This window comes from Streptomyces sp. NPDC093260, assembly GCF_040683715.1.
Taxonomy (GTDB): Bacteria; Actinomycetota; Actinomycetes; order Streptomycetales; family Streptomycetaceae; genus Streptomyces; species Streptomyces sennicomposti.
Map to the genome: position 1 here is coordinate 112,885 of NZ_JBFBEK010000019.1, position 55,849 is coordinate 168,733.

Consider the following 55,849-nt stretch of genomic DNA (forward strand, 5'->3'; position numbering starts at 1 on the left):
GGTGACGCCGGGCAGGGGGGTGCCGATGGGCGGCGGGGCCGTGTCGCCCGCCCGCGCGTCGGTGCCGCGCATGGCGTACGCGGTGGCGAGGACGGTGGCCTCGGCGGGGCCGTAGGCGTTGTGGACGGTGGCGGTGACGTCGGGGCCGGGGCGGCGGCGCATCCGGTCGCCGCCGACGACGAGGTGGCGCAGCCTCAGATCGCGTGGCCAGGGCCGGTCCAGGAGCGGTTCGACGGTGGGGGTGGCCGCCACCGACACGGTGACCGCGGCCTCGCGCCACCAGTCGGTGAGCACGTGCGCGTCCCAGCGGACGTCGTCGGGGGCCGGGACGAGAGCGGCGCCGGAGGTCAGTCCGCCCCACAGCTCCAGCAGGTGCGGGTCGAAGGCGACGCCGATGAGCAGGGACTGGCGGTCGCCGGGGGCCAGGCCGGTCTCCGTCCGGTACCAGTCGAGGGCGACGGACAGCGACGCCTCGGCCACCGCGACCGCCTTGGGCCGCCCGGTGGACCCGGAGGTGAGGACGGCGTACAGGGTGCCCTCCGGCGCGCGGCGCGTGCCGCGGCCGCCGGCGGCGAAGGCCGCGACCGCCCCGGCGGGGGCGTTCACGCCGTCGGTGGGCAGGGGCAGCGGGACAAGCTCCCCCGCCCGGTGGCTGTCGGGCAGGACGTCAAGGTCGCCGATCAGGCAGGCGACGTCCAGGTCCTCGGTGACGGCCTGGGTGCGGCGCGGGCCGGGACGGGGGCCGAGGGGCAGGTAGACGGCGCCGGTGCGGGCGAGTGCGACGGCGGTCACCACGAGGGCGGTGGAGCGGTCCAGGCAGACGCCGACCACGTCGCCGGGCCCTACGCGGTCGCCGAGGGCGGCGGCGAGGCCCGTGGCGGCGGTGCCGAGGTCCTGGTACGTCCAGGTGCGCGTCCCGTCGATGACGGCGGCGGCGTGCGGGGTGCGCCGGAGCCGGTCCTCGAAGCGGGCGAGGACGGCGCCCGGTTCGGCGCCGGTGCCGTGGGCGATGCTCACCGCGGCGGTGGCGGCAGCGGGCGGGGTCAGGGTGGTCATCACGACTCCGTCGAGGGGGTGGCGGTGGCGGCGAGGGCGTCGGCCTGGTCGGCGAGCACCGGGTTGCGGAAGAGCACCTTCAGCGGCGGGCGGGTGCCGAGCCGGGGCTCCAGCCAGGCCGCCAGCTCGGCGGCGAGCAGGGAGTGGCCCCCGCTGCGGAAGAAGTGGGAGCGGGCGTCGAAGCGGCTGTGGCCGAGGACCGTGCGCCAGCCCTCCGCGAGCAGGGCGGTCATCGGATCCTCGGGCACGACGCCGGCCACGGGTCCCGCAGCGGCCGCGCCCGCGGCTGCGGAACCGGCGGCGGTTCCGGCCACGGCGGCCGATCCGGTCCCGGCGGGGGCCCCGGTCCCGGCGTCGGTTCCGTCTCCGGACGCGGTGGCCGTCACGGGGTCGAGCGCGGCGGCCCGGCGGGCCAGCGCCGTACGGTCGGGTTTGCCGCCGGCGAGGGTCGGCATGGCGTCCAGCCGTGCCCACCGGGCGGGCACGAGCGGGCCGGGCAGGCGACGGCTCAGCTCGGTGTGCAGGGCCCGCTCGTCGAGGCCGGCGCGCCGGTCGCCGTCCTCCAGGAAGCCGACGAGGCGGGGGCCGCCGGGGTGCTCCTGGTCGAGTACGACGGCGCAGGACCGGCCGCCGAGCGCGGCGGAGGCCGCCGCCTCGATCTCCTCCAGCTCGATGCGGTGGCCGCGCAGCTTGATCTGGTGGTCACGCCGCCCGAGGAAGTACAGCAGGCCGTCCGTGCCCCGGTAGCCGAGGTCGCCGGTGAGGTAGACCCGCTCGCCGCCGAGCGCGTCCACGGTGACGAAGCGGGCGGCCGTCGCCTCCGGGTTGCCCGCGTAGCCCTCGGCGAGGCCGGGTCCGGCGACGGCGAGTTCACCGACGGCGCCGTCGGGCAGCGGGCGGCGGTGCTCGTCCAGGACGTGGACGCGCTCGCCCGGCAGTTCGGCGCCGAGCGGGATCTCCGCGCCGTCGGCGAGGGCGTCGCGGGAGATCTCGTGGACGGTGGAGCTGATGGCCGCCTCGGTGACGCCGTACACGTTGAGGACGGTGGCGCCGGTGTCGGCGAGGAAGCCGCGCAGCGCCTCGGCGGGCAGGCGCTCGCCGCCCAGGACGAGGAGCCGCGGCGTCCAGGCGCCGTCGCGCAGCACGGGCCGCAGGTCCTCGCGGGTGGCGAGGAAGTAACTGGTGGGCAGGTTGGTGACGGTGACGCGGGCGGCGGCGAGCAGGTCGGCGAGTTCGGGGCCGGTGGGCACCTCGTGCTCGGGCACGACCAGGCACGCGCCCACGTGGAGCGTCGGCAGGACCTCCTCCAGCGCGACGTCGAAGGACGGCTGGGCGAACATCAGGACCCGGTCGGCGGAGGTGAGGCCGAACCGGTCGGCGGCCGCGGTGAGATGGTGCTCCAGCGCGGCGCGGCCCACGGCGACGGGCTTCGGGACGCCGGTGGAGCCGGAGGTGTGGATGACGTAGGTGGCGCCGGGCAGGACGGCGGCGGGGCGGGCGCGGGGCAGGACCGGGGCGTCCACGCGGGCGGTCGGCAGCGTGTCCGGCAGTTCCGGGGCGCCGTCGCCGGTGAGGACGAGGGCCGGGGCGAGCCGGTCCAGCAGGAGCGCGAGCCGGGCGGGCGGGTCGGACGGGGACAGCGGGCAGTAGACCGCGCCGGTGCGCAGACACGCCAGCAGGGCGACGACCGAGTCCGCGCCCCGGGGCAGCACGACGGCCACCGGCTGCCCGGCCCGCACCCCCGCGCCGCGCAGCCGCTCGGCCAACGCACCGACACTGTGGTCGAGTTCGCCGTAGGTGAGGCGGCGAGCGCCGCACAACAGGGCGGGCAGGGACGGGTGGTGGGCGGCCACGGGATCCAGCGGATCGCGGTCGGCCGGGACCGACGCCGGCTCGGCGGCCGGCCGCACGGCGGCGGGCGCCAGATCGGCCAACGGGGCGTCGGGGGCGTCGAGATAGGCGCGCAGCAGGTCAAGGAACCGGCCGGCGAGCAGCCGGGCGACGTCCTCGCCGAAGAGGTCGGCGTCGTAGTCCCAGACCAGGGTCATACCGGGTGCGCCGTGGCGCGGGGTGACGCCGCGCCGGTCGTCCGGCAGCAGCACCACGTCGAGGTCGAAGCGGGTGGTGCCGGTGTTGAACCCCTCGAACAGGGTGATGTCGAGGCCGGGCACGTCGATCTCGGGCAGCGGGGCGTCGTGGGCGCTGAACATGACGGAGAACAGCGGGTTGTCGGCGCCGGAGGTGTGCATGCCGAGCGTCCGGGTCAGCTCCTGGACCGGCACGTCCTGGTGCGGCAGGGCGCGGATGAGGGTGTCGGTGACCTCGTCCATGGCGTCCTGGGCGGGCGCGGCGGCGTCGAGGGCGAGCGGCAGCGGGATGGTGTTGACGAACATGCCGACCGCCTCCTCGTAGCCGCGGGGCCGGTTGCCGACGGCGGTGCCGATGGTCATCCGGGAGCGACCGCTGTGACGGCGCAGCAGTTCGGCGAAGAGACCGAGGAGGGTGGCGAAGGGCGTGAGGCCGCGGGAGCGGGTGTGGGCGCGCAGGCGTTCGGCGAGGTCGGCGCCTACGGTCTGCCGCAGCTGGCCGCCGTGGTGCCGGCGGCGGGCGCCGGGGCGGGCGAGGCCGGGCAGCGGCAGGTCGTGGGGCTGGTCCCGCAGTTCGGTGCGCCAGAAGTCCAGTGACTCGGCGGCGTACGGCGCTTGGGCGCGGGCCTCGACGTGGTCGGCGTACGACGAGGCGGGCGGAAGCTGGGGGGTCTCCCCGAGGACGTGGGCGCGGTAGACGCGGAACACGTCGTCGAGCAGGATCGCGAAGGAGTGGCCGTCGTGGATGAGGTGGTGTTCCACGTGGATCAGCCGGTGGTGGCGCTCGGCGAGCCGGACGAGCGTCCAGCGGATCAGCGGCGCCTCGAAGGTGTCGAGGGGTGTCCCGGCCTCGGTGCGCAGCAGCCGCGCGAAGGCCGCCTCGGGGTCGTTCTCGCCGCTCAAGTCGACGGTGAGGAGTCTGGGTCCGCACTGGGACGCGACCCGCTGGCGGGGCACGGACCCTTCGGCGGCGAGGAGTTCGAGCCGCAGGCCGGGGTGGCGGGCGAGGGTGGCGGCGAGTCCCTGGCGCAGTGCCTCGGGGTCGAGGGCGCCCCAAAGGTCCAGAGAGGCCGTGAAGTTGTAGGCGCGGCTGCCCGGCTGCATCTGTTCGTGCAGCCAGACGATCTCCTGCGAGGAGGAGAGCGGAAGCATGGGCGATCCCTGAGGTCGTCGGGGCGGTGGTGGTCCGTGCCGGTCACGGTCGTGTCCGGCGGCGGTCGTACGGGGCGGCTCCGCGGGTCGCGCGGAGGCGCCCATCCGAAGTGGGTTCTCTGGACGGCGGTCGGGGGCTAAAGGGTGTGCGGGTGGCGCAGTGCGCCGGTGAGCGCGTCGAACGCCCGCCGCGCGGCGTCGTCGGCGAGGACCGCGCGGTCCCACGCCATCCGCAGCCGGATGTCCGCCCCCTGGGTGACGGACACGGCGAAGGGGGCGCGGACGGGTCTTCCGTCGACGTGGACCTCCCGGCCCTCGACGCCGCCCAGCCGGAGGGGCGGGCGGCGGCTGTCGTCGTCCACGGTGAGGAGTCCGGCCAGGCCGCCGGTCCAGCCGGAGCCGGTGGCCCGTACGGCGGTCACGACCGCGTCGAACGGCGCGTCGGCGTGGTCGAGGTCGTCCCACCAGGCGTCGGCGGTCGCCTCCGGGGCGGGGTCCTGGCCCGTGTCGGCGGGGAAGACGACGGTGTTGAGGAAGCAGCCGACGACCGGTTCGGCGCCGGCCGGACGGCCGCCCCACGGGTAGCCGAGCGGGACGACGTGTCCCGGTCCGTGGAGGGTGCGGGCCGCCGCACGGCAGGCGTCGAGCAGCGTGGGGAAGGGGACGCGGTCGTCGTGCGCGGGCAGTGTCGCCTGCGCCGCGCCGGTCGGGAGGGCGCCGTCGGGGAGGCGTTCCGGGCGCGGCGGCTCGGCCCGCGCCCGTACGGCGCGCAGCCGGCCGGCCCAGTGGGCGGCGGCGGCGGGCGTGTCCGCCCGTTCCTCGGCGGCGAGTTGGCCGAGGACGGCGTCGCGGTAGGCGACGCGTTCGGCCTCCGTCTCCTCGTGCGCGACCCCGGTTGCGTCCTCGGCGTAGGCGGCGCCGAGGTCCTCGACGATCCGGGCCAGTGAGCGGCCGTCGCAGACTGCGTGGTCCAGGACGACGGCGAGGATGTCCTCGTGGCGCTCCTCGTCGTGGACGAGGAACAGCCTCAGTGGCGGACCCTGCGCGTCCCAGGAGACGAGCGCGCGGCGGAGCGTGGCGGCGGGGCGCTCGCCCGGGGCGGGGACGGGCCGGGTGACGGGGACGTCCGGTTCGCCGACGCTGAGGACGGGGGTGCCGCGGACGATGGTGGGCCGGGAGCGCAGGGCGGTGTGCCGGGCGGCCAGCCGGCGGGCCGCCGCCCCCAGCCGCGCGGGGTCGAGGGCGCCGTGCGGGAAGGCGAAGAACATCGGCACCAGGTCGGGGCGCCCCGACGGGTCCAGCGCACGCACCAGTACGAAGCGACGCTGTGCCCCGGTGACCGGCAGCGGGGCGCCGGTCCCGTCGCCGGCGGTGAGCCGCCGGTAGCGGTCCAGGTACTGGCTCGTGATGCTGGGCACGGGATCCTCTCGGCGGGGGGGTACGGGGGGCGGTGGGCACGGCTCGCGCGCCGCCCGGCCCGGCGGTGCCGTCCGGGGGTGCGGCGGGCCGGTTCGGCGGGTGGGTTCAGCGGGTGGGGGCGGGGGCGGGCCGGGCGTCCTCGGCGGGGTCCGCGGGGTCTTCCCGCGGGCCGGGCAGGTCCCGCATCCGGCGCAGCGGCGAGAGCAGCAGGGGCAGCGGTACGGCGAGGAAGCCGGCGGCGCACCAGGCGAGGGCGGCGCGCGGGCCGTAGGTCTGGGCGAGGGCACCGCCGAGGAGGGCGCCGAGCGGCAGGGTGCCCCACATGAGGAAGCGCAGGGTGGCGTTCATCCGGCCGAGCAGCCGTGGGGGGCACAGCCCCTGGCGGAAGCTGACCTGGGCGACGTTGTAGACGACGCCGCCGAAGGCGAGGACCGCCGAGCCGGTGGCGAAGAGGACCGCGCCGAGGACTCCGTGGCCGGACAGCGGCCACAGCACGGCGAACGGCCCGGTCACCAGGACGGACAGCAGGATGACGCGGGCCTGTCCGAGGCGGGCGGCGACGCGTCCGGCGCACAGGGCCCCCAGGAGTCCGCCGACCGCCGACGCCGACAGCACCAGCCCGAGCGCGCCGGGCTTCAGTCCGACGACGCGGACGAGGTGGACGGTCTGCGTCGCCATCAGGACGGCCGCGCAGAGGTTGGCGAGGCCGGTGGTGAGGGCGATGACGCGGAGCAGCGGGTGGCCGACGACGAAGCGGACGCCCTCGCCGATCTCCTTGCGCAGGGAGGTGCCGGCGGTGGGCTCGGGTTTCTCCTCGGGCTGTTCGACGCGCAGGAGGAAGAAGGCGGAGAGGGCGTAGCCGAGGGCGTCGGTGACGACGGCGAGGTGCGCGCCGACGAGCTGGACCAGCCCGCCGCCGAGGCCGGGTCCGGTGACCTGGGCGGTGGACCGTACGGTCTCCAACGCGCCGTTGCCCGCGACGAGTTGGTCGCGGGGCAGGATGTGCGGCAGATAGCTCTGGTGGGCGACGTCGAAGAACACGGTGGCCACGCCGGTGACGAGCGCGACGGCGTAGAGCTGGGTCATCGTCAGGACGTGAGCGAGCGCGGCGGCGGGGATGCTCGCCATGGCCGCGGCGCGCACGAGGTCCGCGCGGATCATCAGGGGGCGCTTGCGCATCCGGTCGGTGAGGGCGCCGGCGGGCAGCCCGACCAGCAGGAAGGCGGCGGTCTCCGCGGCGGTGAGCAGACCCACCTGGAAGGCGGAGGCATCGAGTTCGAGAACGGCGACGAGGGGCAGGGCCACCAGCGTGACCTGCGCGCCGAGCTGCCCGGCGGCGGCTCCCGCGAGCAGCATCCGGAAGTCGCGCATGCGCAGCGGGCCACCGGAGGCGGCTCGGGATGTGTCGGACATGTGAACGACCCTCACGGATCTTCAGATCGGGGGTCAAGACAGTCCGGTCACTTTCGGTCGATTCTTATGACCAATCGCCACCAACTCCGGAAAACTTCCGGCAGACCCGGGATACGTCCGCATGAATATTCGCCGCCCACCGGTCACCGCAGGACGAGTGGGAGCGAGAGGGCGCGGGAGGCACAAGGGCGGCAGAGGACCCGCCACCGCGCACGCGCGGCCACCGGCACAATCCTGACCGAAAACCAGCACTCATGATCAATTCGGTGCCGGAATCGACTATTCCGCCAGCTATGGGGCGTGGCGTTCCAGCTGAGAAGCGGGCCCACGCGCGGCGTCTCACCAGTTCGCGTCGTACTGGACCCATCCGGACGGCGGCGTGCGGCGACTGCCCCACTCGTCGGGCGAGACCGCGAGCACTCCGCCCGCCACGAGGGCCACCAGCAGATGCGCGATCACCGTGCACCGGGCCCGGGGAACCGCCGTGAGGACCGCGAGGACGAGTGCGGCGACCAGCAGCGTCCGCACCCGGTCCGTGTGCGCGGGGGACCGCGGCGGACTGCTCCGACAGACAGCGGGCCGGACGGCCTGCGCGTTCGACGCCGGCGACGCGACCCGGAGCCGGCCACGGTCAGACTCTCCTTCGCCACCGTCGCCGCCGACCTGGACCGGCGGAGCAGGAAGGAGACGGTGCGGGAGGCCCTCGCCGGTCACGGCTGCGCGGCGCCGCGCCCGCTGGCGGCCATGTCGGCGACGGACGACTCTCCCCCTCCTCCGCCGGCCAGGTCCGGTCGGACATGCGGTCGCGCGACCGGGTCGCACCCGCTCGGCGACGCGGGCTGCGCCGCCTCGCCCACCAGCGGCATGGGCACGGCGCAGGCGCTGATCGGCGCCCGCCTGCCGGCCCGGCGGCCGGCCGGGTCCGGCAGCGGCCACTCGGGCGCGCTCGCCGCGTACGAGGCGGAGCCGCGGCCCCCTGTCGCCGGGACCAGGCGAAGGGGCAGGAGGGCGCGGCGGCCTTCACCGGCGGCGCCCCGCCGCCGGAGGGTCGAGCCCGCACGTAGGCGGCGCTCCGGAACCGGACCGGCGCACGGGCACATCAACCGGACCGGCGCACGGGCACATCCGGCCGGCGCGGCCGCCGAGGCGGCGAGGAGAGGACCGCGCCCTCTCCTCGCCGATCCCCTTTCCAGCGGGAAGGCCCGCCCAGGCGGGACGCGTCCGGTCTCAGACCAGTTCAGCGGACAGGATCGTCACGGGCTCCGACGGCACGTCGCGGTGCCCGGCCCTGGAGGTGGTGGGCACCGCCTCGATGGCGTCCACCACGTCGCTGCCGGCCACGACCTTGCCGAACACCGCGTAACCCCAGCCGTCCTGGCCCGGGTAGTTGAGGAAGTCGTTGTCGCCGGTGTTGATGAAGAACTGCGCGCTCGCCGAGTGGGGATCGCTCGTCCGCGCCATGGCCACCGTGTACTTGTCGTTGCTCAGGCCGTTCTTGGCCTCGTTCTCCACGCGCCGGGGCGCCGGCTTCTGCGACATGTCCGCGGTCAGACCGCCCCCCTGGATCATGAAGTTCGGGATCACCCGGTGGAAGACGGTGTCGGTGTAGTGGCCGGCGTTCACGTACTCGACGAAGTTCGCCACCGTCTTCGGGGCCTTCGCGTCGTCGAGTTCGAGGGTGATGTCACCGGCGGAGGTCTTGAGCAGCACTGTAGTCATCGGGCCATCGTATGCAGCGTTCGGCTCACTCCCGCGCACGGACACAGTGGGTCCGTCGGGACCGGCGGTGCCGGGGCCGTGGCCCGGAAAGGCCAGGTCGCGGGGCGCGACTGCGGACGGCAGTGTTGCTGCCGCCTCCGTGACAGCAGTCCCCTCACCACCCAGGGAGAAAAACTGTCGCGCCCGGAGTAGATATTTCCCGGAGGCCGGGCTAGCATTTCCCTCGTACCCAGGAAGTCGAAAGGGCACGGCGGACACGCAGCCGCCGTGCGAGCAGACGGAAGGACGCGGCCCACGAGGGGCCGCGAGCAGTGCCCGCGGTATCCAGCAGTACAACCGAGTAACACCGAAGGTGAGGAGCAAGAACGCCATCAGGATCGCCCGGGCGAGGAAGAGTCCGCCCGGGTACCGCAGACCCCGGATTGGAAGGTGGTCCCCGGTCACGCATCCGCGATCCCCGCAGACCCGCCCGGCCAGGCGGAAACTGCGGAGCAAGAGGACCGGCGCAGTCAGCCGGTAGATGGTGTTGCAAGCTCGGGGCCCGGGCGCCGTCACGGCGTCCGGGCCCCCCGACGCGTCCGCCCCGGAAGAAGAGGTCTATGCCCCCTCGCAGTACCCGCTCCGTCGACCCGCTCGATGACGACGACTACCCCGCGTACACCATGGGCCGGGCCGCCGAGATGCTCGGCGCCTCCCCCGCCTTCCTCCGCTCCCTGGGCGAACACCGTCTGATCACCCCGCTGCGCTCCGAGGGCGGCCACCGCCGGTACTCCCGCTACCAGCTGCGCATCGCCGCCCGCGCCCGCGAACTCGTCGACCAGGGCACCCCGATCGAGGCGGCCTGCCGCATCATCATCCTCGAGGACCAGCTCGAAGAGGCACAGCGCATCAACGAGCAACTGCGCGGCCGACGCAGCCAGCAGCAGCCGGAGACCACTGCCTGACCGGCCCGCCCACCGGGGTCGCCGCGCGCCGGGTGCGATCCGCTGCCGCCACCACGCTCCACCGGCCTTTCGCCGGAACCGTTCGGAGGCACTGGTACGAGAAGGCCACGTCTGCCGGACGGGGCATGGCCATGCCCAAATCGGGCGGGCTCCCCGCGTCCCGCGACGGCGGCGTACCGACCACCGCGCCCGTACGCCGCCGTACCCCGCCCGGAGGGTGGCGTCCGTCGTTCCGCGCGACACTCCCCGCGTGTGACGTCCCACCAACCATCGCGAAAGCGCCTCGGAGCACATAATGGGGTCATTCTTTGCCTGATCCGGGCAGTAGGGACGAATATGACCACCCGCGGCAAGCGTGACGACGCCGACGGCGTCCTGACGGACGTCGCGGCTGCCCTGATCGACGAGCGGGGCACGGTCGCCCACTGGTCCCGGGCCGCCGCTCAGCTGCTGGGCCGGTCCGCGACGGCGGTCTGCGGCCGCCCCGTGGCGCAGTTGTTCGCCGACGCCGCCGTGCCGGACGCCCTGCTCGCCCCCCCACCCCGCACGGCCGGCTGGCCGGCCCTGATGCGGCACGAGAGCGGCCACTGCGTCGCCGTCCACTGCCGCGTCCTGCCCCTGGAGAGCGCCGCGCTGCGGCTGCTGCTCGCCGTCCCCGCCGACCGCGCGGAGGATTCCGAGCAGGGGGCCGCCCTGCTCCGCGCCCTCCTCGCGCAGGACCGGATCGGGCTCGTCCTGCGGGACGCGGACCTGACCGTCCTGCGGACCAACCTCCCTTCCGAGCAGGTGCCGACCCCGCCCGTGGGCACCCGGCTGGCCGACGTCATGGAGCCCACGGACGCCGCCAGGGCCGAGGCGAGGCTGCGCACGGTGCTGGAGACGGGCGAGCCGCGGGTGGCCGAAGAACAGCACGTGCACACCGTGGGGCACCCGGTCCGCGAGCGGTCCCTCTCGGTGACCGCGGTGCGCACCACGGACCGCGACGGCCGGCCCTCGGGAGTCGCCGTGCTCCTGGCGGACGCGACGGCGCAGTGGCTCGCCGCCCGCCGGCTGCGGCTGCGCCACCGGGCGGCCGTCTGCATCGGCCGTTCCCTGGACGTGCGCGACACCGCCGAGGACATCGCCGAGGTGTTGGTGCCCGGGCTCGCGGACGTGGCGGCGGTCGATCTCGCCGAGGCCGTCCTGGTCGGCGACGAGCCGCCCAAGGCCCGCGGCGGCGGCGACCTCCATCTGCGCCGGATGGCCCTTCAGACGACCGAGGGTCGTCCCCTCGGGCTGGTGCGACCCGGGGCGGTGATCCCGCCGTTCCCGGACCACCCCCGGCTCCGCCTGCTCCAGGAGGGGCGCACGGTCGTCATGGACCGCGCCACGATCGAGCGGGGCGTCGAGGGCGTCCCGCTGATGAGCCGCGACCTCATCCCCAAGGACGGGCGCTCCCTCGTCATCGCGCCCATGACGGCCCGCGGTCTGGTCCTGGGGTTCATCTCTGCGTGGCGCACCGACCGGGAGCAGCCCTTCGACCAGCAGGACGCCGATCTCCTCACCGAGATCGCCGCGCACTCCTCGCTCAGCGTGGACAACGCGCGCCGCTACACCCGCGAGCACCGTGCCGCCGTGACCCTGCAGCGCCGGCTCCTGCCCGCCGCGAGCACCTGCGGGCCGGCCCTGGAGACCGTCGGCCGGTATCTGCCGGCGGCCGGCGGCGCGGAGATCGGCGGGGACTGGTTCGACGCCATCCCGCTGCCCTCGCTGCGGGTGGCGATGGTCGTCGGGGACGTGGTCGGCCACGGTCTGCACGCCGCCGCCACCATGGGGCGGCTGCGCACCGCCGTGCAGACGCTGGCGGACCTGGAGCTGCCACCGGACGAACTGCTCACCCGGCTGGACGAACTGGTCGCCCGGCTGGCCGCGGAGGCCGCCCCGACGGACCGCGACGCGGTGGGCGCCACCTGCCTGGTCGCGCTGTACGACCCGGTCGCCGAGCAGTGCGCGATGGCCAGCGCCGGGCATCCGCCGCCCATCATGGCCGGGGCGGACGGCGTCGCCCGCCCCCTTCCGGTACAACCCGGCCCTCCCCTGGGCGTCGGCGGGCTGCCCTTCGAGCCGACCACCGTCCGTATGGCCGCCGACGACTGGCTCGCCCTGTACACCGACGGCCTGCTCACCCGCCCGGCGGACGACATCGACGCGGCCGTGGGCCGGCTCGCCGACCGGATCACCGCCCTGCGCCGGTCCGGGTCCACCCTGGAGGCGGCGGGCCGCGCCCTGACCGAGCAGACCGGTCTCCCGGCACCCGACGACACGGCCCTTCTGCTGGCCCGGGTCCGCCCGTTGCCCCCGGACGCCATCGGCCAGTGGGAGTTCCCTGCCGACCCCGAGACCGTGGCCGACGCCCGGGCCGCGGCCTCCGGCCGGCTCGCCCTGTGGGGGCTCACGGACCTCGACTTCACCGTCGAGCTGATCGTCAGCGAACTGGTCACGAACGCGATCCGCTACGCGGGCGGACCGATCGGACTGCGGCTCATCCGCGGCGACGTCCTGGTCTGCGAGGTCAGCGACCCGAGCAACACCCAGCCCCGGCTGCGGCGCGCGTCGCTGGCCGACGAGGGCGGCCGCGGCCTGTTCCTCGTCGCGCAGTTGAGCACACGGTGGGGCAGCCGCTACGGCCCCTCGGGCAAGACCATCTGGGCGGAGCTGGCCCTGCCCGAGTGAACGGACCCCGCGCTGCGGCGCCGGCGGACCCGCCCGCACGGGGGTGTCCGCCGGCGCCGTCCCGGGAGGCCCGTCAGGGCCGCGACGCGGGGTACGTCAGGCGGCCGGCCGCCGGTTCCGGGCCGCGTTGCCGGTGCAGGGCCACGACCGCACCCGGGTGCCCTCCTCGTGCCGGGGTCCGGGTCGTCCAGGGGGCCGTCGAGCAGCGACTGGGCGGTGCCGGAGGCGACTTGGGGGGGGCGACGAGGGCTTCGGGCCGCGGCTGGGCGCGGTGGACGTCCCAGCCGGAGCAGTTGGCGTAGACCGCCTTGTGCCCGGCGTCGACCGCGTGCCCCTGCCGAGCAGGGTGGTCCGGGCGCCCTCGGCGGCGCGGGTGGCGGCGAAGTCCCCACCCGGGTTCTCGGCGGTGCGGTCGGCGCCGCGCCTGCCTGGGACACGTACGGGACGCCCACCTTGGCCTGGACGACCGGGTTGCACGTGGTCTCGAAGGTGACGTAGCCGCTGGAGCCCGCCGCCCGGGGTGCCCATGGCGAAGGGGGGAGAGCACTGCCGTCGAAGTCAGCGAGGAGGGGCGGGTGCGTCAACGGCCCTGACGAACCAGGGCATCTGGCGCCTGGTATGGACCTGCCAAATCGGTGGCGCTACTGTGAGTCCGCCGGACCGCGAGAGCGCTCTCAGGCCCCTCCCCCATGCCTTCGCACCCCCACCGACCTTCGGATCGACGAGAGGCAACTCCTTTGAGACAGACAACAGTTCTCCGCACAGTGCTGTCCGCCGGACTTCTCCTGACCGCCGCGTCCGTCGGCCTCACCGAGGCGGCTGCCGACGACGCGTCCGCTCCCTCCGTCGCCACCGGGCGCCAAGCCCCCGCCTCCGACGCCCTGTTGACGGCCATGCAGCAGGACCTCGGGCTCACCCGGAGCCAGGCGGTCGACCGGCTCGCCGCCGAGACGAAGGCCCGCGAGACCGAGCGCGCCGCCGAGCGTGCCGCCGGCGACGCGTACGGCGGTTCCTGGTTCGACGCCAGGAGCGGCCAGCTCGTCGTGGCCCTCACCCGCGGCAGCGCCCGCGAGGCCGTCGAGGCGACCGGCGCCCGGGTGAAGCTGGTCCGGCACGGCGAACGGGAGCTGGACGCCACGATGCGGCGTGTCGACGCCCTGCACGCGCCCGCCGGAGTGACCGGCTGGCACGTCGATCCCGAGGCCAACTCGGTCATCGTCGACGTGGCCGCGGCCCAGCAGGACGACAACGATGTCAAGGCCTTCGTGGCCCGCGCCCTCAAGGCCGGACCGGTCACCGTGGACAAGACCGACAAGGCGCCGCGCACCCTCGCGGCGGGCACCGTGGGCGGCGACCCGTACTACACGGGCAACGTGCGCTGTTCCATAGGCTTCTCCGTGTACGGCGGCTTCGTCACCGCCGGGCACTGCGCCACGCCCGGCGCCGCCGTGAACGGCTGGGACGGCAGCTACATCGGCAACTTCCAGGGGTCGAGCTTCCCGGACAACGACTACGCCTGGGTCAACGTCGGCAGCGGCTGGTGGACCGTGCCCGTCGTGCTCGGCTGGGGCACCGTCTCCGACCAGCTCGTGCGCGGCTCGGCCGAGGCGCCGATCGGCGCCTCCATCTGCCGCTCGGGCTCGACCTCGCACTGGCACTGCGGCACCGTCCTCGCCAAGAACGAGACCGTCAACTACAGCCAGGGCGCAGTCCACCAGATGACGAAGACGAACGTCTGTGCCGAACCGGGCGACTCCGGCGGCTCGTTCATCAGCGGCGACCAGGCGCAGGGCGTCACCTCCGGCGGCTGGGGCAACTGCAGCAGCGGAGGCGAGACCTGGTACCAGCCGATCAACGAGATCCTGAGCCGCTACGGCCTCACCCTGCACACCGCGTGAGCTGACCGCCCGCGCTCCCGGCCGCGCCGACCGCCGCCCCCACGGTGGCCGGCGTGGTCCGCGACAGAGATGTCGCCCCTCTCCCCACCGCACAGATCGCACACACCCCACAGGAGCCCGTCGTGCTCTCCCGACGTTCCCTTCTCACGGCCGCGGCGGCCACCGCGGCCGCCCTCCCCCTCACCGCCGCCGGCACCGCCACCGCCGCCCGCACCGAGGCGAGCGGCCTGGCCGCCGCGTCGTTGCCGATCTCGCTCGCCAACAACTCCGGCGGCTCCGCCCCGGTCTACGCCTACATCTCCGGCGCCGACACCTCCGGCTGGCCCGGCTTCGTCACGGCGGACGGTCAGTTCCACCGGCTGCCGAGCCCGTCCTCGGTACTCACCCCGGCACCCGACTACTCGATCCCGCTGGGGAGTTCGGGCTCCGCGCCCACGCGTCTGACGCTCGGCCAGTACGTGATCGGCGGCCGCGTCTGGTTCTCCACCGGGCGGAAGATCCAGTTCTTCGTCAATCCGCCGGGCGGCAACGGCGGCGTACCCGGCCTGGTGCAGCCCGGCTTCACCAGCACCGACCCCAACTGGAACACCAGTTGGACGTTCTGCGAGTTCACTTACAACTCCGCGAACCTGTACGCCAACATCAGCTACGTCGACATGGTGGCCCTGCCGGTCTCGATGGCGACCACCGGCGCCGCCGGGAACCAGTCGGTCCCGGCCCTGCCCTCGGGCGCGCTGGCCTCCATCGCCTCCGGGCTGCGGTCCCAGCACGCGGCGGACGGCGCACCCTGGGACCAGCTGGTGGCGACCGACTCCTCGGGCACGGTCCTGCGGGTCCTGGCGCCCTCGCACGCTCCGGCGGACTTCGGCTCGTACTGGCAGCCGTATCTGGACCGGGTGTGGGACTACTACCGCAGCCACACCCTCACCGTGGACGGCCAGGGCTCGATCGGCGTCTACTCGGGCACGGTCAGCGGCGACGTGCTCACCTTCGCCGGGCTCAACACCAACGGGGTGCCGTTCACCAAGCCGTCCGCAGCCGACATCTTCGGCTGCGCGAGCGGCCCGCTGTACAACTCGGGGGCCGACGCCCGTTCCGCCGTCGCCGCGCGCCTGGCCGCCGCCCTCAACCGCTCCAGCCTGCTGGTCTCCGGCGGCCAGAACCAGCCGAACGGGGTCACACCCGCCCAGTACTACAAGGAGTCCGTCACCAACCACTACGCCCGGCTGGTGCACCAGTACGCGACCATCGGCTACGCCTTCCCCTACGACGACGTCGGCCCCACCGGCAGCGCCCCGGTCGACGGCCACCTCCAGGACCCGGCCCCGACCTCCTGGACCATCACTTTGGGTCCCGGCAGCGGGGGCACCACCCCGCCGCCGAGCGGGGGCGGGACCAGCGCGTACGCCACCATCCAGGCGGAGAGCTACAGCGCGCAGAGCGGTACGCAGACCGAGGCCTGCTCCGACACGGGCGGCGGCAGCGACGTGGGCTACCTGGCCGCCGGGGACTGGCTGAAGTACGCCTCGGTGGACTTCGGCAGCACCTCACCGGCCCAGTTCCTGGCCCGGGTCGCCTCCGGGGTGGCCGGGGGCGTCAGCGGCGCGATCCGGGTGCGGGTGGACAGCGCGACCGGACCCCAGATCGCCGAGATCGACCTCGGCTCCACCGGCGGCTGGCAGAGCTGGCGGACCGTGCCGGCCAACGTCACCCGGTCGGTGACCGGCGTGCACGACGTGTATCTGACGTTCGCCGAGAGCAGCACGGAGTTCGTCAACGTCAACTGGTTCACCTTCACCCGCTGACCGGCGGCGCGGCGGCGCCGCGCCCGGGTCACCGCGCCGGCCGGGACCGTCCCCGCACCCGTGGGGGCGGTTCCCGGCCGCCGGGCGGGAGTTGACCGAGACCGGGCCGGGCGCCGACGCGTACGCTCGGGTCATGGTCGAGCATCGCATGATCAACGTGAACGGGGTCCGGCTGCACATCGCCGAGGAGGGCGAAGGCCCCCTGGTCGTGCTCCTGCACGGTTTCCCCGAGTCCTGGCGCTCCTGGCGCCACCAGTGCGGCCCGCTGGCCGAGGCCGGGTACCGGGTGGTCGCCCCGGACCAGCGCGGCTACGGGAGCAGCGACCACCCCGCCGAGGTCGAGGCGTACACCATCCTGCACCTGGTCGGCGACGTCGTCGGCCTGATCCGCGAACTGGGCGAGGAGAAGGCGTACGTCGTCGGGCACGACTGGGGGGCGCCGGTCGCCTGGCACACCGCGCTGCTGCGCCCCGACCTGGTGCTCGGGGTGGCCGGGCTGAGCGTGCCGCCGCCGTTCCGGGGGAACCAGCCGCCGCTGGCCGCCATGGACAAGGCGTTCGGCGGGCGCTTCTACTGGAACTACTTCAACCGGCCCGGCGTCGCCGACGCCGAGTTCGCCCGGGACACGCGCACCGGGCTGCGGAAGTTCGTCTACGCCGCGTCCGGTGACGCGCCCGGCCCGGTCAAGCAGCCGCTGGTCGATCCCGAGCGGGGCTGGCTCGCGGCCATGCCCGACCCCGAGGTCCTGCCCCAGTGGTTCACCGAGAGCGACCTGGACGCGCTCACCGAGAGCTTCGCCGGAGGCTTCACCGGCGCGCTGAACTGGTACCGCAACCTCGACCGCAACTGGGAGCTGACGGCGCCGTGGGCCGGCGCGGTGGTCACCTCGCCGGCCCTGTACGTCTACGGCGAACGGGACCTCGTCCCCGCCTTCCCGGGCACACCCGAACTCATCAAGAAACTCCCCGACCTGATGCCCGGGCTGCGGCGCCCGCCCCTCGAACTCGCGGGCTGCGGGCACTGGACCCAGCAGGAGCGCCCGGCCGAGGTGACCGAGGCGCTGCTCGACTTCTTCCGCGACTGCGCCTCCGGTTGAGGTGTGCCGGTGTGCGGCCCGAGGCGTGTCTGTCCCCGGGCCGCACCCGCTGCCGGCCGTGCCGGGACGCCGGCCAGGCCGTGTGCTCCGGGCCGTAGCGGCAGGCGCGGAAGACCGCGTTCTGTGCGCCCCGGGAGGACTCCATGCCGGTGCCGGTGGCGTAGGCCCCGAACTGCGGGACGACGTACTCCCAGACCACGTCGCCCTCCGGGGTGACCTCGAAGAGGCGGCCGAAGGAGCCCTCGGCGACGAAGGTGTCGCCGTTCGGGAGCCGCTGGGCGCTGGGCATGTGTGATCGCGGGTGATCCGGCCGCTCGCATCAGCTCCAGAACTCGCGCAGGGCGGCGTTGACGGCGGCGGCCTCCTGGGTGTGCGGGTAATACCCGGGCACCCGCACAAGGCGGCCGCCGAGGGAGTCCGTGAGGGACTCGGCGACGGCCACGAGAGGGCGTCCCACGTGTTCGCGGTACGCGTCGGGCGCGCGGTCCCAGGTCCCGCAGATCACCAGCACCGGCACGCCGGCGCCTCGGATCGCCTCCAGCGGGATGTCCGCCTCCCAGACGGGCCTTTCTCCCATGGAGGTGGCGACGGCGCGGAGCCGACGCGGAGTGGGCTCGGGCATGGCCATCCCCAACCCCTCGGTGGACGCACGCAGATACTGTTCCGGCGTGACGCCGTCCGGGATCCCCGGGGCGCCGTCGCGCACCCGGTCGAGGAGGGCGGCGACGACTGGATGGTGCGCGGCGGCGGTGAACGCGGAGGGCTGGATGAGGGCGAGTGAGCGGACCAGGTCGGGCCGGCGCGCGGCGGCGATGAGCGCGGCGACGGCGCCGTTGCCGTGCCCCACGAGGTGGGCGCCGTCGAACGCCGCGTCGGAGGCGGCGCCGCCGAGCACGTCCAGGACGTCGTCGGCGTCGACGTCGAAGTCGCTGCGCGCGGTGTCCGGGCTGTCGCCGTAGCCCCGGCGGTCCATCAGGAGGAGCCGTCGGCTGTCCGCGAGGGGCCGCTGCGCGGCGAACCCGTACGTGGAGTCGCTGCCCCAGGTGAAGATGTTGTGGACGAAGAGGGCGGGGGCGGCGGCCAGGAGTACCGAGCCCGTCGCGGCTGTCGGGGCCCGGTCTCCTGCGACCCGCTCGCGGTCGTCCCACACGGTCACGTGCACGGTCATGCGCCGCCCTCCCGAAGCCGAGGAACTCCGACTTCCCCGGCCCTGCCCGCCCCTTCGGGGCAGCGGGGGGCCGCCGCCGGTACGGGCGCGCCGTCGGCGGTCGGCGCGGGGCGGGGCAGGCGCCAGACCACGTCGATGCCGCACCCGGCGGGGGCCGCGGGCGGCTCCGCCGGCTCGCGCCCGACCTCGGCGAACCCCAGGCGGCGCGGTACGGCGGCGCTGGCCGCGTTGGCGACGTCGTGCGTGATCTCCAGGTACGTCACGTCCGGCAGGCGGAACATCTCGGCGACCAGGGCCGCCGTCGCCCGCGTGGCGATGCCGCGGCCGACCGCGGCGGGGTGCAGCCAGTACCCCATCCGCCATCCCCCGGGCACGGGTCCGCGGTAGGCCTGGCACATGCCGAGGAGTGTTGCGCCGTCGTCCACCGCGTAGTTGAAGACCTCGCCGCTCGCCCACCTCGACTCGGACTTCGCCAGGAAGTCACGGGTGTCGTCCTCGCCGTACCCGTCGACCCACGGCATCCAGGGGCGCAGATGCTCCCGGGACTCCTCGATCAGCCGGAACGCGGGAGCGACATCGCTCTCCGCCCGCCAGCGCCGCAGGACGAAGTCGCCGCACTCGATGGTCTGGTTCGGTCGGTCCATACCGGTCATGATCGGCTCGAGGGGCGGGACGCCGCAATGAGGCCGGACACATGCGCCCGACGTTGCCGAGCCGGTGCCGTCAACCCGGCCGGTGGTACGCCTCGAACGGGAACGCGTGCCTCTTCGAACAGGACCGGGCCGTCCTGCGCCGATATGGGCCACTGCCCCGGCTCCGCTCGCTGAGCGGGCTTTGGCGGCGGGTGAGGCTCGGCTGACCGGCGACCACGGAACGGGTGGGGAACCTGGAGTCGCTGGGCGTCATCACCGGGTACCACGCCTCGGTGGGCCTGGCGAAGGTCGGCTGCCCGGTGCTCGCCGTGGCCCGGCTGAAGTACCCGGGCAACCGTCACCGGCCCTCGCGGCGGCCGGTCGCCGAACGGCGGGTGATCCCTGGAGTGTCTGCGCACCACGGGAGACGACTGCTGCCCACTGAAGGTGGCCGCCACCGGAGCACCTGGAACGGCTCGTGGACGAGCCGGCCGGCCCCGGCAGCACGACGACGAGCGTCGTCCGCGGCCGCACGCTGCCCTGCCGCGGCCCGGACCGCCCCTGACCGCCGGGCGACCCGGACCCGTCGACCGTCGCGCGTCAGAGGCCGGCCGGGGTCCGGTCAGCCGCCGAGCAGGTCGAGGAGGTCGTCGGCGTGCTCCTCCTCTTCCGCGAGGATGCTCTCCATCAGGCGCCGGGTGGTCGGGTCCTTGTCGCCGAGCCAGCGGATGATCTCCTGGTAGACGCCGATGACGATGCGCTCGGCCTCCAGGTTGCTGCGCAGCATCTGCTTCAGCTCGTCGTCCGGGATGGCGGTGTACTCGGTGTGCGACCGCTGGACGAGTGTGGCCGGGTCGAAGTCCGGGTCGCCGCCGAGCTGCGAGATGCGCTCCGCCGCGCGCAGCGCGTGGTCCCACTCCTCCTTGGCGTGCTCGCTGAACTCCGCCGAGACCTGCGCGCGGTCGATGCCCGTGGCGGAGATGGCGTGCCGCGTGTACCGCATCCAGCACACCACCTCGGTGGCCACGACGTCGTTCAGGACGGCGATGACGCGGTTCCGGTCCGCCCCGTAGGTGTCCGTGACCGGACCGCCCTCCATCCTGGCCCGGGCGTCGGCACGGATCCTGCTCACGTCAACGATGAAGTCGTCGGTCATACGTGTCCTCGAAGGCTCGGGTGGGGCGGCGGGGGGATCCGGCCGGGAACGGCCGGGAACGGCCTGGAAGGGTCGGGGACGTTCGGGATAGAAGATGATCCGATCGGCAAGTAAAGAAGCCCGGAAGGGCCCCGGCCGGGCGGCACGCCCCGGGACGTCCGCGCGTCACCCCATCGGAGGCCCGGGTGTAGCCGGAGACGTACGCAGGTGACTCTCCTCGCACGGCGGCCGTCCGACCGGCCATCCGCTGCCCGGGCGGCCAGGGCCGCACCCCGACCGGTCGCCCGTCTCCGACTGGCCGCCCGTCGATCCTGCCGGCCGCCCGAGCGGCCGGGACCGTCGTCCTCCGGCGAGCGTCCCGCCCAGCCCTCCGCAGGCCATATTGCGCAGTCCAGACTGCGCAGATTAGTCTGCTCATATGAAAGAGATCCAGCAGACCGCGGAGGGCGTGTCGGAGTCGGCGGCACGGGCCGCCCATGACGTGCGGGTGGTGTACAGCCGGCTGCGGCGGCGCCTGCGCGAGACCTACGACCGCGGTGACCTCACGCCCTCCCAGACGTCCGTCCTCAGCCGGCTCGACAAGGACGGAGAGGCGTCGGTGAGCGATCTGGCGGCCGCCGAGGGCGTCCGCCACCAGTCGGTGGCCAGCATCGTCGGCGTCCTGGCCGAACGCGGGCTGGTCGCCCGCCGCCCCGACCCCGAGGACGGCCGCCGTCAGCTGGTGTACGTCACCGACAGCGGCCGCACCTTCCTGGAGGACCGCCGGCGCGCCGGGGAGGGCTGGCTCGCCCGCGCCCTGGAGGACCGGTGCACGGAGGAGGAGCGCCGCCTTCTGCTGGACGCGGCGGCCGTGCTGGAACGGATCGTGCGCTCGTGAGCGTGAGTCTGACGCGCGTTCTGCGGCGGTGGCGTCCCGACCGGGGGGAGCGGTCCGCGGACGGCTTCGACCGGCGGCTGCTGGCCCCGATGATGACGGGCGCCGCCCTCAACCCGGTCAACTCCTCCATCATCTCCGTCTCCCTGGTCCCCATCGGCGCGGCCTTCGGCGCCCCGCCGGCGCGGACGGCGTGGCTGATCTCAGCCCTGTACCTGGCCACGGCCATAGGGCAGCCGGTCATGGGCCGGCTGATCGACCTGTTCGGGCCGCGCCGGTTGTACCTGACCGGGACGGCGCTGACCGGCGTGGCCGGTGTCGTCGGCATGCTCGCTCCCGGCCTCGGAGTGCTCATCGCCGCCCGGGTGCTGCTCGGCTTCGGCACCTGCGCCGGCTATCCGGCCGCCATGTACCTCATCCGCAGCGAGGCCCGGCGCACCGGCCAGGAGAGCCCCGCCGGAGTGCTGACCGCGCTCGCCGTCACCACCCAGACCATCGCCGTCGTCGGCCCCAGCCTCGGCGGTCTGCTGATCGCGGTCGGCGGCTGGCGCGCCACCCTGGCCGTCAACATCCCGCTCGCGCTGGTCGGTCTGTACCTCGGTGCGCGCCGCATCCCGGCGACCCCCGCCCCGCGCCGCGCCGACGGCCGCCATCCGGTGCGGGACCTCGATCCGGCGGGGATGGGTCTCTTCGCGGTGGCCCTGGTGTGCCTGCTGGTGTTCCTGATGGACATCGGCAGCGGCGCCTGGTATCTGCCGGTGCTGACCCTCGCGGCGGGCGCCGGCTTCGTCTGGCGCGAACTGCGCGCCCGGCAGCCGTTCATCGACGTACGCGTCCTCGGCGGCAACCTGCCGCTGGTCGCCACCTACGGCAGGGCCCTGCTCTGCTACGTCGTCAGCTACGCCTTCCTGTACGGCTACACGCAGTGGACCGAGCAGGGCCGGGGCCTGTCCGCCTCGCAGGCCGGGCTGGTGCAACTGCCCCTGTTCACCGTGGCGATCGTCGTCTCCACCCTGACCGGACGGCGGCAGGCGGTGCGCGGCAAGCTGCTGGCCGGCGCGGTCGGCCAGATCGCGGCGTGCGCGCTGCTGCTGCTCCTGGACGCCCGAAGTCCGGTGTGGCTGCTGCTGGTCGTGGTGCTCGTCCTCGGCGTCCCGCAGGGGCTGAACAGCCTGGCTCTGCAGAACGCCGTGTACCACCAGGCCGACGCCGAGCGCATCGGCTCCTCGGCAGGGCTGCTGCGAACCTTCGGCTACCTCGGCGCCATCACCGCCTCCGCCGCGAACGGCGCCTTCTTCGGGCAGCGCGCCGACACCGGCGGCCTGCACCACCTGGCCTGGTTCATGCTCGCCGCCAGCGTCCTGTTCCTGGCCCTGACCGTCGCCGACCGCTCCTTGCGGCACATCGGCGAGACCCCCGACTCCGACGAGGAACGTTCATGACCCGCCCCGCCCTGCTCGTGATGGACCTCCAGAAGGCCATCGTCGACCTGCTCCCCGACCTCGACGCCGGCTTCACCACCCGGGTCGCCCGTGCCGTCGCAGCGGCCCGCGGCGCGGACGTGCCCGTGGTGTACGCCGTCGTCGGCTTCCGGCCGGGTCGCCCCGAAGCCAAGTCCAGTCCCCTGTTCGGCGCTCTGCCCGAGGGTGCCTTCACCGACGGTGACCCGGGGGCGGAGATTCACCCCGGCCTCGCGCCCCGTCCCGGAGAGCCCGTCGTCGTCAAGAAGCGGATCAGCGCCTTCACCGGCAGCGACCTCGACCTCGTCCTGCGCGGCGCCGGCGTCGACCACTTGGTCCTGACCGGGCTTGCCACCAGCGGCGTCGTGCTGTCCACGCTGCGCCAGGCCGCCGACCTCGACTACCGCCTCACCGTCCTGGCCGACGGGTGCGCCGACCACGACGCCGAGGTGCACCGCGTGCTGACCGGGAAGGTGTTCCCGCACCAGGCCGAGGTCACCACGGTCGACGCCTGGGCCGCCGGTCTCGGCTGACGCCCGGACCGCCGGCCCCGGCCGGCTCACAGCGCGCCGGTCGTCCCCTCGCCGGAGGCGCTGCCCGCGAGCCACTCGCTCCAGCTCAGGTTGAAGGCGGCGTAACCGTTGTCGGGCGCGGCCTTGGCGCGGGGCGATCCCGTGATGGTGACGGGGTCGCCCTGCTTGACCTGGCCGTAGAACCACTTGGCGTCCGACAGGGACAGGTGGACGCAGCCGTGCGAGCCGCGAGCGCTGCCGCTGCCCGGGTCGGGGTCGCCGGTCGAGTAGTGCACGTAGGTGCCGGACTGGGTGAGGTGCACGTCCCAGGGCAGCGTCAGGTCGTAGTAGTTGGGGCTGCCCTTGTCGCAGCTGATGCCGACGCTGCAGGAGGTCATGTGCACCTTCTCCTCCTTGTCGATGACGGCCATCGTGCCGTTCCACGTCGGGTACTGGGAGCTGCCCGCGTTGATCGACAGGGTGCGCACCGGACTGCCGTTGCGGGTCACCTTCATGGTGTGCCCGGTCACCGAGACGTCCGCGCGCACGTCGTCACCGATCTCGAAGGTGTGCGTGTACTCGCGCACGCCGTAACGGCCGTTGCCGTTGCTGACGCCCCGCACGTCGACGTCGACCTTCACCTTCGTGCCGGAGGCCCAGTACGTCTTCGGGCGCCAGTCGGCGCGCCGGTCGCCGAACCAGTGCCAGGCGCCCGCCACCGGCTGTGAGGCGCTGACCTTCATGTGCTTCTCCACCGTGGCCCGCGCCCTGGCAGCCACGGGGTTGGTGAAGACCACCGAGATCGGCATCGCCACGCCGACCTTGGCGCCGCTCTGCGGGGTGATCGTGTCCAGCAGCATCGGCGGCCCCGCGGGCTTCGTCGGCGACGGAGAGGTGCTGGCGCTCGGCTTGCCGGGCGCCTTCGCGTCGTCCCCGCCCGCGCTGCTGCTGCCCCCGCCGCAGGCACCAGAGCCCATCAGCACCGCGACCGTGACCAGTGCGATCCCTATGCCGCCCCTGCGCCGTCCCATGACCTGCCCCGCTTCCTCACACACTCTGCGCCCCGCCCCTGGCGAGCCCGGCTTCCTGTCAGACGGTTCGAGTGCTCACATCCGTTGCGGTCCGCACGTAAAACATCTGCCAAGATTCGGGCCTCCGGCGATCCGGTGGAGCGGGGTGCGTTCGTGGTCCGGGTCACCTCGTGGCCGCGCGGACGAGGGCGGTCGCCGCGGTTCCGATGTCCTGCGCCGTGGTCCAGCGGCCGAGCGACAGCCGCAACGCGCCCAGCGCGCGGGCCGGTTCGACGCCCATGGCGGTCAGGACGGGCGAGGGGGTGCGGGTGCCGCTGTGGCAGGCCGATCCGGTGGAGGCGGCGATCTCGGGGGCGGCGGCGAGGAGTTCGTGGCCGAGGGCGCCCTCGACGCTGACGTTCAGGGTGTTCGGCAGGCGGTCCTTGTCCGGGCCGTTGAGACGGACGCGGCCGGGCAGTGCGCCGGCGAGCCGCCGGTGCAGGTCGTCGCGCAGGTCCGCGATACGGGCCGGAGTTCCGTCGGCCAGTTCGGCGGCGGCGATCCGGGCGGCGGCGCCGAGGGCGACGGCCAGGGCGACGTTCTCGGTGCCGGCCCGCAGCCCGCGCTCCTGGCCGCCGCCGGGGACGACCGGCTCCAGGCGCACCCCGGCGCGTACGTACAGGGCGGCCGTGCCCTTCGGCGCGTACACCTTGTGGCCCACCACGGTGAGCAGGTCGGCCCCCAGGTCCCGGACGTCGAGCGGGATCCTCCCGGCCGCCTGGGCGGCGTCGCAGTGGAACAACGCCCCGTGTTCGTGGGCGAGGGCGGCGAGTTCGGCGACCGGCTGGAGGGCGCCGGTCTCGTTGTTCGCCGCCATCACCGACACCAGGACCGTGTCCTCGGTGAGGGCGGCGGCCAGGGCGGCCGGTCCGACCAGCCCGTCCCGGTCGACCGGAAGGACCGTCACCCGCGCGCCGTGCAGCCGTTCCAGCGCGCGGGCGGTCTCCAGCACGGCCGGGTGTTCCGTGGCCTGCGTCACGAGGTGCGGGCGCGGACGGCCCGCCGCGAGGACCGCGCCGCGCAGGGCGAGCAGGTCGGCCTCGGATCCGGAGGCGGTGAACACGATCTCGGCGGGCCGCGCGCCGATGAGCCCGGCCACCTGCGCGCGGGCCTCGGCCAGGGCCCGGCGGGGGACTTCGGCGTAGGGGTGGCCGCTGGAAGGGTTGCCGAAGAACTCGGTGAGGTACGGCGTCATCGCCTCGGCGACGCGCGGATCGACGGGGGTGGTGGCGTTGTGGTCGAGGTAGACGGGGCCGCCGGTCAGGCCGGGGTGCGGGGGGACACCGCCGGGCGGCGCGCCGGTCTCCCTGTACTGCGGCTTCCGCGGCTGCTGTGACATCGCGTCCTTCGGGCGTGCGGGGCGGGGGTTCGGCACGGGTGCGGGTACGTGGTCGCGTACCCGCACCCGTACCTCTGGATCATGGCGGACGGCGCGGGTGTCGCGGGTGAGCCGCCGGGCATGTCGGCGTCGGACGTGTCGGAGCCATCCGCACCGGGCGTACGCCGACGTGTCCGAGCCGTCGTCCGCCGCGCCGCGGCGGGCGACCGGTGGGGTCCCGTCGTCCGTGATCAGCGCGGTGAGGTGCGGCGCCCAACCCTCGAACCCCGGCGCCACCCGTTCGTGCGCCGGCTCACCGCCCGGCCGGCCACGACAACCGCGAGCAGTTCCTCGCGGGCACCGACCTCTGTTCTGACCGGCGCCGGGGCCGCCCTGCCGGGGCGGACCTGTCCGGGCGGGCCCGACGGGGCCCGGTGGGCCGTGCGCCCGTCACCAGGGGATCTCGCCCTCGTCGGAGAAGAAGCGGCCCGTCGGGCCGTCGTCCGGCACGGTGGCCAGGCGGATCGCGGAGACCGCGCCCTGCTGCGGAGTGCGCACTCCCTGGAAGGCGTTGAGGTCGGTGGCCGTGTAGCCCGGGCAGACGGCGTTGATCAGGATGTTCGTCCCGGCCAGCTCCTTGGCGTACTGCACGGTCACGGCGTTCAGGAACGTCTTCGAGGGCGAGTAGGCGGCGGAGATCGGGCCCGTCTCGGCGCCGGGCGTGGTCTGCAGCGTGAGGGAGCCGACGCTGCTGGAGACGTTCACGATCCGCGGCGACGGCGAGCGCCGCAGCAGCGGCAGCAGGGCGTTGGTCACGCGGATGACACCGATGACGTTGGTCTCCACGGCCGCCCGCACCCGGTCCGGATCGACCTTGGTGGGTTCCTGCGGGCCGCCGCCGGTGATGCCCGCGTTGTTGACGAGCACGTCGAGCCGTCCGGTGCGCTCCTCGACCAGGCGGGCGGCCGCGGTCACGCTCGCGTCGTCGGTCACGTCCAGCGGCACCCCGAACGCGTCGACCCCGGCCGCGCGCAGCTTCGCCACGGCGGTCTCGCGCCGCGCCCCGTCCCGCGCGCCGACCCCGACCGACCAGCCGAGGGCGCCGAGTCCGGCGGCGATCTCGTACCCGATGCCCTTGTTGGCGCCGGTCACCAGCGCGACCTTCTGTCCCCCCTGTTCACCGGCCCGGTCTCCGGTCTGCCCGCCGGCCTGTGCGCCGACGTTGTTCGTCTGGTTCGTCTGGTTCGTTTCGCTCATGCCTTCGATGGTTCTCCCGCACCCGGCGCCGGGTCCAAGACCGATCGGGTGGGCGACGATACCGGCCGGGTATCGGCCCTGTTCGGCCGGGTTACGCTGGCGGGGTGGAGACACGTGAGCTGCGGTACTTCGTGGCGGTCGCCGAGGAGTTGCACTTCGGCCGGGCCGCGCAGCGGCTCGGGATCGCGCAGCCCCCGCTGTCGCGGGCGATCGCCGCACTGGAACGGCGGCTGGGAGCCGGCCTGCTGGAGCGCGGCAGCCGGGGCGTCGCGCTGACCGGGGCCGGAGCGGTGCTGCTGCGGGAGGCGCGGGCCGCGCTGGACGCCGTCGAGGCGGCCGAGCGGCGCACCCGCCGGGCCGCCCTCGCCGGATCCGGCCGCCCGGCCGTGGTCCTGGCCGCGAAAGCGGGCGCCTCCAGCGAACTGCTGGCGAAGCTCCTCGACGCCTACGCGGCCGAGCCGGGCGCGGTCGCCGTGGACGTGCTCCTGTGCGGGCCGGGCGAACAGGCGCCGGTGCTGCGCGACGGCCGGGCCGATGTGGCGCTGCTGCACCGGCCGTTCGACGACACGGCCGGTTTCGACACCGAGGACCTGCACACCGAGGGCCAGGTCGCGATCCTCCCGGCGGGCCACCCACTCGGCACACGTACGGAGGTACGGCTCGCCGAGGTCACCAGCCTGCCGGAGCTGCCCCTGCCCCGCTGGCCCCGTCCCGACGGCACCTTCCCCGACGGCCCCGGCCCTCAGGTGCGCGACCACACCCAGCTCACCCAGCTCATCGCCCTCGGCCGCGCCTGCGCGATCGTCCCGGAGACGGGCCGCGCCGGGGTGGGCGAGGGTCTCGTCGCCGTACCGGTCGTCGACGCGCCGCGCGTCACGACGGTCATCGCCTGGCCCCCGCACAGCCGCTCGACGGCGGTCGCGGATCTGGTCCGCGCGGCGACCGCCCTGTGACCGGCGCCCCGCCGGACCCGCGTCGGGGCGACCGTCCCGACGCGACCTCATTCCCTCCGGAGCCAGTTGCCCGACGGCCCTGAGGGTGGGACCCGCCCCCTCCTCGGCGGCCATGTGCGGGAGGGCCGCGAGCGGCGTGACCGGCCCCGATGGCCGCGAGCGATGAGTTCCGGGGCCCGCCCGGGTCTACCCCTGTGCCCGTGACGACCGCGCACGAGCTTCGTGCACGAACCCTGTGAGGGACGACCATGACCGCTCACCCCCTGCCGCCCGTCGTGGACGCCGCGACCTGGGAGCGCCGGCTCCAGGCGCTGCGCGCCCGGGAGAAGGCGGCGACGCGCGAGCTGGACGCCATCGCCGCCGAGCGCCGCCGGCTGCCGATGGTGGAGCTGCCCGACTACACCCTGGACGGCGAGGACGGCCCCGTGCGGCTGGTGGACGTCTTCGACGGCAAGAGCCAGCTCATCGTCTACCACCACATGTGGTTCCCGGGCGAGGAGTGGCAGTGCCCGGGGTGCACGGGCTTCACCGCGCAGTTCACCCGCCTGGAGTTCCTGGACGCCTACGACGCGCGTTTCGTCGTCGTCACCCAGGGCCCGATCGAGGAGGCGCTCGCCTACCGGCGGCGGGTCGGCAACCGGATGACCTGGTACTCGACCGCCCGCAGCTCCTTCGGGGCCGATGTCGGCGCGCCGCCCGGCGGCGGCTTCGCGGTCAACGTGTTCCTGCGCGACGGGGACACCGTCCACCGCACCTGGCACACCGACGGCCGGGGCACCGAGCAGCTGACGCACACCTTCCCGCTGATCGACCTGCTGCCGTACGGGCGGCAGGAGGTCTGGCAGGACGCGCCCGAGGGCTGGCCGCAGTCCCCCACCTACAGCCGGTGGCCGCGGTCCGAGGACATCGCCGCGCTCTACGGGCCGGACGCTGACGGGAGCGAACGGCCACGTCAGGACAGGTGAGTGGCCGTGTCGGGGCCGGTGGACGGGGGCCGTGTCAGGGCCGGCCGGCGGCGCCGGGGGGCTCGCACTGGACTCCTTCGACCCGGGCCACGTCCTGGTGCCCGGCACCGGCGCGGTGCTCACACCGGCTCGGCGAGGAACGCGCCGGCCGCGCCTGGCGCTGCCGTGACCTGCGGGACGCGGGCGCGACGCTGGTCCTGGGCTCGGACCGGCCCAGGAGGCCGTGATCAACGCTCTGGAGGGGGCCGAGGTCACGGCGCAGGTGCCGTGCGGCGAGGAGCCGTTGCGGACGGCGGGCCGTCCACTGGCTCGGCTGGTCGGGTCGTGCGGGGTGTCGCCCGGTCCGACGGCGGGTGATCAGGACCGGGCGGGGTCGGGCGGCTGGTCGGGCGGCTGGTCGTCCTGGTCGTCGTCCTCCGGTCGGCCGGTGAGCCGGGTCGCGAGGCGGTAGGCGACCTGGATGTCGCGGTAGTCCCGGCCCGCGGTGACCTTGTCGGGGAGATTCGTGCGCTCGCTGCGGGATGTGGACGCGCGCTTCCCGGCGCCGGGGAAGCGGACGGCCGTTTCCGGGTCCTCGTGGAAACGGAGGCGGTCGGAGCGGACCTTCGCCCGGAACTCGATGTCCGGGGACGGAGGTTGGTCCGGGGAGGGGGGCGAGGTGTCCGAGGTCTCCGCTGCGGGTCCGCCCGGCGTTCAGGGCGGTTCGTCCCGCTCCCCTGTCGCGCGGCGGCGTGCGGGGCGGGGCGGCAGCTTGCCGTCCTCGCCGCGCACCCGGCGTGCGCGGGTGCCGCCGCGACTCCGGGCGGCCGGGTCCCGCACCGCCGGATCCCGGTGCTCGTCGTCGGGTCCTCTCGTCCGTGCGGGCCGCGCGGTCCGGCGTACGGCACGGCGGTGCGCCGCCGTGGCCGGCGCGTCCACGGCCTCCTCCGCGACCGTCGACGCCTCGGGCACCTCCGGGACGTCCGTGACAGCCGGTACGTCCTCGGCCGCTCCGGCACCCCGGCCCGTCGCGCCCACCGCTCCCGTCGTGACGTCACCGGCGTCGGCGACGGCTCCGCTCACCCCGCCCGCCGTGTCCTCCACGGTGCGCCGCACCCCGCCGGCCGTGTCTCCCACGGCGCGTCCCGCGCCACGGCCCACCTCGCCGACGGCGTCCCCTGCGCCCCGACCGACATCCCCGACCGCCGTACCGGCGTCTTCCACCACCGCACCGGCACTACGGCCGACGCCTTCCACCGCACCGCCCGCACCGCGCCCCACCCCCTCCACCGCGCCGCCCGCACCGCGGCCGACGTCCTCGACGCCGCGGCCCACCCCGCGCCCCACGTCCCGCACCCCCTCACCCGCCCCACGGCCCACGTCCCGGACCGCGGAGCCGGCTCCCCGGCCGATGTCGCCGACCGCACGCCCCGTGCCCGCGCCCAGCTCGCCGACAGCCTGGCGCGCACCGCCCCCGATGTCCTGCACGGCCGCGCCGACGCCGCGGGTCAGGTGCTCCAGGATCTGCGGATTGCGGTCCAGGGTGGTCAGCACGCGGTTGATGATCGACGCCACGTTGTCCAGCCGCACCTTGAGGCGCGCCTGTGCCTCGACCCCCGAGATGCCGAGGTGCACCCGGCCCAGGGCGACGTCGGCGCCGACGTTCAGCTTCAGCAGGTCCAGCACCTCGGCCTGGAGCGAGACATGGGCGCGCAGGTTCTCGACGTCCAGGTCGATCTCGTCGACCTTGAGCAGCGGGACGTCCAGGTACACGTCGGGTTCGGCGTCGGCCGCGCGGCTCCTCACGAGGGCCTGGTCCTCCGGGACGGCCGGGACGTCCGAGGCCGCTTGGCCCTCGCCCTCGTAGTCCCCGTACCCCTCGTCGGCGGGGACGGCCCCGGTCTCGTAGGCCTCGTCGGGGAGCCCGGTCGGTTCGGAACCGTCGTCCTCCGCCTCGTCGTCCGACCGGTCCTCGAAGTACTCGGGCTCCTCGTCGTCGTACGCCCCGGGCGCGGCGTACGCGCCGGTGTCCTCCGCGTCCTGTGCCTCCTCGGGTTCGCCCTCGCGCGCGTCCTGCTCCTCGAAGGAGCCCTCGTCGTCCTCGGCGCCGTCACGCATCATCGATGCCTCCGCTGCTTCGCCGGACGTTTCGTCCATTCTGATGCGGTATGCGCGTCGGCGCACCGCGCGGGCGGTACGGCGTGCGATGCCGTGCGCCGACGACCTATCCGCGTCGGCGGAGATACGCGTCCAGTTCCGCCGCGCCGGCCAGCATCGCCCGGCCGCGAGCGGAGAGCCGGCCGTGCCAGTCGTGCAGCGCGTCCTCCAGCGGCTCCAGCCCGCCGGCCGTCCGTACCCGCTCGACCAGCGGGGCGATCTGCTCCAGCAGATAGCCGCCACGTCTGAGCTGGTGGGCCAGCCGGGCGTCCCGTACGGCGGCCTCGTCGTAGACGCGGTACCCGGTCCGCCGGTCGCGGCGCGGCCGTACCAGCCCGGCGTGCTCCCACTTGCGCAGCGTGGCGGGCCGGAGGCCGAGCCTCGCCGCCAGCGGACCGATGAACAGGGGTTCCGCGGCGGTCTCGGGGGCCGTGTCGGCGGGCTCGGGCGCCAGATCGCGCAGGGCGTTCTCCACCGCGTGGAGCGTCCGCCGGTCCTCCAGGAGCTGGGCGTGGCTCTCGTCGACGAGGCGGAACGCCTCCTCCTGCGCGCCCTCGTTCATGGCCCGCATGATCGCCGCCGCCGTCCGGTGGCCGTGGCCGGGCACCAGGGCGAGGAACGCGCGCAGGGCCGCCGCGTGCAGCGGGGTATAGGTGCGGTAGCCGTGGGCGGTGCGGTCGGCCGGCGGGAGGATGCCGGCCTCCTCATAGTTGCGGACCGCCTGCGTCGACAGACCGTGCCCGCGCGCCAGATCGACCGGCCTGAGCCGCTCCCCGTCTTTAAGGTTCCGTCCCACCCGGCCGACCCTACCGGGTACCGTGCGCGGCGAAGTTTCCACCGAAGGTTCAACGTTAGCGTGGAAGGCATGGAAACCGACTCGGCAACCGACATCCAGGACGCCGTCCACGCCGTCGAGGCCGCCGCCGTGGTGCGGCTGCTTCCGGCCCGGCCCCGGCTGCTCGCCCTGGGCGAGCCCACGCACGGTGAGGAGGCCCTGCTCGATCTGCGCAACGAGCTGTTCCGGCAGCTCGTGGAAGAGGAGGGGTACCGGACGATCGCACTCGAGACCGACTGCCTGGCGGGCCTGCTCGTGGACGACCACGTCACCTCGGGCGCCGGCACGCTGGACGAGGTGATGGAGCGCGGCTTCAGCCACGGCTGGGGCGCCTTCGCGGGCAACCGCGAGCTGGTGCGCTGGATGCGCGCCCACAACGACGGCCGGCCCGCCGCCGAACAGGTCCGCTTCGCCGGTTTCGACGGCCCGCTGGAGATCACCGGCGCCGCGAGCCCCCGGCAGGCCCTCACCGCGCTGTACGACCACCTCGCCGCTCATGTGGACGCGGACCTGCTGCCCTGCACCGCCGACACCCTGGACCGCCTGCTCGGCCCAGACGACCGGTGGACGGAACCGGCCGCGATGACGGACCCGGCGCGGTCCGTGGGGCAGTCGGCCGAGGCGGCCCGGCTGCGGCTGCTCGCCGACGACCTGGTCACACTGCTCGACACACAGGCACCGCTCCTGATCGAGGCGACCGCGCCGGAGGCGCGGTACCGGGCGCGCCTGTACGGGCGTACGGCCACCGGCCTGCTGGCCTACCACCACTGGACGGCCGACACCTCGTCCGGCCGGCTGGCCCGGCTGGTGGCCCTGCGGGACCGGATGATGGCCCACAACCTCCTCGCCCTGGCCGAACGCGGGCGGGTGCTCGCCCACAGCCACAACGGCCATCTCCAGCGGGAGAGGAGTTCGATGCGGATGGGCGGGCGGCCGCTCGAGTGGTGGAGCGCGGGCGCGCTGGTGCACTCCCGCCTGGGCGCGGAGTACGCCTTCCTGGCGACGGCCCTCGGCACGATCCGGCACCGGGGAGTGGACACCCCGCCGCCGGACACCGTCGAGGGGCTGTTGTACGCGCTGCCGGAGGACCGCTGCCTCGTGGACGCCGCCCGGCTGGCCGCCGCGCTCGGCGACACGCGGCCCGCCCACCGCGTCTCCCCGTGGTTCGGCTACGCCCCGCTGGACCCGGCCCACCTCGCGGGCCTCGACGGCCTCGTGTTCGTCAGGGACGCCGCGCAAGGGCGCGCAGGGCGTGCGGACGTCTCGCAGGGCGTGACGCGAGGACGCTGACGCGAGGACCTGGTGACCGCGTGTCCGGGGGCGGCGGGCCGGGTCGATGGCGGATCTTGGTGGTGTCCGCGCCGCGGACCGGCCGTCGCCGCGGGCGCGGTCATCTCGTCCGTCCCTACGGAGGTCCCGTGTCCGAGTCGTACAGCCCGGTCGCCACGCGGTCCTGGCCGAAGCGGCCGGGACGGCCGAGGCCGGGACGGCCGAGGCGACCGGGATGGCCGGGACATCCGGGGCGACCCCGGCGGCGGGGACGGCAAGACCCCGCGGCTGCCGCCGGGACGGCGTGACCATGGTCCTGTCGGTGGAGCACATCGCCAAGAGGTACGGCTCGCGGCCCGTCCTGCGGGACGCGAGCCTGCGCGCCGGCCGCGGGCAGCTCGTCGGCGTCGTGGGCGAGAACGGCGCCGGCAAGACCACCCTGCTGCGCATCCTCAGCGGCGATCTGCGGCCGGACGCCGGGACCGTACGGCTGGACGGCACGCTGGGGTACTGCCCGCAGTACCCGGTGCTGGACGAGGAGCTGTCGGCGCGGCAGCATCTGCGGCTCTTCCAGATCGCGCACCGGCTGCCCGGCCTCGACCGGGCGGAGGACCTGCTGCGGGCTCTCGGTCTCGACGCCTACGACCGGCAGCCGGTCCGGACGCTCAGCGGCGGCACCCGGCAGAAGCTCAACCTGGTCCTGGCCCTGATGCACGACCCGGCGGTGCTGCTGCTGGACGAGCCCTACCAGGGTTTCGACTGGGACACGTATCTGCGGTTCTGGGACATCGCGCAGGACCTGAGGAAGGCCGGCCGCACCGTGCTGATCGTCTCCCATCTCGCCTACGACACCCAGCGGCTGGACGTCCTGTACCGGCTCGCCGACGGCCGGCTGCACCGGGCGCCCACCACCGGAGCGCACGGATGACCGGCGTGCCGGGAGGAGCGACGGGCAGGTCCGGGAGGACGGGAGGGAGCGCGCCCACCGCCTACCGCATCGCCGCCGGGTACGGCCTGCTGGCCCTGGCCAGGAACCGGCTCGCCCTGATCCTGCTGGCCGTGTTCGTGCCGCTGTGGATCACGGTGGCCAAGACCGTGGCCACCCCGGAGCTGTTCCCGTTCCGGCTGCGGGCCACCGGGCAGGTGCTGCACGCGGGCGGCGACAAGATCACGATGATCAGCGGCTCGCTCAACGCCGTGTCCCTGCTGGTCGGGTTCTGGATGTTCAGCGCCGCCCGCCGCACCGCGGCCTTCGACCGGCGGCTGACCGCGGCCGGGTTTCCGCGCGGCGCGCTGCTGGCCGCCAAGCTCACCGCCCTGCTGGCCACCGCCGCCCTGGTCAGCGCGTACGCGGTGGCCTGGATGATGCTGTACTGGCGGCCGCGCCAGCCCGGGCTGCTCGTCCTCGCCGTGCTGGCCGCGTCCCTGATCTACGGCGCGATGGGGCTGTTCCTGTCGCTGTTCCTGCCCGGCGAGGTCGAGGGCATGGTCGCGATCATCATGACCAGCATCATCGACCTCGCCCCGCAGAACCCCATCGCGGCGACCACCGCCAACAGTCCCCTGATCGCCTGGCTGCCCAGCTACGGCTCCCTCCAGACCTCTCTCCAGGCAGGTTTCACCGACCGGCCGGCCCTCGCCCCGCTGGCCGACAGTCTCGCCTGGCTCGCCGCCCTGTCGCTCGTCGCCCTGGCCGCGTTCCTGCGTCGCACCCACGTCCACACGGCCGCCCCGCCCGGCGACCGCCCGGCCGGCGGTCCGCTCAGGCGGGCCGCGGGGGTGTTCGGCAGACGGTAGGGGTGGCGGCGGACCTGCCGGAGCCCGCGACGTGGCCTGTCAAGTGGTCGGCTACGGGCTCAGTTGGCGTTCGAGCGCGCGGCCCACCGGGTGGCCGCCGATCGTCGGCGTGGGGACGGTCAGCCGGGCCGACTCCAGGGCGGCCTCGGTCTGCCGGACGCTCGCCGCCAGCGAACGGCACGGGCCGAACGCGCTCCGCGACGCCGCCTCGCCGGAGTAGGTCCGCACGGTGCCGTCGCGTACGTCGTCGTACCGCACGCCCCGCCCCAGGGTGCCGCTGTCCAGGAACCACTGGACGTAGCGCTCCTCGTGGCCCACGAGAACGGACTCCGCGAGGCCGTCCTCCGCGTGCAAGCCGAACCACCACCGCGGGCCGCCGGCGAGGAAGTCCTCCGCGCCGGGCAGCCGGCCCAGCAGCGACTCCATCAGCACCAGCCGCCGTACCAGGTCGGGCCGGCGCATCGCCAGCAGGAACGCGGGCGGGGTGCCGACGTCGATGCCCACCACCGCGGCGCAGGTCACGCCGAGCGCCGTCAGCAGGCCCTCGGCGTCGGCGGCCAGCGTACCGGCGTCGTACCCGCCCGCCGGACGGGCGCTGTCGCCGAAGCCGCGCAGATCGGGTGCGATCACCCGGTGCCGGCACGCCAGTCCGCCGATGACGGGGCTCCACAGCCGCCAGGTGTGCGGGAAGACGTGCAGCAGCAGGACGGCGGGTCCCCGGCCGGCCGTCGCCACGTTGAGTTCGACGCCGCCGACGGTGAGTCTGCGCAGGGTCACGTCGACGCGATGGGGGCCGCCGGGCACGGGGACGGTGGTGGTGTGGCCGACACGGCTTGCTGAACAGGCGGTGCTGACACGGACGTTCTGATGCGGGGCCTCTTGGTGCGGAGCGTGCACGCGGGCGGCGCCCGTGGGCCGGCGCCGTGAACTGAGATGAACGGCTCCGAGTCGCGCATTCGCCTCAGTTCGCGCACCACGATGACCCATCACCCCCTAGCGTCAACAAGTCGGGAGCGGAACACAGCGGAACACCACCATTCGCCCGCCGCCTCCCGACGGTCCGTATGGGGGATGCCGCCCACGGATGACGGGGTTTCCCCACGGATGCGCGTGCGCCGGGGCCCGGGTCGGCTTGCCGCGCTCGCCCGGCCGGCTTCCCGGACCGCTCGGGCGCCCGCGCCCGCGTGCTCCCGAGGCGCTCTTCACGGCACATCAAGTTGGCATGTACATTCCTCATCGGTCGTCTGCCGCGCCCCTCACCCCCACCGGAGGAACCATGCACGGTCGCAGAGTCCTCGTCCCCGCCGCCCTCGCCCTTGCCTCGCTGGCCTTCCTCGCGCCGGCCGCCGACGCCAGCGGCACCAAGATGAGCCAGTCCGCCGCGGCGAGCAAGCTCAGCGCCGCCGGCATCACCTGGAGTTCCAGCGGCCACTGCACGACGCGCTCCAACTCCACCTGTACGTCGTTCGAGCAGATCAACTCGGGCACGGTCGACGCCATGATCACCCTCAAGCGGGCCAGCGGGTGCGCCATCAACATCACCGGCGGCACCGAGGTGGGCCACGCCTCGGGGACGTACAGCCACTACAACGGCTACAAGGTGGACACCTCGCACAACTCGTGCCTGGACTCCTACGTCAAGAACAGCTTCACCTACATCGGACTGCGCGGAGACGGCTACCCGCAGTGGCAGGCCGCCTCCGGCAACCTCTACTGCGACGAGGGCAACCACTGGGACATCACGGTGTACTGACCGCCCCCGGCCACCCGCACCGCCGGGCCGGCCGGACCCGGCGCCCCTCGGCCGACGACGCAGGGCGCGCCCTCGGCCGAGAGGCGTAGGCCCCTCGCACCATGTGCGCCGGCCCCTCGCACCATGTGCGCCGCTCGCGTGCTCGATAGCGTCGGTGTCCATGGAGACCACCGGGAACGCCCCCCGCCCGACGGCGGAGCGCACACGCGCGACACTCGAACGCCTCGGCGTCGAACGGGACATATGGGTGGCGACCGCCCATCCGGAGCACGGTCCGCACCAGGTGCCGCTGTGGTTCCTGTGGGACGGGGAAGCGGTGTGGCTGTGCACCGGCGCCGGTTCCGCGACCGTCCGGAACCTGCGCGTGGAGCCGCGCGTGCGGCTGGCGTTGCCCGACACCCTGGACGTGGCGCTGCTCCAGGGGGAGGCGGTGTGCTTCCCGGAGCAGGACGTGCCCGAGGACACGGCGACTGCGTACACCGCCAGGTTCGGCTGGGACCCGCGCGCCGAGGAGAAGCCCTTCGTGTATGTGCGGGTCGCGCCGACGACCGTGCGCGCCTGGCGCGGCGAGCCGGAACTGCGCGGCCGGGTCGTCATGCGCGACGGCGCCTGGCTCGGAGCGGAGTGAGGGGCGGCGGGCGGCCGAGGCGAAGGGCGGGCCGGGAATGACGGGAGCAAAAGCGTGGTTGGCACCTGTCATGCGCGCTTCTTCCCCACGGCCCCCGGCACCCCGTATGCCGCTCGCCGTCTACATCCTCGGCCTGTCCGTGTTCGCGCTCGGGACGAGCGAGTTCATGCTCTCCGGGCTGCTGCCGCCCATCGCCGAGGACATGGACGTGTCCATCCCGCAGGCGGGCCTGCTGATATCGGCGTTCGCGATCGGCATGGTGATCGGCGCGCCGCTGCTCGCGGCGGCGACGCTGCGTCTGCCGCGCAAGACGACGCTCGTCGCACTGATCTCGGTGTTCGGCCTCGGCCAGGTCGCGGGCGCGCTGGCACCGACGTACGAGATCCTGTTCGTCTCGCGCGTGGTGAGCGCGCTCGCGTGCGCCGGTTTCTGGGCGGTCGGCGCGGCCGTCGCCATCGCGATGGTGCCGGTGACCGCGCGGGCCCGGGCGATGGCGGTGATGATCGGCGGGCTGTCGATCGCCAACGTCCTGGGGGTGCCGGCCGGCGCCTTCCTCGGCGAGCACCTGGGATGGCGGTCGGCCTTCTGGGCGGTGGGCGTCGCCTCCGCCATCGCGCTGGTCGGCGTCCTCACCCGCATCCCGCGCATCCCACTGCCCGAGCGGCGCTCGGCGCTCCGGGGCGAGCTGGCGATCTACCGGGACCGGCAGGTGTGGCTCTCCATCGGGGTGACCGCTCTCGCCGCGGGCGGCGTGTTCTGCGCCTTCTCCTACCTGGCGCCGCTGCTCACCGACGTGGCCGGGCTGGCGGACGGCTGGGTGCCGACCGTGCTGGCGCTCTTCGGCGTCGGCGCGCTGGTCGGCACCACGGTCGGCGGCCGGGTCGCCGACGCGCACCTGTTCGGCGTGCTGCTCTCGGGCATCACCACCTCGACCGTGCTGCTGGTCGCCCTGGCGCTGTTCGCGTCGAGCCCGGTGGCCGCGGTCGCCCTGTCGTTCCTGCTCGGCTTCTCCGCGTTCTACACGGCCCCGGCGCTGAACGCGCGCATGTTCAATGTGGCGGGCGCCGCACCCACGCTGGCCGGCGCGACGACGACGGCCGCCTTCAACCTCGGCAACACCGGCGGGCCCTGGCTCGGCGGCACGGTGATCGACGCAGGCTTCGGCTTCGCCTCCACCGCCTGGGCGGGCGCGGCCATGACGGCGGTGGCGATCGCCCTGGTGAGCGTCTCACTGCGGCTGCACAGCCGGTCGCGGGTCGTCCGGACGAGCGCGCCGCGCGGGGTTGGTGCGGAGGGCGCCTCGGGTGCTGTCGCTTCGAGTGGGGTCATCTCCGGTACGGTCGTCTTCGGCACACCCGCCTCCGGTGGGTCCGCCTCCGGAGGGGCGGACGGGGTGGGGGAACACGGCGTGACGGGGACGGAATCCACGCCGGCTGCGTGCAGCGCGGTGTCCGGAACCGGTGGCGGCGAGGAGCGGCCGGTGGCCGGGGCGCCCGTCCGCGACTGAGCCGGGCGCGCCACCACCGCCCGCGGCCCCCGGGCGGGCCACCCAGCCCTCCCGCCCGCCTCGCGGTCCCGGGAGTGTGCCACCCCGTCCCGCCCGCCGTCCCGTCGCCCCGGTCAGTCCGGGCGGCGGGTGTTCTCATAGGGGGGCCGATCAAACGTGACTGACAGATCGTCGGCCGTGTGGTTACGATGTCGGCGATGAAGAACTTCTCCTCGTACGGATTGGGGGAATCGTCCGCGCAAGGTGAGTGCTGATGGCACATCACCTCGCACCGGAGATTCCGACCCGCCTGTTGATGTGGCAGCGCGTACGCGAGTACGCCGTGCCACCGTCCATGATCGAGACCGCGACCGCACGCCGTGGGGTCGGAGACTGGGCCGGCGCCTGCGCCGCGGCCCGCGTCGACGTCGATCTCGATCTGCGCGTCGTGCGCGACCGCCACGGCACCGACCTCATCCACCGTCTCCGCGCGGACCTGCGCCGCCTCGCGCCCGATCTGCTCCGCTGGCACATGCCCCGGATCGCCCCGGACGGGCGGCTCCGCCCCGGCCTCACCGTCTGTCTGGCCCGTTACCCTCAACCGGGCTCCTCAGCCTTGCAGTTGGTGGTCCGGACACCGCCCGCCCGGGCGGATGCCGGGCAGCGGATCTCGCTGGCGCTGTGGGAGGGGACGGGTGAGGGCTCCCCCGGCCGCCGTCCGCCCGCACACCCGCACCCCCACCCCGAGCGGCGTTTCCGGCTCGATCTGCACCGGCATCTGTGGGACTCCGGCCGGTGCGGAGAGCTGGCCTGGCGGTGCGGTGCGCGCGGAGAAACCTGCGCCCCGCCCGATCCGTCGCCCCCCGCTGGTCCACCGCCTGGTCACGACTGCGTCTGGGCGGTCCAACGCTGGGCCGCCGAGGCCGAGTTGCTGCTACGGGCCGAGGGGCGGACGCGCGCGGCCTTCACCGTACGGCTCGGTGCGCGCAGCCGCGCGGTGCTCGAACTCGTCGCCCCCGACGACAGCCATGTCCCCACGTTCCGGCCCCTGCGCGAGACGCTGCCGCCGCAGGAGACCGCGGCGCTCCCGGTGCTGCCGGAGGCGGCGGCCCGGGCCTTGCCGGACCTGGAACTGCTGCGGGCCGGACTGATCACCCCAGGCCGGCTGCACCCACTCGTCGCCCCGGCCCTGGCGGCGTACGGCCGTGAGCCGGTGGCCGCCATCGCCTCCGAGCCGGGCGATCCGCACCGGGTGGAGTGCCGGGGCGAGGTGCACCGGATCGCGCTGCGGGACGGGGTGCTGACGGCGGTCGACCATGATCCGGCCCAACTGCGGCGGGAGGAACTGCTGGTGGCGTTGGGCGGACCGGCGCTGCCCTGTCTGCGAGCGATCGACGCGGTGCACCGCAACCCCGAAGCGCTGCCCGCCGTGCGGGAGCGGCTCGGCCACGGTGACGTCGCCGGGGCGCTGACCGTGGTCGAGGGGCTGCTCGGGCCCGGCGCGGTGCTGCGCGACGGTCCGTTGCGGACGGAACTGGAGTCCGCCGCGGCCCGCCGCGTCGACCACGGGCTGTTCCGCTCGGGGCTGGTCGCCGAACACCCCGCCGCCGGTACGGCAGGAGGCGGGAACGGCCCGGGCGGGAGACACGGCGAGCCGGACCACCGTCCACGCGTCGACCGGCACACGCCGGACGCGATCCGCGTCCGGCGTGGCCACCGGAACCGCCCCCGTATGTGCCTGCCCGGCTGACCGCCACGCTCGACTTCCCTGCCCGCGGCGTCAGTCCAGCGCCGCATCCCCTCGTCCTGCCGGGCCGCGCACCAGGCGCCGTACGCCCTCGTCCCGCCACACCCCGCGCCGCACCCCCGCGCCGTCCATGTCATCCGGGACGCACCGTCCCGTTCCCTGCTCCCACCCAAGGTGATGCCCTGTGACCCACCGCACCCCGACCGGCGCCCGACTCGCCGTCGCCGAAGACCTCCTGTCCCTCCTGCGCACGACCACCACCGAGCCGCGCCCCGACGAGCAGTTGGCGGCGCTCACCCTGGCCGTCGCCGCCGATCTGCCCGTACTGCTGTGGGGCGAGCCGGGCATCGGCAAGACCGCGGCCCTCACCCAGCTCGCCGCCTCCCTCGATCTGCCGCTGACCACCGTGATCGCCAGCGTCCACGAACCGTCCGACTTCTCCGGGCTGCCCGTCGTGGGCGACGACCCGGCGGTGCGGGGTGTGCCGATGGCCCCGCCGCAGTGGGCGGTCGAACTGGTACGGGCCGGACGCGGGCTGCTCTTCCTGGACGAGTTGTCCACCGCCACCCCGGCCGTCCAGGCCGCGCTGCTCCGGGTGGTCCTGGAGCGGAGGGTGGGCGCGCTGCAACTGCCGCCGGGGGTGCGGATCGTGGCCGCCGCCAATCCGCGCGCTTCGGCGGCGGACGGCTGGGAGCTGAGTCCGCCGCTGGCCAACCGGTTCGTGCACCTGTACTGGGTGCACGACCGGGAGGTGGTGGTGCGCGGGCTGGGCGGGGTGTGGCCCCGGGCGCGGTTGCCCCGGCTCGCGGCGGAGCGGCTGCCGGAAGCCGTGGCCTTCGCCCGGCGGGCGGTCTGCGGCTTCCTGGAGGTACGGCCGACGCTGATCCACCGGCTGCCGAGCGGCGAGGCGCGGCGCGGCGGCGCGTGGCCGTCGCCGCGCAGTTGGGAGGCGGCGCTGACGCTGCTGGCCTTCGCCACGGCGGCCGGTGTCTCGCGGGATGTGCTGGCGCTGCTGGTGCGGGGTGCGGTGGGCGACGGGCCGGGGCTCGAACTCCTCGCCCATCTGGACCGGATGGACCTGCCGGACCCGGAGTCGCTGCTGGCCGACCCGGCCGCCGCCGAGTTGCCGCAGCGCGGCGATCTGCGTCAGGCGGCGCTGGAGGCGGTGGTCGCCGCCGTCGGGGCACGGCCGGAACGGGCGAGGTGGGAGGCGGCGTGGGCGGTGCTGGTACGGGCGCTGGAGACCGGCGCGCCGGACCTCCTGGTCGCCCCGGCGACGGCGCTGGCCGCGCTCCGGCGCGACGACTGGGAGGTGCCGGAGGCGGTGGAACGGCTGGCCGGGGTGGTGGGCCTGGCCCGGCGGGCGGACCGGTCGGTGCAGCGGGTCGCGGCGACGGCGGGGGCGGCGCGGACAGCGGGGGCGAGCCGATGACGGCCCCCGCGAAGCGGCCGGCGCCGCCCCAGACGGTCTCCCGGGCAGCACCGCCGCAGACGGCGCCCCGGGCGATGCCGTCACAGACGGCGCCCCGGACGGTGCCGCCCGGCTCCCTGTCGCGCCCGGCTTCCTCGGCGTCGACGGCACACCCGGCGACACGCCCGGCACCGTCGGCCTCGCCGTCACAGACGGCGCCCCGCCCCACGCCGTCCGCCTCGGGCTCACACCCGGTGGCGCACCCCGTGCCGCCCACCCCGCGGCCGCGCCCGACACCCCGGTCCTCTGCACGGCCCGCGTCGCCGCTCCCGCTCCCCCACCCCATGCCGCCGCCCCCGCCCCCGCGCCCCGTACGGGTCGCCGTACCGAGGGTGCCGCAGGGCGCCGGTGGGGGGCCGGACGCGTGGTCGGCCAAGGCGGCGGCGACGCGTCCCGACTCCCCCTCGACATGGGAAAGTTGCTGACCGCCCGGCTGCATGCCGTGAAGGTGCGTCCCTATCTGGCGGACGCGCTGTTCGCGCTGCACATCGTCGAGGACCCGTCGGTGCCGACGATGGCGGTGGACGCGTACTGGCGCTGCTACGTCTCCCCCGGCTTCGTGGCACGTATGCCGCTGGAGGAGCTGGCGGGTGTGTGGGTGCACGAGGTGTCCCATCTGCTGCGCGACCACCACGGGCGGGGCGAGCGGTACGCGCGCGAGCACGAGGGGTCCGGGCCGGGCGAGGGGTCCGGGCCGGGCGAGGGTTCCCGGCCGGGCGAGGCAGCCGCGCCGGGGGTGTCTCCGGCCGGCGGCTGGGGGCGGCTGCGGCGGAACATCGCCGCCGACTTCGAGATCAACGACGACATCTTCGGCGACGGGCTGCCCCGGCCCGCCGGTGCCGCGGTGCCGTCGCTGCTGCGGCTGCCCGAGGGACTGCTGATGGAGGAGTACCTGCGGACGGCGTCGCTGGCCGCCCTCACCGCCGAACTGGCCTGGCTGGACTGCGGAAGCGGCGCCGACGGGCAGGCCCGGCCCTGGGAACTGGGGCCCGGCGGGGCGCACGGGCTGACCCGGCAGCAACGCGACGCGGTCCGCTTCCGGGTCGCCGAGGGGATCAAGGGCCGGCCGGGCGACGCGCCGGACGGCTGGCGCCGATGGGCGGACGAGGCGTTCCATCCGCCGCAGCCGTGGCGGCAACTGCTCGGGGCGGCGGTGCGTTCGGCGGTGGGCGCGCCGGGTACGGGCGAGAACCACAGCTACCGGCGGCCGTCGCGGCGTTCGGCCGGCGTCCCCGGGGTGGTGCTGCCGAGCCTGCGCCGTACGCCGCCGCGGGTGTGCGTGGTGATCGACACCTCCGGGTCGGTGAGCGACGCCGAACTGGGCAGCGCGCTGCTGGAGGTGGCCGCGATCGCGCGGGCGGTGGGCGGGCGGCGCGACCTGGTCTCGGTGATCTCCTGCGACGCGGCGGCGGGTGTCGCCGTACCGCTGTGCCGGGCCGAGAGCATGGCGCTGATCGGCGGCGGGGGCACGGATCTGCGCTCGGGCTTCGCTCGGGCGCTGCGGTCCCGGCCGGGCCCCGACGTGATCGTCGCCCTGACGGACGGGCAGACACCGTGGCCCTCCGCGCGGCCGTCCTGCCGTACGGTCGTCGGGCTCTTCCCGCGTCCGGCCGACCCCGTGCGTGAGAACGATCCGGACTACGTCCCGGACGCGCCGCCGCAGTGGGCGCGGGTGGTCACGATCGGCTGAACCGGCCGGGGCGTCACTCGGCGAGCTGGGTGGCGAGGCCGTCCAGGAGCCAGCCGAGGACGCGTTCGAAGGACTGGGGCGGCGGGGCGTGCCGCGCGGGGTCGGCGGCCCAGCGGCTGAAGTGGGGGTGGCCACCCTGTGCCGCGATGCGGTCGAGGTAGGGGGCGGCGGCCTTGCCCAGGTCACGGTCGGAGGGCAGGCCGACGCGGGCACGCATGGCACGTTCTTCCAGGAGCGCGAGTCCGGAGCCGAGGACGTGGCCGAGCACCGTGTTGACGAAGCCCATCCGGGCCGCGGCGTCCAGGCCGAGCGGTTCGAGTTCGGCGAGCGTGTCGTCGTACAGGCGCAGGGCGTGGGGGCCGAGTGGGGGGCGGCTGAAGGCGAGCCGGGCGAACCAGGGGTGCTGTTGCACCGCCTGCCAGCCGGTGCGGCCGAGTTCGTCCAGCGCAGCCCGCCAGCCCTCGCCGCGCCGTACCCGGATCAGGCCGTAGATCTCGTCGGCCATGAGGTCGGCGAGCCCGTCCTTGCTGCCGACGTAGCGGTAGAGGGCCATCGGGCTGCGGACGCCGAGCCGGGCGGCCAGGGCGCGCATGGTGATCTCGCCGGTCGGCTCCCGGTCGGCGAGGTCGAGCGCGGCGGCCACGATCCGCTCCCGGCTCAACTGCTCGGTGGCTCGCGGGGGCGCGGGCTCGTCGAACCAGACGAGTCCACCGGCCGGGGTCCGGTCGGCGGAGGGGGTCTCGGGGGGCGTCTCGGAAGGAGTCATGGTGATCGCAGCCTAGGCGGTGTACGTTGTACACCATGAGTGGACAACGTACACCTGCGTGGGGAACGCTGCCCGGAGCACTGCCCGCACTCCTGACCGGGACACCGGCCGAGGCCGAGACGGAGGTGCTGGTCGTGGGCGGTGGACTGGTGGGCCTGACGGCCGCTCTGGTCTGCCGCCATCACGGCCTGGCGGTCACCGTCGTGGAGAAGCGGGCGACGACCTCGCCGCAGCCCAAGGCGCGGCGCTTCCATGTGCGCAGCATGGAGATCTTCCGTGAACTCGGCCTGGCCCAGGTGGTGCACGAGGCGGCCCGCGACCTGGCCGGACACGACCGCATGGCCGCCGGGCGCACGCTCGCCGCGGCCGGACTCCTCCCGCTGTGGCGGCCGTCGGGGCCGGGCGGCCCGGAGGTGGAGCCGAGCCCGGAGCCGCCGTGCCTGATCGCCCAGGACACGCTGGAGCCGGTGTTGCGCGAGGCCGCGGTGGCGGCGGGCGCGACGGTGCGGTTCGGTGCGGAACTCACCGCCTTCGAACAGCGGCCGGCGGAGGGCGAGGTCGTCGCCACGCTGCTGGACCGGACGGACGGCCGTCGAGAACGGCTGCGCTGCCGCCACCTGGTGGCCGCGGACGGCGCCCGCAGTACGGTGCGCGAGGCCTGCGGCATCGGCCGGTCGGGCCGGGGTCCGGTCGGCGAGCCGAGCGTCAGCGTCTACTTCCGGGCCGACCTCGGCGACGTCGTCCGGGGCCGGGAGTTCAACCTCTGCCAGATCAACCACCCCGACACGCCCGGCGCGCTCGCCTCGGTCGACGGCCGGCGCCGCTGGGTGTTCATGACCGGGGGCGGGACCGCCGGCCGCGACTGGCCGCGCGTGCTGCGCACCGCGCTCGGCGTTCCGGCCCCGGATCTGGAGGTGCTCAGCGCGCTGCCGTGGCGGGCCGAGATGCTCGTCGCCGACCGCTACACCCACCACCGGGTCCATCTGGCCGGCGACGCCGCGCACGTCATGCCGCCGTTCGCCGCGAGCGGCGCCAACACCGGCATAGCCGACGCGCACAACCTGGGCTGGAAGCTGGCCGCCGTGCTGCGCGGGCGGGCCGCGCCGGCCCTGCTCGACAGCTACGACGCCGAGCGCCGCCCGGCGGGCTGGTTCGCCGCCGACCAGTCCAGCCGCCGCGCCCAGGCGCCGCGCGACCGGGCCACGGCCCCGGACCCCACGCTCGCCCACCCCTATGTGCTGGCGGCCGGCGGCTTCCAGTACACCGAGGGTGCGCTCGCCGCCGGCCCGGCGGACCTCGCGGACCCGGAGCCGGTCACCGAGTTCGCTCCCGCCGGACGCGTCGGCACCCGTGTGCCGCACCGCTGGCTCGACGAGCGGCGCATCCGCTCCACCCTCGACCTCGCCGGCCCCGGCTGGGCCCTGGCGGCGGGCCCCGCGACCCGCGTCCCCGACCGCCTCACCACCCCGGGTCCGTACACCATGGACCTCCCCGTGCACCGGATCGAGGCCGACTTCCTCGCCCCGGACCAGCTCCTGCTGCTCCGCCCCGACCAGGTGGTCGCCTGGCGCGGCACGGACCCGGCGACGGCCACCGCCGCGCTGGCCGGGTTGCTGGCGGGATCCCGCGCCGCGCCCGGGGTGGGGGAACGGACCGGCTGACGCGGGCGCGTGCGCTGAGCGCGGAGACCGACAGGTCGTCGGACCTGGCGCGTTGGCTTCCGGTCAGGCCACCGAGCGGACCCGGTCACCCTCCGCCCGGTCACCCGCGCTCTCCCGGAGCGCGACCGCCAGACGGTCCCGGACCTCGGTCTGGGCGGCGATCCGTCGGTCGAGGACGGCCAGCCGGTCGAGCGCGACCCGCAGCCCCTTGTCCGAGGGCGGCGCCGCGGTCATGTCGCCGTCCAGACAGGGCAGGAACACGCGCACGTCGTCCAGGGTGAGCCCCACGGCCAGCAGGCAGCGGATGTTCCGGACCCTCGCCACGGCCCGCTCGTCGTAGACGCGGTAGCCGTTCGCAGCGCGGTCGGCCCGGATCAGTCCGGCCTGCTCGTAGTGCCGCAGCGCACGAGCGGTCGTGCCGGTCGCTTCGGCCAGCTCGCCGATCCGCACGCGTCCCACCTCCCGGAACACTCCTGCCGGGACCACTCCCGTCAGGACCACTCGTCTCAGGGGCACCCCCGCAGAGGGCACACCTGTGGGCACCACTCCTATCACGCCACGACCGCCCCGCCGTCGACCGGGAGCACCGCTCCGGTGACGAACGAGCCGCCCGGAGAGGAGAGTTGGACGATCGCCCAGGCCACCTCCTCCGGTCGGCCGATCCGGGCCAGCGGGGTGTGGTCCAGCTGCCACGCGCGGATCTCGGCCCGACGCTGCGGCGTCAGGCCCCCGTGCTCGCCGATGGGGGTGTCGATCGCGCCCGGGGCGACCGCCACCACCCTGATCCCCCGTGGCGCCAACTCGACGGCCCAGCTGCGGGTCAGGCTCTCCACGGCGGTCTTGGTCGCCGCGTAGACCGAGTTGCCGGGCCAGGCCCGCCGGTCCACTGCCGTACTGACGTTGACGATCACCCCGCACGAGGCCTCCAGGAGCGGCAGGGCGGCCTGCGTCAGCAGGATCGGGGCGACGAGGTTCGTGGCGAGCTGCGCGGCGATCGCCTCGGGCGTCAGCGTGCCGAGGGCTCCGCCGCGGACGATACCGGCATTGTGGACCAGCACGTCCAGGCGACCGGATGTCTCGGCGACGGTACGGGCGATCCGCTCGGGCGCGCCTTCGGCGGTGATGTCGCCGGGCAGCGGCGTGATCCGGTCGCGCCCGGCCGCGGTCTCCGCCAGCGGTGCGGCACGCCGCCCGATGGCGACCACGTGGGCGCCCTGGGCGGCGAAGGCCCGCGCGGTGGCCCGGCCGATGCCGGTACCGGCTCCGGTGACGGCGACGATCCTGTTGTTCTGCGTCGAGGTGCTGTTCATGCCGGCCAGCGTCCGACCCTGACGCCTACGACAAGGTCAAACCCGCGGTGCGGACAGGACCGTGCGGTACACCCTCGTTCTTACCGTCACTCGATGGGGTTCATTGCGCTCTCTTTACTTCCCCACGCGCGAGAAGGTGGAGATCATCGATCAAGACGGGAACGGCGAATGACCACCGTCGATTTACCCGTCCGTACCGCTCAGCGGCCCATTGCCCAGGCAAGCCAAGGGGATTTGATGACTTCGTCCAGGAAACTCACCGCGCGCTGTATCACTTCCGCCGCCGCCATCGCCGCCCTGACCGCCGTGACCACACCGTCGGCCGATGCGATCGCCTCTCACCAGGCACCTTCGGGAGTGACGTTGGAGTTCGTGAAGAACTTCAAGGACCCGTCACATTCGGTTCTTCGGGTCTACGACGGGAAGAACAAGACGCTCGTCAACAAGTTCCGCGCCGGGTCCGGACTCGGAACCGCCGCGGACTACGACAGCCACGGAAATCTGACCGCCCGGGGAAAGAGGTATCGAAACGATTGCGTGTCCGAAGCGGGCTGGCTGCCCAACGGGACGTACAAACCGACCTCGTTCGAGATCAACAGGGACCAGAAAATCAAGGGATACGCCATCGGACTGCCGAGCCGGAAGTGCCGTGCGAACGGGACAAGGCGGACGGCCCTCTTCATCCACAGCGAGATGACCAAGGACAGGAAGCAGGGCCCACGCGCCGGAGCCGACAGCCCGTACCGCTGGGAAGGCCCCCGGGACTACAAGTCGAACGGCTGCATCAAGCTCCGCCCCGAACACATCGCCTGGCTGTTCAGCTACATGAACAAGCACGGCCGGGCCACCTCACTCGTCGTCCGCTGATCCATGCCACAGCCGGGCAGCCGCCTGCCCGCGACTCACGAAGCACCGGTCGGCTCGAGCGGGCGTGGTCATACGTTTCTGGGTGCTCGGTCGGGTGCGGGCACGGTCGTCCGCCCGGTCGGGTGGCCTTCCTCCGTGTCGCTCACGCGGTCACCGCGCGTCCCCGGGGAACAAGCGGTGCGCGTTGTGGGTGGTGAGGTCGCGCCAGGCGGCGGCGCCGGAGGGCGCGGGCGCGGCGTCCACGGTGGCGACCTGCGCGAGCGCGGCTTCGGCGGGCGTCCAGCAGTAGTCGCTGCCGTAGAGGAGGCGTTCGGTGCCGAAGGCCGCCTCGAAGGCGGGGATCTGGCGGGGGAAGGGCGTGCCGGCCATGTCGTACCAGAGGCGTCCGAGCTGTTCGACGGGGCTCGGCACGTCCTCGGGACCGTCGCCGAAGTGGGTGCGGAAGAGTTCCATCCGGTCGGCGATCAGCGGCAGCACTCCCCCGCCGTGGGTGAGGACCCACCGGATGCGCGGCCGGCGGGCGAGGACGCCGCGGAAGAGCAGGTCGCTCGCGGTGCGGGCGGTGTCGAAGAGGAACTCCAGCATCGGCCGGGGGCGGCCCAGGGCGAGTTCGTCGGCGTGCGGCGGCGAGGTGGGGTGCACGAAGATGACGGCGCCGCGCCGGTCCAGGTCCTCCCAGAGCGGTTCCAGGCGCGGGTCGCCCAGGTAGACGCCGTGGTGGTTGCTCTTCACCGTGACGCCGTCGGCGCCCAGCACGTCGAGCGCGTGGGCGGCCTCGGCGAGCGCACCCTCCACGTCGGGCAGCGGCAGGGAGGCGAAGTGGCCGAACCGCCGGGGATGCGCGGCGCGGACGCGGGCGCCGAACTCGTTGACCTCGCGGGCCAGCGCGCGGGCCGCGGCGTCGTCCCCGAAGTGCACGCCCGGCGACGAGATCGACAGGTACGACTTCTCGATCCCGGCGCGTTCCATCAGGTCGAGGTGGCGTTCGGCGCTCCAGTCGGGCCAGCCGGGCATGCCGTCGGGATGCTCGATGCCGGCGGCCCGGGCGGCGGCCACATAGCCGTCGGTGACGAAGTGGGCGTGGACGTCGACGAGGCCGGTCGGGGTCATACAGCGTCTCCGGTGGTGTGAGGTCGGGTCGGTCGGTGTCAGAGGTGCTGGCGAGGCCGTCTCCGGGTGCCCGCGAGGCAGGTCCCGGGTGCCTGCGAGCGCCACCGTAGGAGGCGCGGCCGTACATTGGCATGGGCCGTTCCGATGAACGGAACAGCGGACGGAACCGCATGACGAAACAGCTCGAACGGAACGGTGCGGGTGAAGCGGCGAGGGGTACGGCGATGTCCGAGGGCGGTGCGCGGCGCAGGGGCGGGGGCAGGCCGCCCGAGGGGCAGCCGGTGATCGACCGGGCGTTCGCCCTGCTCGCCTCCTTCGACGGCGACCACCGTGCGCAGACGCTCGCCGAACTGGCCCGGCGCTGCGGCATCCCCCGCAGCAGCACACTGCGGCTGGCCCGGTCGCTGCTGGGCGTGGGCGCGCTGGAACGCCTGGACGACGGCCGTTACGTCGTCGGGCTGCGGCTCCTGGAGGCCGCCTCGCTGGCGCCGCGCGGTCACGGGCTGCGGACGGTGGCGATGCCGTACATGGAGGATCTCTTCCACGTCACCCGCCAGCATGTCCTGTTCGCCGTCCGGGACCAGGGCGAGGCGCTGCTCGTGGAGCGGTTGTCGGCGCGCGACGCGAGCCCGGTGCGCTACCGCGTGGGCGGCCGGCTGCCGCTGACCTCGACCGGGGTGGGCCTGGTGCTGCTCGCCTTCGCGCCGCCGGCCGTCCAGGAGGAGGCCATCGCCGCGTACGAGCCGGGGCACGGCGACGACGACATCCGCACCCCCGACGATCTGCGCGGGGTGCTCGCGGAGGTACGGCGCGGGGATCACGCCGTGGGGCGCCGGTACCGTCCCTTCCGGATGACCACGGTGGCCGCACCGGTGCGGGACGGCGAGGCGGTGGTGGCGGCCCTGTCGGTCGTCGCGCCGGACACGGGTCCGGGCACTCCGGGCTACGGTCCGGCCGTACGGGCCACGGCGCGGGCTCTCTCCCGCCGGCTCGCCGAGGACGGCAGCCAGGCGGTCGCCCGCGGGTGAAGGGCGCTCCGCGGGGTGAGGGGTGCGCTGCCGCGGAGGCGGCCCCGTCGCCCACACGGTGGTGCGGCCGGCGGGGAGGCGGAGGGTCGAGGTGGAACCGCGCCGGTGCAGCGGTTCGGCCGCCGTCCGCCGCGGACCGTCGGCCGCCTCGGCGACAGCGGCGTCGGCGGCCGGACCGGGGCGCCGGGCGGTGACGGCGAGGGGAGGCCGGCGAGTTCGGGCAGCGGCTGCGTCCGCCCCCCGCGCTGCCTCACCGTACCGCGTTCCTCCAACCCCAACGACCGTCGCGGGCATGCTCGTTCGGCGCCGGGGCACCCGCTTGGTGAAGAAAAGGCAAAGCCGGCGTGGGCCCTTGGGGCGCGCGCACCTCGACCCATCACCAACTCGGGAGTGTTTGATGTCCGGTTATGGCAGCAGTCCTGCCACGTCCACCGCTTCGCGCACCAACGGTCTGGCGATCGCCGGCCTGGTCTGCGGCATCATCGGCGTGTTCTTCCTGAACGTCGTCCTCGGCCCGCTGGCCATCATCTTCGGCGCCATCGCCCTGCGGCAGACGGCGGGCGGTGGTGGCGGCGGTCGTGGGATGGCCAAGGCGGGCGTCGTCCTGGGCATCATCGACCTGGTCATCTTCTTCGTCCTGCTGGCCGTGGCGGCCTCCAACGGCGGCTTCACCTGGTACGTCGGCAGCTGACCCGTCCCCGCAGACCACAGCCCCGCCCCCGCCCCCCCCGGGAGGCGGGGCTGACGCGCGGCAGGCGGAGGAGGATGGGCGAGGCGAGAAAGGCAGGGGGAAGCGGCGGGAAAGGCGAGGAGAAAGGGCGGCCCCTGTCCAGGGCGCAGAGAGCGGGGCCGCCCAAGCCTTGTCGTCCTGTCAGCACAAGGCCCTGCCAGGCTAGAACGGGAACCCACGGGTCCGCGCGCTGCGTACGCCGACCGGAGGACCGGCGCGACCGACACCGGCCACCGGTCGCGGGCGCGCGGCCGCACCGACGGAACGCCGCCCGCTGCCGTCCAGCCTCTCACCACCTGCCGGTCGAGCAGCGCGGAGCGGCGCACATCCGTCCCCTGTCAGCGGTACCGGGGGCGGGTAAACCTGGACGCGCCGGGAATCCAGCGCGGTCGCGCTGGCCACCGGCCCCGTGGAGGGCCTGTCCATCCGCAACCGGCTGCCCGGCACGGTGCGCGAGGTCGCCACGGGTGCGGCGATGGCCTCGGTGCGGGTCGCGGTGGAGGGGGCCGAGCTGACCGCCGCGGTCACCAAGGACGCGGTCACCGATCTCGGCCTGGCGGAGGGCTCCGCCGTCACCGCGCTGTTCAAGTCGACGGAGGTCTCGCTCTCGGCCGCCTGACCCGGCCCTCCCGCGGCGCGCCGGGCCACAGGCGCACCGTCCTCGGCCCGGGAGAGAAGGCGTACAGCTCCTTACTCGGGGGTAGGCACGCGCCACCGCTTGTTATACATTCCGTCTAACAAGCGGTGGCGACACAGTCGTGTCCCGGTCGCCCCCCAGCCGCTGACCGGGGCCGTCGGTCATGCTCACCTCCGCCGTCGTGGACCGGCGTACGGGTGAGCCGGGAACCGGGTTCCGCCACCGGTGACCGTCGTCGGCACGTCAGGTGCCGCACCTGTCGACCCAAGGAGCTCAGATGGCCAGCAGTACCGTACGACCGGAAGTCCAGTCGCGCGCCTCCGCCGTCGCGCAGCGGCTGCTCGACTCCTCGGCGACGCTCTCCTACGACCCGCAGGTGGAGGTCGACTGGGAGGCGCCCCTCGACAAGAGCTACCACGGCGCGAGCCCGGAGTGGAGCACGCTCTACGGCACCGCGTACTGGGACGAGATGACCGAGGCGCAGCGCAAGGAGCTGACCCGGCAGGAGGCCGCCTCGGTGGCCAGCACCGGTATCTGGTTCGAGATGATCCTCCAGCAGTTGGTGCTGCGGGACATCTACGCCAAGGACCCCACCGACGCCGAGTTCCAGTGGGCGCTGACCGAGGTCGCCGACGAGTGCCGGCACTCCATCATGTTCGCGCGCGGCGCCAAGAAGCTGGGCGCGCCCGCCTACCGGCCGCACCGTGTCGCCGTCGAACTCGGCCGCGCCTTCAAGACGATCGCCTTCGGCGAGGCCGCCTACGCCGCCATCCTGGTGGCCGAGGAGGTCCTCGACGTGATGCAGCGCGACTGGATGCGCGACGAGCGGGTGGTGCCCTTCGTGCGCACCATCAACAACATCCATGTCGTCGAGGAGTCCCGGCACATGAAGTTCGCCCGCGAGGAGACGCTCAAGCGTCTGGAGAAGGCGGGCTGGCTGCGCCGGCAGATCCACGCCTTCGTGATCGCCGTCGCCTCGTACGTCATCGTCACCAGCATGGTGAACAAGCGGGTGTACGCCAACGCCGGGCTCGACAGCGCCCGCGCGATCGCCGAGGCGAAGGCCAACCAGCACCACAAGTCGATGATGCGGTCGAGCTGTTCGGGGCTGATGGGCTTCCTCTCCTCCGCCCGGCTGCTCACCCGGCCCGCCCTCGCGTTCTACAAGCGCGCCCACCTGATCTGAACCGGACCGGCCGCCATGACCTACGTCATCACCCAGACCTGCTGCTCGGACGCCACCTGTGTCGCCGTCTGCCCGGTCAACTGCATCCATCCGACGCCGGAGGAACGCGCCTTCGCCGGCACGGAGATGCTGTACATCGACCCCAAGTCCTGCATCGACTGCGGTGCGTGCGCGGACGCCTGCCCGGTGGACGCGATCTCGCCCGCCGACCGGCTGACCGGCGCGCAGGCTCGGTACGCCGAGGTCAACGCGGCGTACTACGCGGACGCCGAGCCGGCGGGCGTCGCCGAGGGCAGCCCCAACTTCCATGCCTGGGGTGCGCCCGCGTTCGAGCGCACACTGCCCGCCGACTTCGGGCGGCTGCGCGTCGCCGTGGTGGGCACCGGCCCGGCCGGCATGTACGCCGCGGAGGACCTGCTGCTGCACACCGACGCCGAGGTGACGCTGATCGACCGGCTTCCGGTCGCCGGCGGTCTGGTGCGGTACGGCGTGGCGCCGGACCATCCCGCGACGAAGCGGATCGGCGACTCCTTCGCCCGCTTCCACACCCATCCCCGGGTACGGATGCTGCTCGGCGCCGAGGTCGGCAAGGACGTCACCGTCGAGGAGGTCGCCGCCCACCACGACGCCGTCGTCTACGCGGTCGGCGCCTCCGGTGACCGCCGACTGGGTGTCCGCGGCGAGGAGTTGGCGGGCAGCATCTCGGCGACGGCGTTCGTCGCCTGGTACAACGGCCATCCGGACGGCGCCCCCGACGGGATCGACCTGTCCGCCGAGCGCGTCGTCGTGGTCGGCACCGGCAACGTCGCCCTGGACGTGGCCCGCATCCTGGTCTCGGACCCGGACGAGCTGGCCGGCACGGACATCGCCGACCACGCGCTCGCCGCGCTGCGCGCCGGACGCGTCCGGGAGGTCGTGCTGCTCGGCCGGCGCGGCCCCGAGCACGCGGCCTGCACTCGGCCGGAGTTGCTGGCGCTGAGTCATCTGCCCGGCGTGGAACTGGTCGTGGACGACCACGATCCGCGCATCGGCGAGGCCCTGGCCGCGGCCGGTCCGCAGGACAAGGCGGCCCTGCTGCGCGACGCCGCCCGCGAGCGGGTGGACTGGTCGCGGCCCCCGGCCGCCGAGGGCGACCGCCGGATCGTGTTCCGCTTCCACTCCGCAGCCGAGGAGGTGTGCGGCGAAGACGTTGTGCGCGCCCTGCGTGTGACCGGGGGCGAGGGCGGCGCGGAGATCGGGGCGGGCATGGTGCTGCGGGCGATCGGCTACCGGGGTGTGCCGGTGCCGGGGCTGCCGTTCGACACCGCGACGGGCACCGTGCCGCACGAGGCCGGCCGGGTGGCCGGACGGCCGGGCGCGTATGTCGTGGGGTGGATCAAGCGGGGTCCCTCCGGGGGCATCGGCGCGAACCGGGCGTGCGCCGCGGAGACCGTCGGCACGCTCCTCGCCGACGCGGTCGCCGGTGCGCTGCCGGCGCCGGAGCACTCGGCCAGGGCGTTCCAGCGGCTGGTACGGCGGCGCAACCGCCGTATCGTGGACGCGCGGGGCCTGGCGGCCATCGAACGCACCGAGCGGGCCCGCGGCAGCCGGGGCGGCAGACCCCGCAGCAAGCTGGTGACGGTACCGGAACTGCTCGCGGCGTCGAGGAGCCGCCTCACCTCGACGCGCTGAGGGGGCTGGGTCCCGGCCGGGCGGGGCGGCCGGTCCGGACCCGGGCGGAGGCGCGGGGCGGGCAGGGCGCACGAAGAAGGGCCCGGACGAGATCCGGGCCCTTCTTCTTCTCGTAGCGGGGACAGGATTTGAACCTGCGACCTCTGGGTTATGAGCCCAGCGAGCTACCGAGCTGCTCCACCCCGCGTCGTTGAACACCACTGTACACGTGATCGGAGGTGGTCAGGCACCACGGGAGCGCCGGGCGCGGACCAGGGCGCCGCAACCCTCCAGCACCAGCCTCCCCGAGAGGACGCCGGACTCGATACGGCGGCGGGTCCCGGCGGACAGATCGCAGCCGTGAGGCGGTCTTGTCGGCCGTCCGACCACCGGGCCGCGGCGCACGGCTACCGCGCACGGGCGCCGCGCACGGCCGTCCGGGCCGGCTGGTCGCGCTCCGTGAGCGGTCGGTGCCCCGTCGCGCTCGGGGCACCGTGAGCAGCCACCGCCGGCCGCTTTCAGCGTCCCGCCTCGCCCTCGACCAGGCGCCGCAGGGAGGGCAGCAGCGCGTCGAGGTCCTGGCCGGTGCGGAAGGCGACGACGGTGGTGCCGCCGTCCGTGCCGTCCGCCCGGGCGCCCGGCGCCGGGAACAGCGCGAGCACCTCGCCCATCGCCTCGTCCAGCTCGGTCGCGGGATCGGCGGACTCGCCGCGCAGCCAGCGGCGCAGCACATGGTTGTGGGCGGCGACGACGGAGGCCGCCATCAGCTCGGCGCGCAGGGACGCCGATGTCGTCGGATCGCCCATCCAGTCGGCGATGAACTCGCGGAACAACCGCTGGTAGCGGGCCACGCTCGCGATCTCGCGGTCGCGCAGGGCCGACACCTTGCTGGTCAGGGCATAGCGCCGACGGGCGAGGTCGCCCTCCTCGATGTAGTGCAGCAGCACCAGCCGGACCGCGTCCGAGACGGCGACGAGGGCGGTGCGGTGGCTGGAGGTCGCCAGCCGGTCGCGGATCAGTTCGAGCAGCCGGTCGTGGTCGGGGAAGATGACCGCTTCCTTGGACCGGTAGTGCCGGAAGAACGTGGTACGTCCCACTCCGGCCCGTTCGGCGATGTCGTCGACGGTGGTCTGCTCGTATCCGCGCTCGTCGAACAGCGCGAAGGCGGCGTCCGCGAGTCGGATCCGCGCCGGTGGCTTGCTCATGACCGCCCATCCTCCCCCGTCATGGCCCCTGGTGACCACTTGCCCGACCTCATGGTACTGAGTACCGTATATCAGAGATCTAGTACCAGATGACGAGAACCCGGTGGTGCAACCAGTGACCGACATCGACCTCCACACCACCGCGGGGAAACTCGCGGATCTTCAGCGGCGCATCCAGGAAGCGACGCACGCCGGCTCGGAACGCGCCGTCGAAAAGCAGC

Annotated in this window: 44 protein-coding genes, 1 tRNA gene and 5 pseudogenes (1 of these 50 cut by a window edge); 28 read left to right on the plus strand and 22 right to left on the minus strand. The window is 74.4% G+C overall.

The annotated features are described in order from the left end of the window. The 6 genes from AB0N63_RS23835 to AB0N63_RS23860 form a co-directional block, all read right to left on the minus strand. Nucleotides 1-1,056, minus strand: the 5' portion of a protein-coding gene (locus AB0N63_RS23835) for a non-ribosomal peptide synthetase (RefSeq protein ID WP_365531231.1). It extends 825 nt beyond the left edge of the window; only the first 1,056 of its 1,881 coding nucleotides appear in the window; it begins with the start codon at nt 1,054-1,056; the stop codon falls past the left edge of the window. Beyond that, complete coding sequence (locus tag AB0N63_RS23840) at nt 1,056-4,295, minus strand: amino acid adenylation domain-containing protein (RefSeq protein ID WP_365531233.1); 3,240 nt, start codon at nt 4,293-4,295, stop codon at nt 1,056-1,058. Before AB0N63_RS23840 ends, AB0N63_RS23835 begins: the two co-directional genes overlap by 1 nt. 137 nt (nt 4,296-4,432) lie before the next feature. Beyond that, nucleotides 4,433-5,713 carry a condensation domain-containing protein gene (locus AB0N63_RS23845; protein ID WP_365531235.1) on the minus strand — a complete coding sequence of 427 codons (1,281 nt, stop codon included), beginning with the start codon at nt 5,711-5,713 and terminating at the stop codon, nt 4,433-4,435. Between the two features lie 106 nt (nt 5,714-5,819). Beyond that, on the minus strand, nt 5,820-7,127 hold the full coding sequence (locus AB0N63_RS23850) for an MFS transporter (RefSeq protein ID WP_365531237.1): 1,308 nt from the start codon (nt 7,125-7,127) through the stop codon (nt 5,820-5,822). Between the two features lie 339 nt (nt 7,128-7,466). Continuing rightward, the gene (locus AB0N63_RS23855; RefSeq protein WP_365531239.1) at nt 7,467-8,063 is read right to left on the minus strand and encodes a DUF6234 family protein; all 597 of its coding nucleotides are present in this window, start codon (nt 8,061-8,063) and stop codon (nt 7,467-7,469) included. A 291-nt stretch (nt 8,064-8,354) separates the two neighbouring features. Beyond that, nucleotides 8,355-8,846 (minus strand): peptidylprolyl isomerase, encoded by a 492-nt coding sequence (locus tag AB0N63_RS23860; protein ID WP_365531241.1) that lies wholly within the window; start codon nt 8,844-8,846, stop codon nt 8,355-8,357. Nucleotides 8,847-9,445: 599 nt separating this feature from the next. Here AB0N63_RS23860 and AB0N63_RS23865 point away from each other — a divergent pair. The 5 genes from AB0N63_RS23865 (at nt 9,446) to AB0N63_RS23885 (ending at nt 17,301) form a co-directional block, all read left to right on the plus strand. Further along, nucleotides 9,446-9,790: a MerR family transcriptional regulator gene (locus AB0N63_RS23865; protein ID WP_365531243.1), complete on the plus strand. Its 345-nt coding sequence runs from the start codon at nt 9,446-9,448 to the stop codon at nt 9,788-9,790. Between the two features lie 336 nt (nt 9,791-10,126). Next, entirely contained in the window at nt 10,127-12,502 is a 2,376-nt protein-coding gene (locus AB0N63_RS23870) for a SpoIIE family protein phosphatase (protein WP_365531245.1), read from the plus strand. Between the two features lie 737 nt (nt 12,503-13,239). Then, a complete protein-coding gene (locus tag AB0N63_RS23875) occupies nt 13,240-14,400 on the plus strand; it encodes a S1 family peptidase (protein ID WP_365531247.1) in 1,161 nt (386 codons plus the stop codon). Nucleotides 14,401-14,522: 122 nt separating this feature from the next. After that, on the plus strand, nt 14,523-16,205 hold the full coding sequence (locus tag AB0N63_RS23880; RefSeq protein ID WP_365531249.1) for a beta-1,3-glucanase family protein: 1,683 nt from the start codon (nt 14,523-14,525) through the stop codon (nt 16,203-16,205). Nucleotides 16,206-16,353: 148 nt separating this feature from the next. Continuing rightward, the gene (locus AB0N63_RS23885) at nt 16,354-17,301 is read left to right on the plus strand and encodes an alpha/beta hydrolase (RefSeq protein WP_365531319.1); all 948 of its coding nucleotides are present in this window, start codon (nt 16,354-16,356) and stop codon (nt 17,299-17,301) included. 52 nt (nt 17,302-17,353) lie between these two features. On the opposite strand, the pseudogene AB0N63_RS23890 reads toward AB0N63_RS23885, so the two are convergent. The 3 genes and pseudogenes from AB0N63_RS23890 to AB0N63_RS23900 all read right to left on the minus strand — a co-directional run. Then, nucleotides 17,354-17,593 (minus strand): annotated as a pseudogene (locus tag AB0N63_RS23890) (aryl sulfotransferase); the annotation flags it as partial. A gap of 27 nt (nt 17,594-17,620) precedes the next feature. Then, nucleotides 17,621-18,469 carry an alpha/beta hydrolase gene (locus AB0N63_RS23895; RefSeq protein ID WP_365531251.1) on the minus strand — a complete coding sequence of 283 codons (849 nt, stop codon included), beginning with the start codon at nt 18,467-18,469 and terminating at the stop codon, nt 17,621-17,623. After that, complete coding sequence (locus tag AB0N63_RS23900; RefSeq protein ID WP_365531253.1) at nt 18,466-19,113, minus strand: GNAT family N-acetyltransferase; 648 nt, start codon at nt 19,111-19,113, stop codon at nt 18,466-18,468. The genes AB0N63_RS23895 and AB0N63_RS23900 overlap by 4 nt, the downstream gene beginning before the upstream one ends. A gap of 50 nt (nt 19,114-19,163) precedes the next feature. Here AB0N63_RS23900 and AB0N63_RS23905 point away from each other — a divergent pair. Continuing rightward, nucleotides 19,164-19,666: pseudogene (locus AB0N63_RS23905) on the plus strand (Lrp/AsnC family transcriptional regulator). 57 nt (nt 19,667-19,723) lie between these two features. Here the strand turns inward: AB0N63_RS23905 and AB0N63_RS23910 are convergent. Continuing rightward, a complete protein-coding gene (locus AB0N63_RS23910; RefSeq protein ID WP_365531255.1) occupies nt 19,724-20,257 on the minus strand; it encodes a ferritin-like domain-containing protein in 534 nt (177 codons plus the stop codon). Nucleotides 20,258-20,675: 418 nt separating this feature from the next. On the opposite strand from AB0N63_RS23910, the gene AB0N63_RS23915 reads away from it, so the two are divergent. From AB0N63_RS23915 to AB0N63_RS23925, 3 genes are read left to right on the plus strand one after another with little or no spacing between them, the layout of a single operon-like run. Then, entirely contained in the window at nt 20,676-21,134 is a 459-nt protein-coding gene (locus tag AB0N63_RS23915) for a MarR family transcriptional regulator (RefSeq protein ID WP_365531257.1), read from the plus strand. Next, nucleotides 21,131-22,573 (plus strand): MFS transporter, encoded by a 1,443-nt coding sequence (locus AB0N63_RS23920; RefSeq protein ID WP_365531259.1) that lies wholly within the window; start codon nt 21,131-21,133, stop codon nt 22,571-22,573. The genes AB0N63_RS23915 and AB0N63_RS23920 overlap by 4 nt, the downstream gene beginning before the upstream one ends. After that, nucleotides 22,570-23,124, plus strand: coding sequence for an isochorismatase family cysteine hydrolase (locus tag AB0N63_RS23925; protein WP_365531261.1), 555 nt, complete (start codon nt 22,570-22,572; stop codon nt 23,122-23,124). Before AB0N63_RS23920 ends, AB0N63_RS23925 begins: the two co-directional genes overlap by 4 nt. A 26-nt stretch (nt 23,125-23,150) precedes the next feature. Here AB0N63_RS23925 and AB0N63_RS23930 read toward each other — a convergent pair whose 3' ends face one another. The 3 genes from AB0N63_RS23930 to AB0N63_RS23940 all read right to left on the minus strand — a co-directional run bounded on the left by AB0N63_RS23930 (nt 23,151) and on the right by AB0N63_RS23940 (nt 26,748). Beyond that, nucleotides 23,151-24,134 carry a L,D-transpeptidase gene (locus AB0N63_RS23930; RefSeq protein ID WP_365531263.1) on the minus strand — a complete coding sequence of 328 codons (984 nt, stop codon included), beginning with the start codon at nt 24,132-24,134 and terminating at the stop codon, nt 23,151-23,153. 163 nt (nt 24,135-24,297) lie between these two features. After that, nucleotides 24,298-25,512, minus strand: coding sequence for a cysteine desulfurase family protein (locus AB0N63_RS23935; protein ID WP_365531265.1), 1,215 nt, complete (start codon nt 25,510-25,512; stop codon nt 24,298-24,300). A 429-nt stretch (nt 25,513-25,941) separates the two neighbouring features. Further along, a complete protein-coding gene (locus tag AB0N63_RS23940) occupies nt 25,942-26,748 on the minus strand; it encodes an SDR family oxidoreductase (protein ID WP_365531267.1) in 807 nt (268 codons plus the stop codon). Between the two features lie 104 nt (nt 26,749-26,852). Here AB0N63_RS23940 and AB0N63_RS23945 point away from each other — a divergent pair, with 104 nt between their 5' ends. From AB0N63_RS23945 to AB0N63_RS23955, 3 genes and pseudogenes are all read left to right on the plus strand, one after another. Then, on the plus strand, nt 26,853-27,701 hold the full coding sequence (locus AB0N63_RS23945; RefSeq protein WP_365531269.1) for a LysR family transcriptional regulator: 849 nt from the start codon (nt 26,853-26,855) through the stop codon (nt 27,699-27,701). A gap of 248 nt (nt 27,702-27,949) precedes the next feature. Next, nucleotides 27,950-28,666, plus strand: coding sequence for a DUF899 family protein (locus tag AB0N63_RS23950; protein ID WP_365531271.1), 717 nt, complete (start codon nt 27,950-27,952; stop codon nt 28,664-28,666). 223 nt (nt 28,667-28,889) lie between these two features. Beyond that, a pseudogene (locus AB0N63_RS23955) lies at nt 28,890-29,000 on the plus strand (TetR/AcrR family transcriptional regulator); the annotation flags it as partial. Nucleotides 29,001-29,359: 359 nt separating this feature from the next. Here AB0N63_RS23955 and AB0N63_RS23960 read toward each other — a convergent pair. Together AB0N63_RS23960 and AB0N63_RS23965 are read right to left on the minus strand one after the other, a co-directional pair. Then, nucleotides 29,360-30,802, minus strand: a complete 1,443-nt coding sequence (locus AB0N63_RS23960) for a hypothetical protein (RefSeq protein ID WP_365531273.1) — start codon at nt 30,800-30,802, stop codon at nt 29,360-29,362. Between the two features lie 67 nt (nt 30,803-30,869). Further along, nucleotides 30,870-31,598 carry a TioE family transcriptional regulator gene (locus AB0N63_RS23965; protein ID WP_365531275.1) on the minus strand — a complete coding sequence of 243 codons (729 nt, stop codon included), beginning with the start codon at nt 31,596-31,598 and terminating at the stop codon, nt 30,870-30,872. A 69-nt stretch (nt 31,599-31,667) separates the two neighbouring features. Between AB0N63_RS23965 and AB0N63_RS23970 the strand changes: the two genes are divergently transcribed. The 3 genes from AB0N63_RS23970 (at nt 31,668) to AB0N63_RS23980 (ending at nt 34,703) form a co-directional block, all read left to right on the plus strand. Next, nucleotides 31,668-32,927 (plus strand): erythromycin esterase family protein, encoded by a 1,260-nt coding sequence (locus AB0N63_RS23970; protein ID WP_365531277.1) that lies wholly within the window; start codon nt 31,668-31,670, stop codon nt 32,925-32,927. Between the two features lie 289 nt (nt 32,928-33,216). Continuing rightward, a complete protein-coding gene (locus AB0N63_RS23975) occupies nt 33,217-33,834 on the plus strand; it encodes an ABC transporter ATP-binding protein (RefSeq protein WP_365531321.1) in 618 nt (205 codons plus the stop codon). Continuing rightward, nucleotides 33,831-34,703: a hypothetical protein gene (locus AB0N63_RS23980; RefSeq protein ID WP_365531279.1), complete on the plus strand. Its 873-nt coding sequence runs from the start codon at nt 33,831-33,833 to the stop codon at nt 34,701-34,703. Before AB0N63_RS23975 ends, AB0N63_RS23980 begins: the two co-directional genes overlap by 4 nt. Nucleotides 34,704-34,731: 28 nt before the next feature. On the opposite strand, the pseudogene AB0N63_RS23985 reads toward AB0N63_RS23980, so the two are convergent. Next, a pseudogene (locus tag AB0N63_RS23985) lies at nt 34,732-35,507 on the minus strand (alpha/beta fold hydrolase); the annotation flags it as partial. A 472-nt stretch (nt 35,508-35,979) separates the two neighbouring features. On the opposite strand from AB0N63_RS23985, the gene AB0N63_RS23990 reads away from it, so the two are divergent. From AB0N63_RS23990 to AB0N63_RS24015, 6 genes are all read left to right on the plus strand, one after another. After that, entirely contained in the window at nt 35,980-36,456 is a 477-nt protein-coding gene (locus AB0N63_RS23990; RefSeq protein WP_019983277.1) for a hypothetical protein, read from the plus strand. A gap of 160 nt (nt 36,457-36,616) precedes the next feature. Continuing rightward, a complete protein-coding gene (locus AB0N63_RS23995; RefSeq protein ID WP_365531281.1) occupies nt 36,617-37,084 on the plus strand; it encodes a pyridoxamine 5'-phosphate oxidase family protein in 468 nt (155 codons plus the stop codon). Nucleotides 37,085-37,190: 106 nt separating this feature from the next. Continuing rightward, nucleotides 37,191-38,591 (plus strand): Cmx/CmrA family chloramphenicol efflux MFS transporter, encoded by a 1,401-nt coding sequence (locus AB0N63_RS24000; protein ID WP_365531323.1) that lies wholly within the window; start codon nt 37,191-37,193, stop codon nt 38,589-38,591. A gap of 253 nt (nt 38,592-38,844) precedes the next feature. Beyond that, nucleotides 38,845-40,320, plus strand: a complete 1,476-nt coding sequence (locus tag AB0N63_RS24005) for a hypothetical protein (protein ID WP_365531283.1) — start codon at nt 38,845-38,847, stop codon at nt 40,318-40,320. A gap of 181 nt (nt 40,321-40,501) precedes the next feature. Next, nucleotides 40,502-41,749 (plus strand): AAA family ATPase, encoded by a 1,248-nt coding sequence (locus AB0N63_RS24010; RefSeq protein ID WP_365531284.1) that lies wholly within the window; start codon nt 40,502-40,504, stop codon nt 41,747-41,749. Nucleotides 41,750-42,197: 448 nt separating this feature from the next. Then, nucleotides 42,198-43,478, plus strand: coding sequence for a VWA-like domain-containing protein (locus AB0N63_RS24015; protein ID WP_365531286.1), 1,281 nt, complete (start codon nt 42,198-42,200; stop codon nt 43,476-43,478). A 13-nt stretch (nt 43,479-43,491) separates the two neighbouring features. Here AB0N63_RS24015 and AB0N63_RS24020 read toward each other — a convergent pair whose 3' ends face one another. Beyond that, nucleotides 43,492-44,244 (minus strand): TetR/AcrR family transcriptional regulator, encoded by a 753-nt coding sequence (locus AB0N63_RS24020; RefSeq protein ID WP_365531288.1) that lies wholly within the window; start codon nt 44,242-44,244, stop codon nt 43,492-43,494. 35 nt (nt 44,245-44,279) lie between these two features. On the opposite strand from AB0N63_RS24020, the gene AB0N63_RS24025 reads away from it, so the two are divergent. Then, entirely contained in the window at nt 44,280-45,905 is a 1,626-nt protein-coding gene (locus AB0N63_RS24025; RefSeq protein WP_365531290.1) for an FAD-dependent monooxygenase, read from the plus strand. A gap of 63 nt (nt 45,906-45,968) precedes the next feature. Here the strand turns inward: AB0N63_RS24025 and AB0N63_RS24030 are convergent, their stop codons facing one another. Further along, on the minus strand, nt 45,969-46,355 hold the full coding sequence (locus tag AB0N63_RS24030; RefSeq protein WP_365531325.1) for a MerR family transcriptional regulator: 387 nt from the start codon (nt 46,353-46,355) through the stop codon (nt 45,969-45,971). 101 nt (nt 46,356-46,456) lie between these two features. Further along, a complete protein-coding gene (locus tag AB0N63_RS24035) occupies nt 46,457-47,215 on the minus strand; it encodes an SDR family oxidoreductase (protein ID WP_365531292.1) in 759 nt (252 codons plus the stop codon). A gap of 168 nt (nt 47,216-47,383) precedes the next feature. Between AB0N63_RS24035 and AB0N63_RS24040 the strand changes: the two genes are divergently transcribed. After that, complete coding sequence (locus AB0N63_RS24040) at nt 47,384-48,082, plus strand: L,D-transpeptidase (protein WP_365531294.1); 699 nt, start codon at nt 47,384-47,386, stop codon at nt 48,080-48,082. A 150-nt stretch (nt 48,083-48,232) separates the two neighbouring features. Here the strand turns inward: AB0N63_RS24040 and AB0N63_RS24045 are convergent, their stop codons facing one another. After that, the gene (locus AB0N63_RS24045; RefSeq protein WP_365531296.1) at nt 48,233-49,192 is read right to left on the minus strand and encodes an amidohydrolase family protein; all 960 of its coding nucleotides are present in this window, start codon (nt 49,190-49,192) and stop codon (nt 48,233-48,235) included. 224 nt (nt 49,193-49,416) lie between these two features. Between AB0N63_RS24045 and AB0N63_RS24050 the strand changes: the two genes are divergently transcribed. The 5 genes and pseudogenes from AB0N63_RS24050 (at nt 49,417) to AB0N63_RS24070 (ending at nt 54,444) form a co-directional block, all read left to right on the plus strand. Then, a complete protein-coding gene (locus AB0N63_RS24050; RefSeq protein ID WP_365531297.1) occupies nt 49,417-50,220 on the plus strand; it encodes an IclR family transcriptional regulator in 804 nt (267 codons plus the stop codon). Nucleotides 50,221-50,617: 397 nt separating this feature from the next. Further along, nucleotides 50,618-50,911, plus strand: coding sequence for a DUF4190 domain-containing protein (locus AB0N63_RS24055; RefSeq protein WP_365531299.1), 294 nt, complete (start codon nt 50,618-50,620; stop codon nt 50,909-50,911). A gap of 415 nt (nt 50,912-51,326) precedes the next feature. After that, nucleotides 51,327-51,569, plus strand: a pseudogene (locus AB0N63_RS24060) (TOBE domain-containing protein); the annotation flags it as partial. A gap of 295 nt (nt 51,570-51,864) precedes the next feature. Beyond that, nucleotides 51,865-52,773, plus strand: a complete 909-nt coding sequence (locus AB0N63_RS24065; protein ID WP_365531301.1) for a diiron oxygenase — start codon at nt 51,865-51,867, stop codon at nt 52,771-52,773. A 15-nt stretch (nt 52,774-52,788) separates the two neighbouring features. Continuing rightward, nucleotides 52,789-54,444: an FAD-dependent oxidoreductase gene (locus tag AB0N63_RS24070; protein ID WP_365531303.1), complete on the plus strand. Its 1,656-nt coding sequence runs from the start codon at nt 52,789-52,791 to the stop codon at nt 54,442-54,444. A 113-nt stretch (nt 54,445-54,557) separates the two neighbouring features. Here AB0N63_RS24070 and AB0N63_RS24075 read toward each other — a convergent pair. Beyond that, nucleotides 54,558-54,631: transfer RNA gene (locus AB0N63_RS24075), tRNA-Met, on the minus strand. Nucleotides 54,632-54,941: 310 nt separating this feature from the next. After that, complete coding sequence (locus tag AB0N63_RS24080) at nt 54,942-55,628, minus strand: TetR family transcriptional regulator (RefSeq protein WP_365531305.1); 687 nt, start codon at nt 55,626-55,628, stop codon at nt 54,942-54,944. Nucleotides 55,629-55,849 lie beyond the last annotated feature (221 nt).

What these genes read in the sequence shown, in the direction of transcription:
- AB0N63_RS24070 (WP_365531303.1), top strand. Translation starts at nt 52,789, where the DNA reads ATGACCTACGTCATCACCCAGACCTGCTGCTCGGACGCCACCTGTGTC.
- AB0N63_RS23840 (WP_365531233.1), bottom strand. Translation starts at nt 4,295, where the DNA reads ATGCTTCCGCTCTCCTCCTCGCAGGAGATCGTCTGGCTGCACGAACAG.
- AB0N63_RS23940 (WP_365531267.1), bottom strand. Translation starts at nt 26,748, where the DNA reads ATGAGCGAAACGAACCAGACGAACCAGACGAACAACGTCGGCGCACAG.
- AB0N63_RS23865 (WP_365531243.1), top strand. Translation starts at nt 9,446, where the DNA reads ATGCCCCCTCGCAGTACCCGCTCCGTCGACCCGCTCGATGACGACGAC.
- AB0N63_RS23960 (WP_365531273.1), bottom strand. Translation starts at nt 30,802, where the DNA reads ATGGACGAAACGTCCGGCGAAGCAGCGGAGGCATCGATGATGCGTGAC.
- AB0N63_RS24020 (WP_365531288.1), bottom strand. Translation starts at nt 44,244, where the DNA reads ATGACTCCTTCCGAGACGCCCCCCGAGACCCCCTCCGCCGACCGGACC.
- AB0N63_RS23935 (WP_365531265.1), bottom strand. Translation starts at nt 25,512, where the DNA reads ATGTCACAGCAGCCGCGGAAGCCGCAGTACAGGGAGACCGGCGCGCCG.
- AB0N63_RS23990 (WP_019983277.1), top strand. Translation starts at nt 35,980, where the DNA reads ATGCACGGTCGCAGAGTCCTCGTCCCCGCCGCCCTCGCCCTTGCCTCG.
- AB0N63_RS24045 (WP_365531296.1), bottom strand. Translation starts at nt 49,192, where the DNA reads ATGACCCCGACCGGCCTCGTCGACGTCCACGCCCACTTCGTCACCGAC.
- AB0N63_RS24050 (WP_365531297.1), top strand. Translation starts at nt 49,417, where the DNA reads ATGTCCGAGGGCGGTGCGCGGCGCAGGGGCGGGGGCAGGCCGCCCGAG.
- AB0N63_RS23975 (WP_365531321.1), top strand. Translation starts at nt 33,217, where the DNA reads ATGGTCCTGTCGGTGGAGCACATCGCCAAGAGGTACGGCTCGCGGCCC.
- AB0N63_RS23850 (WP_365531237.1), bottom strand. Translation starts at nt 7,127, where the DNA reads ATGTCCGACACATCCCGAGCCGCCTCCGGTGGCCCGCTGCGCATGCGC.
- AB0N63_RS24065 (WP_365531301.1), top strand. Translation starts at nt 51,865, where the DNA reads ATGGCCAGCAGTACCGTACGACCGGAAGTCCAGTCGCGCGCCTCCGCC.
- AB0N63_RS23915 (WP_365531257.1), top strand. Translation starts at nt 20,676, where the DNA reads ATGAAAGAGATCCAGCAGACCGCGGAGGGCGTGTCGGAGTCGGCGGCA.
- AB0N63_RS24055 (WP_365531299.1), top strand. Translation starts at nt 50,618, where the DNA reads ATGTCCGGTTATGGCAGCAGTCCTGCCACGTCCACCGCTTCGCGCACC.
- AB0N63_RS24000 (WP_365531323.1), top strand. Translation starts at nt 37,191, where the DNA reads ATGCCGCTCGCCGTCTACATCCTCGGCCTGTCCGTGTTCGCGCTCGGG.
- AB0N63_RS23860 (WP_365531241.1), bottom strand. Translation starts at nt 8,846, where the DNA reads ATGACTACAGTGCTGCTCAAGACCTCCGCCGGTGACATCACCCTCGAA.
- AB0N63_RS24005 (WP_365531283.1), top strand. Translation starts at nt 38,845, where the DNA reads ATGGCACATCACCTCGCACCGGAGATTCCGACCCGCCTGTTGATGTGG.
- AB0N63_RS24040 (WP_365531294.1), top strand. Translation starts at nt 47,384, where the DNA reads ATGACCACCGTCGATTTACCCGTCCGTACCGCTCAGCGGCCCATTGCC.
- AB0N63_RS23970 (WP_365531277.1), top strand. Translation starts at nt 31,668, where the DNA reads ATGGAAACCGACTCGGCAACCGACATCCAGGACGCCGTCCACGCCGTC.
- AB0N63_RS24015 (WP_365531286.1), top strand. Translation starts at nt 42,198, where the DNA reads ATGGGAAAGTTGCTGACCGCCCGGCTGCATGCCGTGAAGGTGCGTCCC.
- AB0N63_RS23910 (WP_365531255.1), bottom strand. Translation starts at nt 20,257, where the DNA reads ATGACCGACGACTTCATCGTTGACGTGAGCAGGATCCGTGCCGACGCC.
- AB0N63_RS24025 (WP_365531290.1), top strand. Translation starts at nt 44,280, where the DNA reads ATGAGTGGACAACGTACACCTGCGTGGGGAACGCTGCCCGGAGCACTG.
- AB0N63_RS23885 (WP_365531319.1), top strand. Translation starts at nt 16,354, where the DNA reads ATGATCAACGTGAACGGGGTCCGGCTGCACATCGCCGAGGAGGGCGAA.
- AB0N63_RS23895 (WP_365531251.1), bottom strand. Translation starts at nt 18,469, where the DNA reads ATGACCGTGCACGTGACCGTGTGGGACGACCGCGAGCGGGTCGCAGGA.
- AB0N63_RS23900 (WP_365531253.1), bottom strand. Translation starts at nt 19,113, where the DNA reads ATGGACCGACCGAACCAGACCATCGAGTGCGGCGACTTCGTCCTGCGG.
- AB0N63_RS23995 (WP_365531281.1), top strand. Translation starts at nt 36,617, where the DNA reads ATGGAGACCACCGGGAACGCCCCCCGCCCGACGGCGGAGCGCACACGC.
- AB0N63_RS24035 (WP_365531292.1), bottom strand. Translation starts at nt 47,215, where the DNA reads ATGAACAGCACCTCGACGCAGAACAACAGGATCGTCGCCGTCACCGGA.
- AB0N63_RS23930 (WP_365531263.1), bottom strand. Translation starts at nt 24,134, where the DNA reads ATGGGACGGCGCAGGGGCGGCATAGGGATCGCACTGGTCACGGTCGCG.
- AB0N63_RS23870 (WP_365531245.1), top strand. Translation starts at nt 10,127, where the DNA reads ATGACCACCCGCGGCAAGCGTGACGACGCCGACGGCGTCCTGACGGAC.
- AB0N63_RS23950 (WP_365531271.1), top strand. Translation starts at nt 27,950, where the DNA reads ATGACCGCTCACCCCCTGCCGCCCGTCGTGGACGCCGCGACCTGGGAG.
- AB0N63_RS23980 (WP_365531279.1), top strand. Translation starts at nt 33,831, where the DNA reads ATGACCGGCGTGCCGGGAGGAGCGACGGGCAGGTCCGGGAGGACGGGA.
- AB0N63_RS23925 (WP_365531261.1), top strand. Translation starts at nt 22,570, where the DNA reads ATGACCCGCCCCGCCCTGCTCGTGATGGACCTCCAGAAGGCCATCGTC.
- AB0N63_RS24080 (WP_365531305.1), bottom strand. Translation starts at nt 55,628, where the DNA reads ATGAGCAAGCCACCGGCGCGGATCCGACTCGCGGACGCCGCCTTCGCG.